Here is a 56425-nt window from a genome sequence, read left to right as displayed (position 1 = left end):
CGGGTACGTCGCCTGGCTCAGGCGGGCGGAGGGACGAGGAGGCGGTGGGGTCGGTCGCGTTCGGGTCGAAGTAGTGGGCCGGACCCTGGGACGGGCCTTGGGACGGGCCCTGCGATGGGCCCTGCGATGGGCCCTGGGATGGGTTCGTCTGGCCTTCCGCCTCCGCCGATGGGTGGGCGGTCGGGAAGGGCAGGGAGAGCCGGGTGTCGTCGGGCTGGAGCTCTTCCTGCTGGTCAGGGATGGGCTGCGGGGTTGCCGGCCGGTCCTGATCGTGATCAGGGTGGGAGGCTGCGGGCTGGTGTTGGTCGCCCTGTGCGGGTGTGGCCGGGGCCTGGGGGATGCCGTCAGGCGGGGTCTCGGCGTCCTGCGCGCCCTGGCCCGTGATGGCGTCGGCGGGGCCGTGGTGGCTGGAGTGATCCGGAGCCTGGTGGGCGGCGTCCGGGCCTTCGCGGAAGGCGGCGTCCGAACCTTCGCGGAAGGCGGCGGTGTCCGGGCCGTGATGCGGCGCCGCCTGGGGCGTGGGCTGGTGAGCGGCTTGGGGCGACGGCTGGTGGGTGGGGCGGGGGCCCGCAGGGTTCGTGGCGTCCTGCTCGCCGGGGGCGGGCAGGCCGTCCTGGGCGAACGGGGGCTCCGGCCGGTGGTCGGTGGCGGCCCGGTTCGCAGGGGTGTCAGGGGTGGCCTGGTGGGGCGGGCGGGTGAAGCCCTCCGGGTTGGTGGCGTTCGGGTCGAAGGGCGGGGGGAGGCTCGGCTCGTCCGGCTCGGCCTCCAGCTCGCCTGTGGCGGCCGGCCACGGCGGCATGGCGTGCGGGTCGGAGAGGGGCGCGGGCCACGCCGGCATGCCCGCCGCGGCGGCGGTGAACGCGGGCGGGGGCTCCCACGGCGGCGCACCCGGCACCACCGGCTCGCCCGGCCACCGACCCGCCCCCTGCCCGGACGCGCCTTCGGGCTGGTCCCATGGGCGGATGTCCCGGATCCGGCCCGGCCGCGTCTGGTCATCCTCGGCCTCCCGCGGCTGCCCGCCCTCAGGCGCCCCGAAGGGGGCGAAACCGGCCGGTGGCCCCGCGAACGGCTGCTGGTAGGCGGGCGGCGTAAACGCATTCCCCGCAGGCGCCTCCGGTCCCGTGGGCGGCTCCTGGCCAGTGGGCGGCGCGGAGGACGGGCCGACGGGCGCCGCGAAGGGCTGACCGGCGGGCGCCTCCTGGCCGGTGGGGGCGGCGAACGGTTGGCTTGTGTGGGCGTCGTGGCCGACCGGTGCGGCGAAGGGCTGGCCAGTGTGCGGCTCCTGGTCCGGCCGCGCGCCGTGATCGGCCCGCGCGCCGAACGGCGGGTGACTCGTGGCCGCTTCCCGGCCGGGCTGGCGCTGCTCGAACGCGTGCTGACCGGCTACGTGCTGGCCGGAGGCGTGCTGGTCGGCCGACGGCGGGCCGAACGCATGCCGGTCGGCCGGCGGCTCCCAGCCGGGCTGCTGGCCGTCGAAGGCGTGCTGGTTGGGGGGTGGGGTGGTGGGGTCGGAGAACCAGTCGTAGGGGGAGGCGTCGTCGCCCGGCACCTCCCATGGCTGGGCGCCGGGCGACGTCTCCTGGTCGGATGGCGGCGCCTTCAGGACGGGTGGGACGGGACGCGCGTCGGCGTCCGCCGCCTCCTCGAAGGGATGGAACGCCGCTGGAACGTCTCGCCCGTTGGTCTGGCCGAAGCTCGGCGGTGGCGTCGCGGGGACGGCCGAGCGGTCGGCTTCCCTGCGATCGTGCTCAGACCCGGGTTCCTGGCCACGCATAGCTGGAGCCTAGCGAGAGTAGCGAGATCGTTATGTCGGTATGGGCGTTCCCAAGGGCATCACGAGTCCTCTACAGGCGCATATGCCCCACAAAGACCGCTCAGCTCAGGGCGCTGCCGGTGAGCGCCCGATGGTCCAGAGCCTGGAACACGGTGGCCTTCGTGAGGTCGTTGATGGCCTCGGAAATCCGCTTCGACCCCTTCGAGTCGGGCTTCGTGCCGTCCTTGTTCTGGAACCAGACCAAGATCGCATAATGCCCGTACGTGGAGATCTTCGCGCCGCCGGCGCCCGAGCCGAGGAGCTTCGTGACGCTGTCCTTGCCGGCCAGCGGCTTGACGTAGTTCTGCTTGTCGCCGGCCTTGGCCACCTTGGCGGCGTTCTTGCTGGAGCTGAGGTTGGCGACGCCGACCGTGCCGATCACCTTGCCCGCCTTGTCGCGGAAGCTCGCGCGGACGAACTGGGCGCACTTCGCGGACTTCAGCGCCTTCTTGAGGTCATCGCCGAGGGCGCCGTCGTCACACTTCTTGTCCTTGCTGGTGATCGTCATCTCGTAGCCGCGGCCCGAAACCGTGATCTTCTTCTTGGAGCCGAAGATCTCCTTGACCGAGATGGCGTCCGGGTCCGTCTTGCGGTCGGCGGCGAACCCGTACTTGCCGGCCGGCGCCGACGGCAGCGGTGCCGAGGTCGCCCTCGGGGCGGCCGTCTGGGCGGAGGTCGGGGTCTCGGCGTTCCACATCAGGTAGAGGCCGCCGCCGAGCAGGCCGAGCACCGCCACGCCGCCGATGACGGCCAGCAGCGGGCCGCGCGAGCGGGAGCCCTCGTCGTACGGGCTCCAGCCGACCTTGCTCTGCGGCGCGCGGGACGTGGCGCCCTCGTCGGTCTTGCCGCCGTCGTCGCCCGCCTTGCGGTCCTTGCGGGAGCGGCGGCCCCTGCCGGCCGCGGACTCCTCGGCGCCGAAGTCCTCGGAGGCGAAGGGGTCCTTGCGGTTGTCGGCGCCGCCGTCGTCGGGGCCGGCGGCGCGCCTGCCGCGACGGCCCGGCCCGCGCCCCTCAGGCCGTTCGTCGGAACGGTCGCCGCCTTCGTTGTCCGGGCGTCCCTCGGCTCGGTTGTCCGGGGGATTGCCGGATCGCCCGCCCGGGCGTTCGTTCGGTCGGTTGTCGGGTCCGAAAGCGCCTGGTCCGCCGCCCTGCTGGCCTGGGCCGCCGAGGCCGGGGGCGTTCGGGCCGCCGCCGCCGAAGGGGCCGCCCGCGAAGGGGTCGCCTCCGAGCGGGTCGGGGCCGAAGAAGCCGCCGGACGACTGCGGGCCGCTCGGCGGGCCTTCAGAGGGCCTGCCAGGTCCGCCAGCAGGCCCGCCAGCAGGTCCGCCCCCAGGTCCGCCCCCAGGCCCTCCACCGGGTCCTCCGGCGGGGCCGTTGCCTCCCGGGCCGCCTCCGCCCGGTCTGCCGCCTCCGGGTCCGTCCGGGCCTCCGCCGGGCCTGCCGGTCGCAGGGCCGCCGTTGCCGAAGAAGTCGCCGCCCGGGCCACCGTTGCCAGGGCTGCCGAAGAAGTCGCCGCCAGGGCCGCCGGCTCCGGGGGCGCCGTTGCCGAAGAAGTCGTTTCCAGGGGTGCCACCGGGGCCGCCGTTGCCGGGGCCGCCGCCGCGGGTGAAGAAGCCGCCGGAGGATCCGCCGTCAGAGGGGCCGTTGCCGGAGGGGCCGTTGTTCGCGGGGCCGCCGCTCATGAAGAGGCTGCCGGGCTCCCCGGCTCCAGGGCCGCCCGGACGGCCGGAGCCCGCAGGCCCGCCGCCCGCAGGGCCGCCGTTTCCGGGGGCGCCGCTCCCGGGCCTGCCGCCCGTGGGGCCGCCGCCGGGCCCGCCGGCTCCGGGGCCGCTGCCCGCAGGGCCGTTGGTGGTGAAGAAGCTGCCGGAAGGGCCGCCGAACCCGCCGGGCCCGCTGTCGAACGGGTCGCGCGGGACGCTGCCGAAGGGGTCGGTGGAGCCGTTGCCGGAGGACTGGTCGTTGGCGGGGCCGCGGCTGGTGAAGAAGCCGCCGGAAGGCGCGCTGCCTGAGGAGTCGCCCGAGCCCTTCGAGCCGCCCCCCATCCCGTAGGGGGCGCTGCCCGTGCCGTTCTCACGTTCCCCACTACCGTTGGAAACCATGCGGCGACATTACCGTGATGTTCGTCATTGGGTTCCGAAGTCCTGGGTCCACCATGGTCCTCCGGGCCCGGAGGCGACGCCGACGCCGATGGCTTTGAGCCCGCAGTCGAGGATGTTCCTGCGGTGGTCAGGGCTGTCGAGCCAGCCGTCCACGGCCTCCCGGGCGGTGCCGTAGCCGGCGCCGATGTTCTCGGCGGCGCCCCAGCGGTATCCGGCGCGTTCCATGCGGTCCCAGGGGGAGGCGCCGTCGGGGGAGTTGTGGGACAGCCGTCCCGTACGGGCCATCTCCAGCGAGTGCGTACGAGCGGAGCGCATGAGCGCGGAGTCGACCCGCAGCGGCCCGCAGCCGCGCCGCGCCCTGGCGGAGTTGGTCAGGGTGACGACCTGGGAGGCCATGCCCGCCATGACGCGCACCCCGTCGTCGCGGGGCTCGGCGACGACGGCGGGGTCGTCGTGGGTGTTGAAGCCGTCGATCTGGTCCTTCTGCGTCCTCGTCGGCTTGGGGGTGGCGGTGCCGCGAGGCGTCTTCCTGGTGGTGATGCCCCGGGGGATGCGCTCGGCCTGCGGTTGAGCCTTCCTGGCCGTGGTGGGGGCGGGGTTGGCGGTGGCGGCGGCGGGCGGGGCGGTCTCGTTCAGGTAGACGTGGGGAGTGGGCTCGGGGCCGTCGGTGAGGCGGCCGATGAGCACGCCGGTGAGGAGCACGGCCATGAGGCAGGTCAGCACACCCAGTCGGCTCCGGCGCCGAGGGCCGCGCTGGGTTTGCCGGGTGTGAGAGATCCGCCACATACCGCCGCTAACGATAGGGATGTCTGGTCCTGGGAAAGAAGGGGTCCCAGGGAAACGAAATCGAACCGTTCTGCGGTCGGGTAGACTCGGCCCGGGTTACCGGTCACTTTGACCTGCGCGCCTTGGGGCGGGTAACTTAGGTTCGTTGTGTGCATAGGTCCAGCGTGACCAATGCGCGGCGCGTCCGGCGTCATCTCCCGTGTTGAGGAGACGGAAGGTCCGGGCCGTCGTGTGCCCGCACCGACCGACCAATGTAGCTGTCGCATCCGACAGCGCCGAAGACGCGAGCATAAAGAAGGCTACGACCGTGCGCACGTACTCACCGAAGCCCGCCGACGTCCAGCGTCAGTGGTACGTCATCGACGCGACCGATGTCGTGCTGGGCCGGCTGGCCAGCCACGTCGCGACCCTGCTCCGCGGCAAGCACAAGCCGATCTTCGCCAACCACGTCGACACCGGTGACTTCGTCATCGTCATCAACGCGGACAAGATCGCGCTGAGCGGTAACAAGCGTGAGCAGAAGAAGGCGTACCGCCACTCGGGCTACCCGGGCGGTCTGCGTTCCGTCAGCTATGGCGAGCTCATGGAGAAGCGCCCGGAGAAGGCCGTCGAGAAGGCCGTCAAGGGCATGCTGCCGAAGAACTCCCTCGGTCGGAAGATGGCCAAGAAGCTGAAGGTCTACGCGGGTTCCGAGCACCCGCACCAGGCCCAGCAGCCTGTGCCGTTCCAGATCACCCAGATCGCCCAGTAGTAGTTCGAAAGAGTTAGAGGAGAACCGTGGCTGAGCCCACCGGTGTCGAGACGGCCGTAGAGACGGCCGAGCTGGAGGACTACTCCGGCGAGGACTTCCCGTCCGAGTACACCACCGAGTCCGCCGCCAGCGCTGACGCTCCCGTGCGCAAGCCCGTCACCACGGGCAACTCGTACGGCACCGGCCGCCGCAAGGAGGCGATCGCCCGCGTGCGCATCGTCCCCGGCACCGGCAAGTGGACGATCAACGGTCGTTCGCTGGACGTCTACTTCCCGAACAAGGTCCACCAGCAGATCGTCAACGAGCCCTTCGTGGTGCTCGGCGCCGAGGAGGCGTTCGACGTCATCGCCCGCATCGACGGCGGCGGCGTCACCGGCCAGGCCGGCGCGCTGCGCATGGGCCTGTCCCGCGCCCTGGCGATCCTGGACGTCGAGGTCAACCGCCCGCCGCTGAAGAAGGCCGGCTTCCTCACCCGTGACGCCCGCGCCACGGAGCGGAAGAAGTACGGCCTCAAGAAGGCCCGTAAGGCTCCGCAGTACAGCAAGCGCTAAGTTGGCGCGCCTTTTCGGCACCGACGGGGTACGTGGGGTCGCGGGTCGCGACCTCACGGCGGAGCTCGCCATGGACTTGTCCGTGGCGGCCGCCCACGTCCTCGGCGATGCAGGCGCGTTCGCCGCCACCGGACGCCGTCCGGTGGCGGTCGTAGGCCGGGACCCGCGTGCCTCGGGAGAGTTTCTCGAGGCCGCCGTGGTCGCCGGCCTCGCGGCGTCCGGAGTGGACGTGCTGCGCCTCGGCGTGCTGCCCACCCCGGCCGTCGCCCACCTCACCGCCGCGCTCGGCGCCGATCTCGGCGTCATGCTGTCGGCCTCGCACAATCCGGCGCCCGACAACGGGATCAAGTTCCTGGCGCGCGGCGGCTTCAAGCTGTCCGACGCGGTCGAGGACGAGATCGAGCGTCGGCTCGGTGAGGAGTGGAGCTTCCCCGTCGGCTCCGGCGTCGGCCGCGTGCGCGACGCGTACGGGGAGGCCGACCGGTACATCTCGCACGTGCTGGCCACGATGACCGGCTCGCTCGACGGGCTGAACATCGTGGTCGACTGCGCTCACGGGGCCGCCCACATGGTGGCGCCGGAGGCGCTGGTGCGCGCGGGCGCCCGGGTCGAGGCCATCGGCGCCAGGCCCGACGGCCTCAACATCAACGCCGGGCACGGCTCGACCCACCTGGACAAGCTCCAGCAGGTCGTCATCTCGCGCGGCGCTGACCTGGGCGTGGCCTACGACGGCGACGCCGACCGCTGCCTGGCGGTCGACCACACGGGCGCGATCATCGACGGCGACCACATCATGGCCATCCTGGCCGCCGCCATGCACGGCGAGGGCACGCTGGCCAAGGACACCGTCGTCGCGACCGTGATGTCGAACCTGGGCTTCAAGCTCGCCATGCGCGACGCGGGCATCACGGTCGTGGAGACCGCGGTGGGCGACCGCTACGTGCTGGAGCGGATGAAGTCCGACGGCTACAACCTGGGCGGCGAGCAGTCGGGGCACGTCATCATGCTCGACCACGCCACCACGGGCGACGGCCTGCTCACCTCGCTGCACCTGCTGGGCGTGGTGGCCAAGTCGGGCGTGCCGCTGAAGGAGCTGGCCGCCGTGATGACGCCGCTGCCGCAGATCCTGATCAACGTCAAGGACGTCGACAAGGGCAAGGCGTCGGTGCCCGAGCTCGTCGCCGCCGTCGCGGAGGCGGAGGCGGAGCTGGGGGAGACCGGCCGGGTGCTGATCCGGCCGAGCGGCACCGAGCCGATGATCCGGGTCATGGTGGAGGCCGCCTCCGAGGAGCACGCCACGCAGGTGGCGGGCCGCCTGGCCGACGTCGTACGGACGGCCTGCGTCTGACGGCCGATCGTTCACCGGGTGCGGGGTCCGTACCCGGTGAACGCTTCAGAACAGACCGTGCCGTTCGGGCAGGTCGATGATCCCGGTGAGGGCCAGCAGCACCAGCGTGGCCAGGGCGGCGACGACCGCCCACGCCACGGGATGCCCCAGGTTCAGCGTCCAGCTCTGGCCGAAGCGGGCGTGCAGGACGACGGCGGGGTCGTGGCGGTTGGCGTAGACGGTGCCGGCGAGGTGCCAGTGCCGGTCGTCGTCACGCTGGACGAGCCCGGAGTCCTCCTTCTCCTCGCCCGGCAGGCGGGGCAGACGGTGCCCGCCCTGCCCGGCACGCCATTCCCAGGCGAGCGGGCCCAGCACCAGAGCGGCGAGCGGGAGCACGGCCGCCGCGGTGCCGAGGGCGAAGACCTCCCAGAGCCGCAGCGCGGCGATGAACAGCGAGAAGTTCACGCAGGCGGCGCCGAGCAGGGAGAGCCGCGCCATGCCGCGCAGGTAGACGCGGTACCTGCGGGCCGATCCCGCCGGCCGGGCGGCGTCGAGGTCGGGGCGGGCGCGGAGCAGGACCAGCGTCAGCGCGGGGAAGGCCACGGTGACCACCGCCTGGAGCAGCACCGGCTCGAAGGCGGTGAACGCGCTGGTGGGCGCGCGGCGGGCCGGGTCGGCGCCCGAGCCCGTGCAAGGACGCCAGCGTGGCGGGCAGGGCGTCGTAGCGCCACAGGCCGACCGCCGCGGTGGCGAGGGTGATCGCGACCGCGGGCAGGATCCAGGCCCAGGGCAGGCGACCGGGTCCGAGCGGAACGAGGTGTGCACGGTGACGCCCTGGCGCCGGCCGGCGTACCACTGCCCTGTCCGCTTGGCGGCGCGTACCTTGCGGTGGGCCCGGTAGTAGAGCGCCAGGCAGGTGGCGCCGAACGCGGCCGGCCAGAGCCCGCCGAAGGCGGCGGCGAGGGCGCCGAACAGGACCATGGCGAGCAGCACCAGCCGCACGTAGGAGCGCCGCTGGGCGATGACGGCCGGGTCCGCGGCGCGGTCGTCGGGAACGCGCACGCCGAACGGCAGCGTGGGCCTGGCCAGCGCGGGCGTGATCAGCGCGACGCAGCCGACCAGTACGACGGTGGTGACGGTCGCGACGACCGGCGTCATGTGACGGCCTCCTCCGGTACGGGTGGCGCGGCCTCCCGCCTCGCCCCTGCCTTCCCCTGCGCGGCCTTCTGCTCCGGCCCGCTCTTCCCCGGCGCGGCGTTTTGCCCAGGCCCGGTCTTCCCCTGCGCGGCCTTCTGCTCCGGCCAGGTCTTCTCTGGCGCGTGCCCGAACCCCGCCAGCGTCTCCGCGCACTGGCGCAGGATCTCCTCGTGAGTGAGGCCGTGCACGCTGGCCTCCGCGAGCAGCACCCGCAGGCGCTCGCGCCACTGCGCGCCGAACCCCGGCTCCGGCGCGCCTGAGCCGGGGTCGCGTCTGATGACGGCGCCGCTCTTGCGGTTGACGCGGATGACCCCCTCCTGCCTGAGCAGGTCGTACGCCTTGTTCACGGTGTGGAAGTTGATCCCGAAGTCGGTGGCCAGCCGGCGGGTGGACGGCAGCGGATCGCCCTCCTTGGCCTCGCCGCGCGCCACGGCCTCCACGACGCGGTCCCTGATCTGCTGGTAGATCGGGACGTCGCTGTCGAGATCGATGGTCAGGTTCACAACTTCACTCTATCTGATATAGAGGTAATAGAACAGATGGAGCGAGGAGGTAGGCATGATCGAGGTGCGCGGCCTGAGCAAGTCCTTCGGCCCGGTACGAGCGGTCAGCGAGCTCAGCTTCGAGGTCCCGCCGGGCACGGTGACGGCGTTCCTCGGCCCGAACGGCGCGGGCAAGACCACCACGATGCGCATGCTGCTGGGGCTGGTCCGGCCCAGCGCGGGCAGCGCCACCATCGGCGGGCGCCGCTACGCCGACCTGCCCAGCCCGTCGTCGCAGGTCGGCGCGGTGCTCGACAGCTCGGGCTGCCACCCCGCGCACACCGTCCACGACCATCTGCGCGTCTACGCCCGCATGGGCGGGCATCCCCCTTCCAGGGTGGCCTCCGTCATGGAGCTGACCGGGGCGGCGGCCTTCGCCGGCCGCAGGACGCGCACGCTGTCCACAGGGATGCGCCGCCGGGTGCAGCTGGCCACCGCGCTGCTCGGCGATCCGGCGGTGCTGGTGCTGGACGAGCCGGCCAACGGCCTGGACCCTGAGGGCATGGCGTGGCTGCGCGGCTTCCTGCGCGACCTCGCCGGGCAGGGGCGCGCGATCCTGATCTCCAGCCATGTCCTGAGCGAGGTGGAGCAGGTGGCCGGGCAGGTCGTGATGATCCGGCAAGGCCGGCTGGTCACGGCAGGACCCGTCGGCGACCTGTACGGCCCGGCGGCCGTCCACGTGCGCTCGCCTCAGGCGGAACGGCTGCGGACCGCCCTCCTCGGTGCGGGCGTCACCGCGGACGTGCGGCAGCCCGAGGTCCCGAGCGGTGTGGGCGTCACCGTGGAGGTGTGCCAGCCCGAGGTCCCGAGCGGTGCGGGCGTCACCGTGGAGGTGCGCCAGCCCGACGTCCTGAGCGTCCAAGGGCTGACCGCCGCCGAGATCGCCGCCGCCGCGGCGCGGCACGGCATCGCGCTGCACGAGCTGACCCAGGAGAGGCCCACGCTCGAACGGGCCTTCCTCGACCTCACGGGAGGCACCTCATGACCTGGCACCGCGCGTCCGCGCTGCTCTCCGCCGAGCGGCTTCGTCTGACGGCCTCCCGGCTGCCCCTGTGGGGAGCGGTCGCGGCGATGTGCAGCGGCGGGTTCGTCGGGCTGCTCGCCCTCGTCGGGCCGGAGAACTTCCAGCCGCCGCTGCCCGGCCTGGAGACGGAGCAGGGCACCCGCGTGCTGCTCGGGATGCTGGGCATCCTGGCGTTCGTGCCCGCGCTGATCGGCACCACCGCGGTCGCCGCCGAACACCGCCACCAGACGATCACCACCACCGCCCTGTTCGTTCCCGGACGGTGGCAGGCGCTGCTCGCCAAGCTCGCCGTCCACGCGGTCGCGGGCCTGGGCTACGGGCTCCTCAGCGCGGCCGTGGCCGGCGCGGCGCTCTTCGCGGCCGCCACGGCCAAGGGGATCACGCTGGGACTGCCCGCCGGCGCCGTGCTGGTGCTGCTGGTCAGGATCGCGCTGGCGATGGCCGCGTACATGCTGCTCGGGGTGGCCGTCGGGGCGCTGCTGCCCAACCAGGTCGCCGCGCTGGGCGTGCTCGGCGGCTACTTCTACCTCGTCGAGACCGCGCTGCTGATGGTCCCCGGCGCGAACGTGCTCTATCCGTACCTGCCGGGCGGGGCCGCGGCGGCGTTGACCGGGTTCACGTACCTGGCCGACGCCGTCGCGACGCAGACCGGCGGGGCCGCCGTCGCCCTGCTGCCCGCCTGGCTGGGGGCCGCCGTGCTGCTGGCGTACGCGCTGCTCGCCGCGCTCGTCGCGATCGCGGCGCCGCTGCGCAGGGACATCACCTGAGCGTCACTCGTCGCCGGTGAGGGAGAACGCGCGCAGGCGCTGGCCGGCCAGCAGGACGGCGCCGACGGTGACGACGATCAGGGCCGGGATGGCGAAGCTCAGCGCGACGTCCGTCTTGAAGAAGGGGGAGTCGCTGAGCTGGTCGGCGATCGACTGGCCCCAGTACTGGATGGAGAACTTGTGGACGCCTGGGATGAGGTTGCCCACCAGGCTCTCCCAGACCAGGGCGTAGATGATGCCGATCGTGACCGCGTGCCGGGTGACGATGCCGAGCAGCAGGAAGACGGCGGCGTAGGCGATGCCGGCGACGAGGGTGCCGGCGGCGAAGCCGGTGGCGATGCCGTCCTCGCCGCCGATCAGCAGCAGGCCCGCCACGTAGGTGGGCACGGCGCCGAACACGGCCAGCAGCGAGGCCGCGACCAGGAACTTCGTCTGCGCGATGACCGGGCGGGAGATCGGCTTGGACATCAGGTGGATGATGGTGCCGTCGTCGATCTCGGGGGCGATGACGCCGGTGCCGGCGATGAGGCCGAGCAGCGGCAGCATGGTGCTGATCGCGAACTTCTGCATCAGGTCCACGGTCGTGGCCTGGTCGGCGGCGCCGAACGCGCGCAGCAGCACGGCCAGGGCGATCAGGGCGAGCGGGAGCAGCAGGAGCAGGATGATGCGTCGGCGGCCCAGCAGCGCGCGGTAGGTGATGCCCGCAACCACGGTGTTCATGTCACGTGCTCCTGTTGATCAGGTAGGAGAAGACGCTCTCCAGGTCCTCGTCCGCCGGGGAGACCTCGTGCAGGCGGACGCCTTCGTCGCGGGCGACCTGGGGCAGGAGGCGGGCGAAGCGGCGGAACTCGGTGGCCTGCACCTCCAGGCCGTCGGGGCGCAGCGAGATGCCGCCGGTCGAGTCGTCGCGGACGAGCGCGGCGGCGAGCTTCCTGTCGTTGCTGGAGCGGATCACGAACAGGTGGGGCCGGTCCGTCATCAGGCGCCTGATCTCGCGGAAGTTGCCCGACGCCGCGTGCCGGCCCGCGACCAGCACCTCGATGTGCTGGGCGACCCGTTCGACCTCCTCCAGGATGTGGGAGCTGAACAGGATGGTCTTGCCCGCCGTGCCCATCGTGCGGATGAGGTCCATCAGGTGCAGACGCTGGCGGGGGTCCATGCCGTTGAACGGCTCGTCGAGGAGCAGGACGGGCGGGTCGTGGACGAGCGCGGCGGCGACCTTGACGCGCTGGCGCATGCCCTTCGAGTACGTCTCGACGCGCCGGTCCTTCGGCTCCTCCATCTCCACGGTGGCCAGGGCCTTGCGGGCGGCCTCGACCGGGTCGGGCAGGTTGTGGAGGCGGGCGGCGGACAGGACGAACTGCCAGCCGGTCAGGAAACCGTAAACGCCCTCCTTTTCCGGCACTAAGCCGATATTTCGGTAAATGTGGTGGTTCTTCCACACGGGCGTGCCGTCCAGCGTGACCGTGCCGCCCGACGGCGACAGGAACCCGGCCATCATGTGCAGGAGCGTCGACTTGCCCGCCCCGTTCGGCCCGAGCAGCCCGGTGACGCCGGGCCCGATCGTCATCGTGACGTCGTTGACCGCGACCACGTTGCCGTACCAGCGGGAGACCTGGGAGAGCTCGATCCTCATCGCGCGGCCGCCTTCCTGTAACGCAGGGCGAGAGCGGCCAGCCCGGCGGCGATCAGCAGCACCAGGACCGCGGCCGAGGCGGGGCCGCTGGGGTAGGCGGCGCCCTCGATGGAGTGCGGCGTGGTGCCGAACAACCAGTACTGCACGGAGTCGACCAGCCAGAACGGGTTCGCCAGCCACGCCCAGGCGGCGGCGCCCTCGTTGCCGGAGGAGTACAGGGTGCCGTAGATGATCGGGACGGAGGCCGACGACAGCAGGTACACCGTGATCACCGAGGCGACGCCGAGGCCGCGCCGCGGCGTGAACGAGGCCAGCGCCAGCCCGAACGCCGCCAGCAGCAGCGCCAGCAGGAACGCCATGAGCACGGCGCCGAGGTATTCGCCCGTGGCGGGCGGCCCCGGCATGTCCACGATCAGCTCGCCGAGGTAGGTGACCGTGAGCGGCACCGCGATCAGCGCGAACACGGCGACGGTCATCGCCGCGACCTTGGCGCCGACGTACTCGGTGATCGAGACGGGACGCGAGAGGTAGAGCGGCAGCACGCGGTAGCGCAGGTCGGGCGCGACGACCGTGGGGGCCTGCGCGGCCAGGAAGATCGCGACGACGGCCTGCATGACGACGGCGAAGCCGCTGTACGGAATGCCGCGCTGCTTGATCAGGGCCATCATGGCGATGCCCACGATGGACGGCATGATCATGATGGCGGCCAGCGCGAACGGCACGATCTTGCTGCGTGCCGGGCGGCCGAGGCCGAAGACGCCGCGCAGGCTGTGCACGGCCAGGGCCCTGGTCGCGTAGGCGCGGCCGAGGCGGGGGCCGTCGTAGTGGCGGTAGCCGATGTCGTAGATCTCAGACATGTGCCACCTCCTCCCTGAAGACGTCCTCGATGCGGTGACGTCCCTGTTCGAGGCGGATGAGGCACAGGCCCAGCTCGGCCGTGGTGTCGCGGATCGCGTCGTACGTCGCGGGCCCCAGCACCTTGACCACCAGCAGGCGCCCCTGCCGCGAGACGGTCTGCCCGCCGGCGGTCAGCCGGGCGGCCAGCTCGTCGAGCCCCTCGTCCACCTCGACCGTCACGGTCTGCGTGGCCTGCGTGAACTCGCCGATCGCGGACGAGCGCAGCAGCCGCCCCGCGTCGATGACGACGACGTGGTCGCAGATGCGCTCCAGCTCGCCGAGCAGGTGAGAGGTGACCAGGACGCTGATGCCGAACTCGGTGCCGATGCGCCTGATCAGCGTCAGCATCTCGTCGCGGCCGCGCGGGTCGAGGCCGTTGGTCGGCTCGTCGAGGAAGATCAGCTTGGGGTCGTGGACCAGCGCCTGGGCCAGCTTGACCCGCTGCTTCATGCCGGTCGAGTACCCGCCGACGGGGCGGTAGCGCTCTTCGGCCAGCCCGACGTGGCGCAGGACGTCGGCAGCGCGCTCACGCGCGGCGGTGCGCGGCAGCCCGGACATGCGGGCGAGGTGGACGACCAGCTCGGTGGCGGAGACGTCGGGGGGCAGGCATTCGTGCTCCGGCATGTAGCCGACGAGCCGGCGGATCTGGGCGCCCTGCGCGGTGACGTCGAGATCCAGCACGCGCGCGGTGCCGCCGGACGGCGGCAGCAGGCCGAGCAGGATTTTGATCAGCGTCGACTTGCCCGCGCCGTTCGCTCCGACCAGTCCGGTCACGCCTGACCCCACGGTGACCGTGAGCTGGTCGACCGCGGTGACGGTGGGGAAACGTTTGGTCAGCCCCTCGGTGGCGAGGATGTGCATGTGCCGGACCCTACTAGCCGGACCAAAGGTGTGGCCTCGGTCATACGGATGAACGGCGTCCTACTTGAGGCCAGAATTTCCGCTGCACCACAAGGGTGAGAGTGCCCGCGATGACCATCCCCAGGATGTTGACGCCGAGCTGGGAGACGGAGGGCGCGAGCTCCTTCCAGTCCGACACCGCCGCCGCCACCGCCACGTAGCCGGCCGCGGGCACGGTGGTGACCGAGATGAAGACGCCGACCAGGGCCGACGACTTGCCCGCCGTGACCGACAGCACCCCGGCCGAGCCCGCCAGCAGCGCCACGATGAACGACCAGCGGTCGGGCTTGACGATGAACTGGACCTCCTCGTTCTTGTCGAGGTTGGCCGCGTCGATCCAGCCCAGCCAGTGGGAGACGAGCGCGCACGCGTACGTGATGGCGATCGCGACCAGGAACCCGACGACCAGCGTCCGCAGCGCGGTCACGATCAGGTGGCCGCGGCGCTGCAGCAGGCCGAAGCAGATGGCCGCGACGGCGCCGAACTCGGGGCCGAGCACCATCGCGCCGACGATCAGGATGGGGGAGTTCTGGAGCACGCCGATGCCGGCGAGCTGGGTGGCGATGGCGAGGAAGGCCAGGTACGCCCAGGTCACGCGCGAGTCGGCCTGGACCTTCTGCCCCAGCTCCTCCCAGATGACCGCGTCGTCGGGGTCGCCGGGCGCCTCCTCCACGGCGTCCTCCGCCGCCTTCGACAGCGACAGATCGACCTGCTCGACCGCGATGGAGCCCTCGCCGCGCAGCCATTCGAGCTTGCCCAGCACCTCGTTGGCCGACTCCCTGGCCGCGTCGCAGAGCACGACGTCGCCCCGCGGCTCCCGGGCCGCGCCGGGCAGGACGACGATGTTGGTGACGCCGGGGCATTCCTCCAGCACCGCCGTCGCCTCTTCGGTGCGCGCGGCCGGGATGATCAGTCGCAGATGTAGCACGGGGTCAATTGTCGTCGATCGGATCTTGACGGGGTGTTGATGTGCTTACGCGAGGCTCCCTCGCATGATCTGGAGCTGGTGCCATGACCATGGTGAGGAGTGCTGGTTCGCCGACATCGACGATCAGGAGTGCGCGGGCAGGTTCGCCCGGTACGTGTTCGAGGAGGCGTTCAGGTCTGGCGGAGCCGCACCCGCCGTACGGAGTGGTCGGCGCCCTTCTTGAGCACGAGGTCGGCGCGGCCCCTGGTGGGGGCGATGTTCTCGACGAGGTTGCGCTCGTTGATGTCGCGCCAGACGTTGCGCGCGAAGTCGGTGGCCTCGTCGTAGGACAGCTCGGCGATGTGCCGGAAGTACGACTTCGGGTCCTCGAAGGCGGTCCGGCGCAGCTTGTGGAAGCGTTCGACGTACCAGGTGCGGATGTCCTCCACCTTGGCGTCGACGTAGATGGAGAAGTCGAAGTAGTCGTTGACGGCGAGGGACGTGGGCGGGGCCGGTTGGAGGACGTTGAGCCCCTCGATGATCAGGATGTCGGGACTTTTCACGGTCTGGGCGGCGCCGGGGACGATGTCGTACTCAAGGTGGCTGTAGATGGGCGCCTTGACCTCGGCGGCGCCCGCCTTCACCTCCGCCACGAACCTGACCAGCGCCCGCCGGTCGTAGCTCTCGGGGAAACCCTTGCGATGCATGATCTTCTTGGCCTCCAGCACCGCGTTGGGGTAGAGGAAGCTGTCGGTGGTGATCAGCTCCACGTGCGGGTGCTCGGGCCAGCGGGCCAGGAGGGTGTGCAGCAGGCGCGCGGTGGTCGACTTGCCGACCGCGACGCTGCCCGCGATGCCCAGGATGTACGGCACGCGCTGCTCGGATTTGCCGAGGAACGCGCTCAGCACGCTGCTGCGCTGCTTGGACCCGGTGAAGTGCAGGTTGAGCAGCCGGGTCAGGGGGAGGTAGATGTCGGTGACCTCGGTGAGGTCGATCGGGTCATCGACGCCGCGTAGCTCTTCCAGCTCGTCTGCGGTGAGAGTCAAGGGCGTGTTCTTGCGGAGCTCGCTCCACTGCTCCCTGCTCAGTTCCACGTAGCCGTTGTTCACCTAGGCAGCGTAGCGATGTGCGGCGAACCGGGCCTCGGGCGGGGTTGCGCCCGGAGATCCACAGCCTATGGATAAAGACATGGGATTACCGAGAGCCTGTTCGGGGAAGAGATACGGGTCTTGCTGAATCGGGCGTGCAACGGCTGACCGGCGACTACTGTCCCCGACGGGAGGTATTCCGTGGACCGTCGTCGCTTCATCTCCAGTGTCGTCGCGGGGATCGCCGGGCCCTTCGCGGGGGTCGCGTGCGTCGCCGCGAAGGGCGGCACCGCGCCCGCGCGCGGCTACGGCCCGCTGCGCCCCGTCCGCGACCTGCGCGACGGCAAGGTACGCCTGCACCTTCCCGACGGGTTCCGCTACCGCTCGTTCAGCGTCGCGGGAGACCGCTACACCGACGGGTCCACCGTGCCGGGCCGGCACGACGGCATGGCCGCCTTCGCAGGCCCCAAGGGCAGCGCCGTGCTCATCCGCAACCACGAGGTCAACGGCGCCGTCGGCGCCTTCGGCGACAAGGCCAGGGCCTACGACCCGATGGCCGGGGGCGGCACCTCCACGATCCAGGTCACCCGCCACGGCGAGGTGATCAGGAGCGCCCCCTCGCTGAACGGCACCATGATGAACTGCTCCGGCGGCCCCATGGCCTGGCGCGCCTGGATCAGCTGCGAGGAGACCGTCAACGGCCCCGACGTGGGCGACGACCACACCGGCGAGGACAACGCCCGGCTCACTCGCAAGCACGGCTACCTCTTCGAGGTGCCGGTGACCCGCCCCGCCACGGCCCGGCCGATCCGCTCCGCCGGCCGCTTCCCGCACGAGTCGGCCGCCTTCGACCCCTCCTCCGGCGCCGTCTACCTCACCGAGGACAACTTCTCCTTCCCCTCCGGCTTCTACCGCTACCTGCCGCCCAAGCACCCCATCCTGGCCGGGCGGCTGCTCGACGGCGGCCGGCTCCAGATGCTCGCCGTGGCCGGCACCGAGCGCGCCGACCTGTCCAAGGGGCAGGAGCCCGGCGCCACGTACGGCACCGCCTGGGTGGACATCGACGACCCCGACCCCGACTTCACCGGCAGGCCCGCCTACGACGAGGCCGTCCAGGCCGTGGGCAGGCAGGGCAGGAAGAAGGGTGCGGCGATCTTCGCCCGGCTGGAGGGCGCGGTGCACCACCACGGCACGGTGTACTTCGTCTCCACCCAGGGCGGGGCCACCGCGCCGGGCGAGCGGGCGCCCGACGGGTTCGGCGACGGGCGGGGGCAGGTGTGGGCGTACGAGACGTGGAGCGGCCGGCTCAAGCTCGTCTACGAGTCGCCCCGCTCCACGGTGCTCGACCTGCCCGACAATGTGACCGTCAGCAGGCGCGGCACGCTCGTGCTGTGCGAGGACGGCGACGGCGACAACTACCTGCGCGGCCTGACCAGAACCGGCGAGATCTTCGACTTCTGCCGGCTGCAGCCCATCCCCGGCGACGAAGGCGCGGAGTTCGCCGGCTCGACGTTCGGCCCCGGCGGGTACACGCTCTACGTCAACCTCCAGGCCAAGCAGGGCATGTCCATCGCGATCTGGGGGCCGTGGGAGCGCGGGCCGTTCTAATACCCTGGACCGATGATCCTGGGTATCGGCGTGGACGTCGTGGACATCGCCCGCTTCGAGGCCGCGCTGGAGCGCACCCCGCGGCTGCGGGAGCGGCTGTTCACCGAGGTCGAGCGGCCGCTGCCGATACAGTCCCTGGCCGCCAGGTTCGCCGCCAAGGAGGCCGTGGCCAAGGCGCTCGGCGCGCCCAAGGGCCTCGGGCACCTGGAGGCCGAGGTGCGCTGCGACGAGCTGGGCAAGCCCGAGCTGCGGGTCTCGGGCAAGGTGGCCGAGGTCGCGTACGAGCTGGGGGTCAAGCGCTGGCACCTGTCGCTCAGCCACGACGCGGGCGTCGCCGTGGCCTATGTGATCGCGGAGGGATAGCTTCGGATCATGCGTACCGCTTACACCGCCGACCAGATCAGGGGCGCCGAGCACGCGCTCATGGCCCGGCTGCCCGAGGGCACGCTCATGCAGCGGGCCGCCGCCGGGCTCGCCGCCGTCTGCGCCGACCTGCTGGGCCGCGTCTACGGCAGGCGCGTCGTGCTGCTCGTCGGCAGCGGCGACAACGGCGGCGACGCCCTGTACGCGGGCGAGCGGCTGGCCCGGCGCGGCGCCCGGGTGGAGGCCGTGCTCGCCGGCTCCAAGACGCACGAGGCCGGGCTGCGCGCGCTGCTCGACGCCGGCGGGCGGGTCGCCGACGGGCACGTGGTGGAGGCGGCCGACCTGATCATCGACGGGCTCGTGGGCATCGGGGCCTCCGGGGCGCTGCGGGAGCCGTACGCGCGGTTCGCGCAGGAGGCGAGCGCCGCCCGGGGCACCGTCGTGGCCGTGGACGTGCCCAGCGGCGTGGACGCGAGCAGCGGCCGGGTCGAGGGCGCCGCCGTCCGGGCCGGGGTGACCGTGACCATGGGGGCGTACAAGACGGGGCTGCTCGTCGACCCGGGCGCCGCCTTCGCCGGGCGGGTCGAGCTGTGCGACATCGGGCTGGGCCCGTACCTGCCCGATCCCGACGTCGCCGCGCTCACCGGCCGCGACGTGGACGGGCTGCTGCCGCGCCCCGGCGGCGAGTCGGACAAGTACCGCAGAGGGGTGCTGGGCGTCGCGGCGGGCAGCGACCTGTTCACCGGCGCGGCCGTGCTCGCCGTCGGCGGCGCGCTGCGCGGCGGCGCCGGCATGGTCAGGTACGCCGGCCGCGAGGCCCCGGTCGCCCAGGTGCGCGCCCGGTGGCCCGAGGCCGTGGTCACGCTGCTCGACGAGCCCTCGATCGAGCACGTGGGCCGCGTGCAGGCGTGGGTGCTCGGCCCCGGGCTCGGCACCGACGCCTGGGCGCACGAGCTGGCCGCCAGGGTGCTCGCCACCGACGTGCCCGTGCTGGTCGACGCCGACGGGCTGACGCTCGTGTCGCGGGACACCGCGCTGCTGCGGCGGGCCGCGCCGGTGCTGATCACGCCGCACGCGGGCGAGCTGTCCAGGCTCATCGGCGCCGATCGCGCCGCCATCGAGGCGGCCCGGCTGGAGCACGCCCGGCGGGCGGCGGCCGAGCTGGGCGTGACCGTGCTGCTCAAGGGCTCGACCACGGTGGTGGCCGAGGAGGGCAGGCCGGCGCGGGTGAACGTCACCGGCACGCCCTGGCTGGCCACCGGCGGCACCGGCGACGTGCTGTCGGGGCTGGCGGGCGCGCTGCTCGCCCAGGGGCTGAGCTGCTACGACGCCGCCTCGTGCGCGGCCTTCCTGCACGGGGTCGCGGGCGGGCTGGCCGCCGACGGCGCCCCCCTGGCCGCCGCCGACGTGGCCACGGCGATCCCGGCCGCGATGCGTACGGTGGCGGAATCGGCACGCTGACCGGTCGGCCTGGCGTGTTGACCAGCGTCGATCTCAAGGCGCGCTGGACGGAAACTGGACCCGGCGACGTGCGGGAGCTGCCACACTAGAAGGATGTACTCCCCAGTGGCGACGCCCGCCGAGGCACGCGTCGATCTGGCCGCCATCAGGCACAACGTCGCGCTGCTCAAGGAGCGCGCGGGCGGCGCGGAGATCATGGGCGCGGTCAAGGCCGACGCCTACGGGCACGGGCTGGTGCCGGCGTCCGAGGCGGTGCTGGAGGGCGGGGCGAGCCGGCTGGGCACGGCGTTCGTCAGGGAGGCGCTGGAGCTGCGCGCGGCGGGCGTGACCGCACCCGTCCTGTCCTGGCTGATCACGCCGGGCGAGCCGCTCGACGAGGCGCTGGCCGCCGACGTCGAGCTGTCGGCCGCCGACGTGCGGCTGCTCGACGAGATCGCGGCCGCCGCCCGGCGCGCGGGCCGCCCCGCGAAGCTGCACCTGGAGGCCGACACCGGCATGAGCAGGGGCGGCGCGCCGCTGGCGGCCTGGCCGGGCCTGCTCGACCGGGCGCTGGAGCTGCGGGCCGAGGGCGTCATCGAGATCGTCGGGCTCTGGTCCCACTTCGCCTGCGCCGACATTCCGGGGCATCCGTCGATCGAGCAGCAGCTGGAGGCCTACGAGACGGCGCTGAAGCTGGCCGAGCAGGTCGGCGCGGCCGGCTCCGAGGTGATCAGGCACCTGGCCAACTCCGCCGCCGCGATGACGCTGCCCGCCGCCCGCTACGACCTCGTCAGGCCCGGCATCGCGATGTACGGCCTGAGCCCCATCCCCGAGCAGGGCGACTTCGGCCTCAGGCCGGCCATGACGCTGACGGCCAGGATCGGTCTCGTCAAGCGCGTCACCGAGGGCTCCGGCGTCTCCTACGGTCACCTCTACATCACAGGACGGGAGACCACGCTTGGTCTCGTTCCTCTCGGGTACGCGGACGGCATACTGCGGCACGCGACGGGGCGGGCCGAGGTTCTGGCGGGAGGCCGTCGCCGGTTGATCGCCGGCCGGGTGTGCATGGATCAGTTCATGATCGACATGGGCGACGACCCGTTGTCGGCGGGCGACGAGGTCGTGCTGTTCGGGCCGGGCGACGGGGGCGAGCCGACCGCTCAGGAATGGGCGGATACCCTCGGCACGATCACGCATGAGATCGTGACGAGGATCGGTTCGCGCGTGCCGCGCGTTCACGTCAACGTGACGAAGGGCACTTCGCGGCGGGCATGAGCGGAGAAGGATCGGGGACATGACGACGACGACAACACGGCGCAGGGTCGGGATCGCCGGCGCGCTCGTCGGTGCGGCTTCCGCCGGTGTCGCGGCGGCGGCGCTGGTCAAGCGCTACGCGGTCGGCCGCATCAGGCTGCGCCCCGACACCGAGGCGAGCGAGCCGTTCGGCGAGCTGCGGGGCAGGGAGCGCACGCTCGTCACCTCCGACGGCTACGCGCTGCACGTCGAGATCGACGGCCCCGACGACGCGCCGCTGACCGTCGTCCTGTCCCACGGCTACTGCCTCAGCCTGGAGTCGTGGCACTACCAGCGCAAGGACCTGCGGGAGAACTACCGGCTGGTGCTGTGGGACCAGCGCTCCCACGGCCGCTCCCAGCGGGCCAAGGCCGAAGACTGCACGATCGACCGGCTGGGTGACGACCTGGCCGAGGTGATCGAGCGGTTCGTGCCGGGGCCGTGCGCGCTCGTCGGCCACTCCATGGGCGGCATGACGATGATGGCGCTGGCCGACCGCCACCCCGAGCTGTTCGGCGACAAGATCCGCGCGGCGGCGCTCGTCTCCACCTCGGCGGGCAAGCTGGCCGAGCTCACCCTCGGCCTGCCCGCCGTGCTGTCGAAGGTGGTGCACAAGGTGGCCCCCGGCACGGTGTCGATGCTGGGCAAGCGGGGCACGTGGGTCGACCGCACCCGCCACGCCGGCAGCGACATCGCCTTCCTCATCACCCGCCTCATCGGCTTCGGCGACTCCAAGAACGTCAGCCCCACCGTGGTCGACTTCGCCGAGTCGATGATCAGGGCCACTCCCACCGAAGTGGTCGCCAACTTCTACCCGGCCCTGATGAACCACGACAAGCTCTCCGCCCTGCACGTTCTCGATCAGGTGCCCACCGCGATCCTCGTCGGCGACCGCGACTGGCTGACCCCGCCCGACCACAGCAAGGCCATCGCGGCCGCGCTGCCCAAGGCGCAGCTCACCGAGGTGCCCGAGACCTCGCACCTGATCCAGCTCGAACGCCCGGGCATCGTCAACGACACGCTACGCGACCTGCTGAAGAGAGTGGAGATCTAAGTGCGGCTCGCGACTCCCGACGACATGCGGGCCTACGGCGCCCGCCTGGCCGCCCACCTGCGCCCCGGTGACCTGCTGGTGCTGTCGGGCCCCCTCGGGGCCGGCAAGACCACGCTCGTCCAGGGCATCGCCGAAGGGCTCAAGGTGCGCGGCCCGATCACCTCGCCGACGTTCGTGATCGCCCGGGTGCATCCGTCGCTGCGGCAGGGGCCGCCGCTCGTGCACGTCGACGCGTACCGGCTCGGCGGCGACCTGGAGGTCGACGACCTCGACCTCGACGCCTCGCTCGAAGAGTCGGTCACCGTCGTCGAGTGGGGCGAGGGGCTGGTCGAGGGGCTGGCCGACGACCGGCTGGAGATCCACATCGACCGCGAGGGCGGCGACGAGGCCCGCGTCGTGACCCTGCGCGGCGTGGGCCCCAGGTGGGCCGACACGCCGTCTGATCCGCTACAAGACTGAAACCCGCGTCAACGCCGGGTAAAGCTGGCACCCTTGCCGTATCAGGCCGACGAGCAAAATGAAGATCGTCGGTCAGGGATTCGCCCAGAATTTCTGGGTATCAGGACGAGCAAGTTCACCGATTCTGGTGGATGCTGGGGTGCAAGACGGCGGAGTGGGGTGCGGCCGGTGCTCAGGGTCAGGCGAGTCGCGTACGCGGGAGCCATCGTCATGGTCGGTCTGACCGGCTGCTCCGCCTCGGCGGAGACCGGTCCAACAGGCACACCGACGCCTTCCGCCTCCACACCCACCCCCGGCACCCCGACGACCACCCCCACCACGACCACGACCACCACCTCGCAGCCGACCACGACCACGACCAGGCAGACCATCTCGGTGCAGCTCAACCCCGACCGCGTCACGGCCGGCGAGACGTCCAGGGTCTGGATCCTGGCCAACTGCCCGGTGCCCAGCGGCGGCCCGGCCCACACCGGCACCGCCACGTCCAGGGCGTTCATCAACGGCGTCACGCTCAACCCCGTGCCCGCGGCCTCGCTCAGCCCGTCGCCGACGGCCGGCGCCGGCTCGCCCTGGGTGCGCGGCGAGGCGCAGGTCTCGGGAACGATCCGGCGCGGCAGCTACCGCGTCGACGTCAAGTGCGACGGCACCAACGACATGGGCAGGGCCACGCTCCGCGTCGTCTCGCCGCAGACCGACGAGCCCACCAGCACCGTGCCCACCAGGGCGCCCAGGGCGGGCGGCGGCGGCACCTACGCGCAAGACGTCTCGGAGGACTCGTCGATCCCGCTCGGGCCCGCCGGCGTGCTGATCGCGCTGGCCCTGGCCGGCGGCATCGGCCTCGCGGTCAAGCGGCGCAACCGGGCATAGAGCCGTGGCCCGACCAGGACGGGTGGTGCTCGCCGGCGCCATCACCGGGCTGGTGCTCGTCGCGTTCGGCAAGGGCATGCAGACCAGCACCAACACCACCACACCCGCCGCCGCCGGCGTCGTGCCCGAGAGCATCGACATCCCCTCGATCGACGTCGAAGCGCCGCTGATGAAGCTCGACCTGCAGAAGAACGGCGAGGTCGAGCTGCCGCCGTACGAGAAGCCGAAGGTGGCCGGCTGGTACACCGGCAGCGCCGTGCCCGGCGAGAAGGGCGCCTCGGTGATCATCGGTCACGTCGACACCAAGACCGCGCCCGCCGTGTTCTACAAGCTCAGGCAGTTACGCAAGGGCGAGACCGTCAAGGTGGAGCGCAGCGACGGCAAGGTCGTCGCGTTCAAGGTGGACGCGATCGAGCAGGTGCACAAAGACCGCTTCCCCGCCGAGCGCGTCTACGTCGAGGACGGCCTCAAGCTGGTGACCTGCGGCGGCAAGTTCGACTACGCCAAGGGCGAGTACCTCGACAACATCATCGTGTACGCCTCCAAAGTCTGAGAGCAGATGAGCGCCGCCGACCACCCGCCCGCCGCGGGCAGCCGGATCCCGTGGCACGAGGTGCACCCGAAGGTGCGCGCCGCCGTCGAGGACTTCCTCGGCGGCCCCGTGGCCGAGGCCGTCACCCAGGCGGGCGGCTTCTCCCCGGCCGCCGCCGTCCGGCTGCGCACCCGCGGCGGCCGGCGCGCCTTCGTCAAGGCCGTCGGCCCCGAGCCGAACCCCGACACCGTGCGCATCTACCGCTCCGAGCTGCGCATCGCCGCCGCCCTGCCGCCCTCCGTGCCCGCCCCCAGGCTGCTGACCGGCTTCGAGCTGGACGGCTGGGTGGCGCTCGTCTTCGAGGACGTCGAAGGCCGGCACCCGGCGCTGCCGTGGCGGCGCGACGAGCTGCACCGGGTGCTGGCGGCGGTGGAGGAGATGGCGGCGGCGCTCACGCCCTCGCCGATCGACGCGCCGTCCGTCGAGGAGGTGTTCGGCGGCTCCTTCCACGGCTGGAGACGCCTGACCGGCGAGGACACCGGCGGGCTCGACCCGTGGATCCTGCGCCACCTCGACGCGCTGGCCGAGCTGGAGTCCGGCTGGGGGCGGGCGGCGGCGGGCGACAGCCTCATCCACGCCGACCTGCGGGCCGACAACATCCTGCTGACCGGCGAGCGGGTCTACGTCGTCGACTGGCCGTGGGCCTGCACGGCCCAGCCCTGGTTCGACCGGGTCGGCATGCTGCCGTCCGTCGGGATGCAGGGCGGGCCGGCGCCGCACGAGCTGCTCACCGATGATGATCCCGCCGTCACGGCGGTGGTCGCGGCCGTGACCGGCTACCTCGTCCGCCAGTCCCGCCAGCCGGAGCCGCCGGGGCTGCCCACGCTCCGGGCGTTCCAGCGGGCGCAGGGCGTGGTGGCGCTCGACTGGCTGAAGCGGCGTACGGGGTGGGCCTGACCCGAACCGGCCGGGTGAGACCCGCGCGGCGGGTAGGCTAAACAGTCGTGCTGGTCCTGGCCTTTGATACCGCGACTCCCGCTGTCACCGCCGCGCTCCACGACGGGCAGCGCGTGCTCGCCGAGTCGACCACCATCGACGCCCGGCGCCACGGTGAGCTGCTCGTCCCCACCATCCAGACCGTCCTCGCCGAGGCCGGCGTGCCGTTGCGCGAGGTGACGGCCATCGTGGCGGGCAGCGGCCCCGGCCCCTACACCGGCCTGCGCGTCGGGCTGATGACCGCGCAGGGCCTGGCCACCACGCTCGGCGTGCCCGCCTACGGCATCTGCACGCTCGACGCCGTCGCCTACGGCAGCGGGCTGTCCGAGCCGTTCCTCGCGGCCACCGACGCGCGGCGCAAGGAAGTCTTCTGGGCCCGCTACACCGACCACCGCACCCGCGCGGAGGGCCCCTTCGTCGACCGGCCCGCCGACGTGCCCGTGGCGGGGCTGCCGGTCGTCGGCGCCGGCGCGCAGCTCTACCCCGACCTCCTCGGCGGCGGCCGCGACCTGCCGCTCTACCCCTATGCGGGCGCCCTGGCCGCGCTGGCCGCCGAGCGGCTGGCCGCGGGCGTCCCGCTCGACCCGCCCCGCCCCATCTACCTGCGCCGCCCCGACGCGGTCGTGCCGGGCGCGCCCAAGAGGGTGACGGCGTGAGACTGCGCCCCATGACCGAGGCCGACCTGCCCGCGGTCATGGCCATCGAACGCGCCACGTTCCCGCTCGACGCGTGGAGCGAGGGCATGATGCGCGGCGAGCTGGCCGACATGCCGCGCACCCGCCACTACGTCGTGGCCCTCGTCGACGACGAGATCGTGGCCTACGCCGGCCTGGCCGCCGCCGGCGACCAGGCCGACGTGCAGACCATCGCCGTGCTCGACAAGCACCGGGGCACCGGCATCGGCAGCGCCATGCTGACCGAGCTGCTGGCCGAGGCGGTCCGCAGGGGCGCGCGGGAGATCTTCCTGGAGGTACGCGCCGACAACCCGCACGCGCAGGCCGTCTACCGGCATTTCGGGTTCGAGGAGATCGGCACCCGCCGCCGCTACTACGACGACGGCACCGACGCGATCATGATGAGAAGGAAGCTAGGTGACTGACGCACCCCTGGTCCTGGGCATCGAGACGTCCTGCGACGAGACCGGCATCGGCATCGTCAGAGGTCACGAGCTGCTGGCCAACACGATCGCCTCCAGCATGGACGAGCACGCGAGGTTCGGCGGCGTCGTGCCCGAGGTCGCCTCGCGCGCCCACCTGGAGGCCATGACACCCACCGTGGAGGCCGCGCTGGCCACGGCCGGCCTCACGTTCTCCGACATCGACGCCATCGCCGTCACCGCCGGCCCCGGGCTCGCGGGGGCGCTGCTGGTCGGCGTCGCCGCCGCGAAGTCGTACGCGCTCGGCCTCGGCGTCCCCCTCTACGGCGTCAACCACCTCGCCGCCCACGTCGCCGTCGACCAGCTCGAACACGGGCCGCTGCCGAAGCCGTGCATCGCCCTGCTCGTCTCCGGCGGCCACTCCTCGCTGCTGCTCGTGCCCGACGTCGCCGAAGACGTCATCTCGCTCGGCTCCACCGTCGACGACGCCGCTGGCGAGGCGTTCGACAAGGTCGCCCGGGTGCTGGGCCTGCCGTTCCCCGGTGGGCCGCACATCGACCGGGCCGCCCGCGACGGCTCCGGCGCGGCCATCGCGTTCCCGCGCGGCAAGCTCGACGACGGCACGCTCGACTTCTCCTTCTCCGGGCTCAAGACGGCCGTCGCCCGCTGGGTCGAGGCCCGCGAGGCGTCCGGGCAGTCCATCCACGTGCCCGACGTCGCCGCCTCCTTCCAGGAGGCCGTGGTCGACGTGCTGACCCGCAAGGCCATCCAGGCGTGCCGCAAGTACGACGTGCACGACCTGCTGATCGGCGGGGGCGTGGCGGCCAACTCGCGGCTGCGGGCGCTGGCGCAGGAGCGGTGCGACGCGGCCGGCGTACGGCTGCGGGTGCCCCGGCCGGGGCTGTGCACCGACAACGGCGCCATGGTCGCCGCCCTCGGCTCCGACCTGGTCGCGGCCGGGGTCACGCCCTCGACGCTGGAGATCCCGGCCGACTCGTCGCTGCCGATCACGACCGTGCACGTGTAGGCGTCTCGTGCCCGCGGGGAGCACCCGCGGGCACGGCCCGGCGTCAGTCCTTGGCGCGGGTGGGGCGCAGGAGGGCCTCGGCCAGGGCCAGCATGGTCTCCTCCAGGGCGTCCAGGCGCTTGGTCAGGTCTGCCGCCGCGGGCTGGACGATGCCGGTGACCGTGCCGGCCAGCTCCTCGCTGTCGGGCCTGGCGCGGACGAGCTCGGTGAGCGCGTCGGTGGCGGCGGTCAGGCGCTCGGCCTGCTCGCCCACGTGCGCCTGCAGCAGCTCGCCGACCCGCTCGGGGATGGCCAGCTCGGCGGGCAGCCGGCTCATGCTCTGGCTGACCGCCTCGATGCGCTCGTCGACCGACTCCAGATGCTCGCCCGCCTGGTCGGCGCGCGCGGCCAGGCCGTTGAGGTGGGTGTCGAGGCCGTGGAAGCGGGTGTCGAGGCCGCCGAAGTGGCCGTCGAGGGTGTCGAAGCGGCTGCTCATGTGCTCCTCCGCCTCCACCAGCCGCTCGTCGATGGCGTCGACCTGGTTGTCGAGCTTGTTGAAGCGGCCCTCGTTGCGGGTGGCGATCTCGGCGGCGTGCTGGTCGCTGGCCGCGATGCGCTCGTCGAGGGAGGAGAAGCGGGTGTCGATGCGCACGTCGAGCGCGTCGAACCGGTCGTCGTGGCGGCCCAGGTGCCCGTCGAGGGTGCCCAGCCGCTTGTCCACGCCGCCGATCTGGCCCTCCATGGAGACCAGCCGCTTGTCCACGCCGCTCATGCGGCCGTCGAGGCCGTCGATCCTGGTGTCGATGTCGGCCAGGCACTCGTCGGCGGACTCCAGCCGGCTGTCGAACCCGGTGAGCCTGGTGTCGAGGCCGGTGAGCTTGCCCTCGGCCCGGTCGAGGCGGGCGTCGACGCCGCTGAGCCGGGCCGTGAGGCGCTGCTCGCTCTCGCCGAGCTGCACGGCGAGGTGCTGGTCGGCCTCGTCGAGGCGGGTGGTCAGGCGCTGCTCGACGTCGGCCAGGCGGCCCGTGAGCGCTTCGTCGGCCTCCTTGAGCCGGCTGACGAGCCGCTCGTCGGCCTCCAGGAGGGCCGTGGCGAGCCGCTGGTCGGTCTCGTCGAGCCGGGTGCCCAGCCGCCGGTCGGTGTCGTCGAGGCGGGCGCTCAGCCGCTCGTCGGTGTCGTCGAGGCGGGCGGTGAGCCGTTCGTCGGTGTCGTCGAGCCGGGCCGTGAGGCGCTGGTCGGTCTCGTCGAGGCGGGCGGTGGTGCGCTGCTCGGCGGCCTCCACCCTGGCCGTCAGCTGCTCGGCCGTGCCCGCCACGGTCTCCGACAGGTCGTTGACGACGTCCTCGACGCGGTCGGTGCGGCTGGCCAGCTCGGCCATCGACTTGTCGAGCCTGGTGAAGCGGCTGGCGGCGGCCTCCATGCTGGAGTTGAGGCCGGCCAGCAGGGCCGCGAAGTCGGTCATGCCCCTGGTGATGCCGTCGGTGGTGTCGAGCACCGACTGCAGGCGCTTGAGCGCCTCGTCCACGCTCTCGCCCACCGTGCCCAGGTCGGCCCACAGGCTCGGCAGCTCGGCCACCGGGGTGACCCGGGCGTCCACGTGGGTGACCTTCTCGCCCACGGCGTCGACGTGGTCGCGCACGGCCTCCACGTGCTGCGCCAGGCCCTCCGCCCACATCGGCGGCTTGGCCGAGATCTCGTCGAGCCGGCCGCTGACCGCCTCCAGCGTGCCGCTGAGACCGCCCAGCTCGCGCTCGCGCACCTCGCGCAGCAGCCACTCCATGCCTTCGAGCCGCTGCCGGATCTCGTCGAGCACGGCGCCCTGGGTGCGTTGCTCGTAGACATGGTCCTGGGCGGCACGCGCGAGCAGGTCTCGCATCCTCTTGGGGACGGCGTCGTAGCCGTTTGGAAGAAGGGCGGCGTGGTTGGAATGGTCCACCGAAAGCTCCTTCGCTCGCCGACGGTCTGCCGCGCAGCGGTGGGATAGGTCCGGTTTATCGATGAAGGGTGAGAGCGCGGTCAACCGCAATAGGGCGGAGAACTCCTCGCCCGCTCACCTTAGCCTCTCGATCAAGGTCCGTCAGGGGTGAATTGAAAGATCGCCATTAACGTACGGATGAACCGGTTCGGGCAGGTGGGAGGGCCTTGCAGAGGATTACCGAGGGTTTGTCGGCGATTCTGGTCAGGATGACGATCAGGGAATTATCGCCTTTGAGCCGCAAATCGGCACGAAGGCGTTCGATGTCGATGGCGGAGCCGCGCTTCTTGATGGTGACATTGCCGATTTGTCGCTCGCGGAGGGCGGTGCGGAGTTTTTTCAGGGAAAAGGGGAAGATGTCGTCCACCTCGTACGCGCTGGCCCAGGGAGTGGCCACCTCCGCGTCCGACGTGATGTAGGCGATCATCGGGTCGAGCAGCCTCCCTCCGACCAGCTCGGCCACCTCGCCCACCAGATGCGCGCGCACGGCGGCGCCGTCGGGCTCGTAGACGTAGCGGCCGGGCGCGCCCGCAGGGGCCCGCACGCCCGTGGCCGCCAGCGTGTGACCGCCCGGCAGCAGGGTCGCCCGCCGGCCGCCGGCCCCGTGGCCGCTCCACAGGGTCGCCTCCTTCACCTCGCCCTTGTACGAGACCCACTCGGCCTCGGCGCCCTCCGGGATGAACTCGTACGGGATGCCGGGAGCGACCTTGAGACAGGCCAGGCGGGCGCGCGCGACCAGGTCGAGCACCACCGGCCAGGGCGGGGAGTAGGCCATGGGGTCGAACGTCCGGCCCCGGCCCGTGCGCCTGGCCGGGTCGGCGAACAGCACGTCGTACTCCTCGGGCCGCACCTCCGCCGCGTCCCCCACCCGCACCGTCACCCGATCGGCCAGCCCGAACGCCTCCGCGTTGGCCCTGGCCACGGCGACCGTCAGCGGGTCGGTGTCCATGGCCGTCACCGTGCAGCCGGCCCGCGCCAGCGCCAGCAGGTCACCGCCGACGCCGCAGCACGCGTCCACGACCCTGGGGGCGCCTTCGCCGTGCAGGGCCAGCAGGCGGCGGGCGCGGTGCTCGGCGACCTCCGCCCGCGTGGACTGCTCCAGGCCGTGCGGCGTGAAGAACATCCGCCCGGCGTCCGCGCCGAACTTGGCCACGGCCCGGGCCCGCAGGCCGGCCTGGGTGAGGGCCGCGGAGGTGAGCGCCGCGTCGTACGTCCGGCGCAGGGTCGTGGCGGCGGCGACCGGATCGGCGCCCGCCAGCTCCTCGGCCTCCGCCAGAGCGCGCCTGCCGCGCGGGGTCAGCAACTCGGTGAAGGCGTCGAGATCCACGTCACCTGACGTTAGCGCCATGCCGGAGCACGCCGGAGCACGCCGCAGCACGCCGGCGTCCGGGACCGCCCGGCGGCAGGGCGGTGGCGGCGCGGCGGCTTTCGGCGTGTCAGGGAGCGGCGCGGCGGTGGTTTCTCGTGTCGCCGCACGTGGAAGACTGGAGCGGGCAGGTCACGAGCTTGTGGCCGTCTGATCGCTCTCAGCAGACGCGTTCGTGTTGACTGTCAAGCCCCTCTTGCATATGTTTCCTGTTGGCACTCTCCCCTTGAGAGTGCCAACGTGCGACGAGGCAGGTCTGACACCCGCGACGGCAGGCCCAGCTGGTCGCCTCTTCTAGATCATTCAAATCTGAAGGGGAGGTCCGATCGTGACGACCGCCACCAAGGTTCCCGTTAAGCCGCTCGGCGACCGCATCGTGGTCCAGCCGCTTGAGGCCGAGCAGACCACCGCTTCCGGCCTGGTCATCCCGGACACCGCCAAGGAGAAGCCGCAGGAGGGCAAGGTCCTCGCGGTGGGCCCCGGCAACTGGGACGAGGACGGCGACAAGCGGATTCCGCTCGACGTCTCTGAGGGCGACATCGTCCTCTACAGCAAGTACGGCGGCACCGAGGTCAAGTACGGCGGCGAGGAGTACCTCGTGCTCTCCGCCCGCGACGTTCTCGCGATCATCGAGAAGTAGGCCGGATGTGTCGAGCCCCGGGCGCTCTAGAGGGCGGCCGGGGCTTTCGACGCTAGGAGAGGACTTTCAGCAATGGCGAAGATCCTGGAGTTCGACGAGGACGCCCGCCGCGCGCTCGAGCGCGGCGTGAACGCCCTCGCGGACGCCGTGAAGGTAACCCTCGGCCCGCGTGGCCGCAACGTCGTCATCGACAAGAAGTTCGGTGCGCCGACGATCACGAACGACGGTGTGACCATCGCTCGTGAGATCGAGCTGGAGGAGCGCTACGAGAACCTCGGCGCCCAGCTCGCCAAGGAAGTTGCCACCAAGACCAACGACATCGCGGGTGACGGCACCACCACCGCGACCGTCCTGGCCCAGGCGATGGTCCGCGAGGGCCTGCGCAACGTCGCCGCCGGCGCCTCGCCGCTGTCGCTCAAGCGCGGCATCGACAAGGCCGCCAAGGCCGTCAGCGACAAGCTGCTCGCCAGCGCCCGCGAGGTCGGCGACAAGAAGGAGATCGCCAACGTAGCGACGATCTCCGCCCAGGACGCGCAGATCGGCGGCCTGATCGCCGAGGCGTTCGACAAGGTGGGCAAGGACGGTGTCCTCACCGTCGAAGAGTCCAACGCCATGGGCATGGAGCTCGAGTTCACCGAGGGCATGCAGTTCGACAAGGGCTACCTGTCGGCCTACATGGTGACCGACCCCGAGCGGATGGAGTCCGTCCTCGAGGACGCCTACATCCTGCTCACCCAGGGCAAGATCTCCTCCATCGCGGACTTCCTGCCGCTGCTGGAGAAGGTCGCCCAGACGAAGAAGCCGCTGCTCGTGGTCGCCGAGGACGTCGAGGGCGAGGCCCTGGCCGTCCTGGTCACCAACAAGATCCGCGGCACCTTCACCTCCGTCGCCGTCAAGGCCCCCGGCTTCGGCGACCGCCGCAAGGCGATGCTCCAGGACATGGCCATCCTCACCGGCGGCCAGGTCGTCAGCGAGGAGGTCGGCCTCAAGCTGGAGCACGTCGGTCTCGAGGTGCTCGGCACGGCCCGCCGCGTCGTCGTCACCAAGGACGCCACGACCATCGTCGACGGCGCCGGTGACGCGCAGGCCATCGAGGACCGCGTCAAGGAGATCAAGATTGCCATCGAGCAGTCCGACTCCGACTGGGACCGCGAGAAGCTGCAGGAGCGCCTGGCCAAGCTCGCCGGCGGTGTGTGCGTGCTGCGCGTCGGCGCCGCCACCGAGGTCGAGCTCAAGGAGAAGAAGCACCGCCTCGAGGACGCGATCTCCGCGACGCGCGCCGCGATCGAGGAGGGCATCGTCTCCGGCGGTGGCTCCGCGCTCATCCACATCTCCAAGGACCTCGACGACCTCGGCCTGACGGGCGACGAGGCCACCGGCGTCGGCATCGTCCGCCGCGCCCTGGTGGAGCCCGCCCGCTGGATCGCCGAGAACGCCGGTCTCGAGGGCTACGTGGTGACGCACAAGGTGGCCGAGCTGGAGCCGGGTCACGGCCTCAACGCCGCCACCGGCGAGTACGTGAACCTGCTCGACCAGGGCGTCATCGACCCGGTCAAGGTCACGCGCTCGGCCGTGCAGAACGCGGCTTCGATCGCGGGCATGCTGCTCACCACCGAGGCGCTCGTGGTGGACAAGCCCGAGGAGGAGGCCCCGGCCGCCGGCCAGGGCCACGGTCACGGCCACGGCCACTGACCGGCCCCACCTCTTTCGCCGCTACGGCCCGCACCCGGAGGGGGTGCGGGCCGTACGGCTTTTGGGGCGCGGGCACGGGGCCGGGGCCGCGCGCCATGCCACGCGCCCGCGCCGACCCACGCAAGGGGCACACCCCGCCGCCCGCCGCGCGAGAGGGCCGCTGTGGCGCCGCCTGCCCATGAACGGCGCGCTGCCCGCCCAACGCGCGAGAGGCGTGGCCGCCTGCCCGTGGGCGGTGCGCTGGGGCGCCGCGAGGGTGGCCGGCGCATGCGAAGGCGCTCGCCTGTCGCTCCCGGCGTGCGTGAGAGGTGACCGTGACCGCTCCCGGCGGGCGCGAGAGGGGCGACCGGGCCGGTCCCGAGGGTGCCCGTGTGCTCGCGTGACGTGGGAGCGCGCGCCCATGCCCGGCTCCCGTGAGAAGGGCCTCTGGTGCCGCCTGCCGGTGCGTGTGAGGAGGGGCTGCCTGTCGGCGGGGTGGCGCAGCTCGGCCAGGGGTCGGCCGAAGGCGGTGGGTGGGCGGCCTAGGGTGGGCGGGGGAGGCGGTGGAGATGCGGTACGGGCGGGCGGTGGAGCGGCTGCGGATGCTGGCCGAGGCGTGTGAGCAGACCAGGCGGTTGCCGGCCGAGGAGCCGTTCCTGCGCGAAGCCTACGTGTTCGGCGGTCTCGTCGAGGGGGCGGATCCGCTCGACGAGATCGAGGTGGCGTTCGTGCTGAACCTGCCGCCCGAGGAGGTGGCGTGGGGGACGCATCCGCCGGGGACCGCGTGGCTGGTGGACTTTCTGCGGCTGGATCAGGGCGGGGTGGCCTACTGGTGGCGGTCGTTCCGGGAGCCGGTGGCCAATCATCGCATCCACGAGCCGGTGCGGTTCTGGTCGCTGGACGGGGTCGACCAAAGGGTGCTGGAGGCGTTGCGGGGGCGGCGGTTCGGGGAGTTGCGGGGCGGCGATGAGGAAGGCCGCGCGGAGGAGCGGGTCGCCGGGGCGGCGGAAGAGCTGGAGGCGGCTCTGGAGCATCTGCGGGCGGTGCACGCCGCGTACTGGGACCGGCGGTGGCGGCGGGAGCACCGGGGGTTGCGGCGGTATCCGGAGCACCATCTGTGGGAGGCGGTGCGCGGGTATCTGGAACTGCTCGACTTGCCGCGGGACGAATGACGGCAGGGCGCAGGCGGCGTGTCCGGTGGTGGGCGGGATGGGGGGAAGTGGGGGAAAAGGTGGATTATTGGAGTAAACCGGGAGTGTGCGATAAGCGTCCGGGGTCTGACAAATGTCGCGCATTCCGGGTTATCGTCTGAAACATTATGTCAGTATTAAGGCTTAGTGTGGTCGGTCGATTACTCCTCGTTATCGTCGCTTCAATGTGACCAATCCGTAGCCGTTCGCCATGACGACAGGCCGGATCAGTGCGGGCATCATGCCTATCGTGAGCGAGGGAAGCGTCGCCGACGCCAAAATTGGGGTAAGGCTCGCGTCGAGACTTCCGGCACGGACGGATGACTCCGACCTTAGGGAACTGACGAGCCTCGCCGTGCAGGGAGATCGCAGTGCGATCGAATCCCTGCTCGGTGAGTTGCGTCCGATGGTGGTGCGGTATTGCCGCGCCAGGCTGGGCAGGGTTTCAGGGCAATATCACATTGCTGATGACGTAGCCCAGGAGGTGTGCATCGCGGTGTTGTCCGCGCTGCCGCGATACCGCGACATGGGGCGGCCTTTCGCGTCGTTCGTGTTCGGCATCGCCTCGCACAAGGTGGCCGACGCGTTGCGGAGCTCGGTGCGCTCCGCGGTGCCGACCCAGGATCTGCCCGACGGGCCCGACGACGGCCCGGGGCCGGAAGAGACGGTGGTCCGCTACATCGAGGTGGAGCACGCCCGGCGGCTGCTGGCCCGGCTGCCCGACAACCAGCGGGAGTTGCTGCTGTTGCGGGTGGTGTCGGGGCTGTCGGCCGAGGAGACCGGTAATGTACTCGGTATGTCACCGGGTGCGGTTCGTGTCGCCCAGCATCGGGCGCTGGCCAGGTTGAGGCAGATGGCGGAGCTGGAGTCGGCTTGACGCCTGAGGAGGAGACCGACGCGCTGCTCGACGCGCTCGGTCGTGGAGAGCTGCCCGATTCAGGGGATCCAGCAGTGCGCCTGCTCGCCGCGCTGCTCGATGACGTCGATCAGCGGCGCTCCTCCGTGTCGATGACACCGTCGACGTAGCCGCGCGCGTAGTCCCAGCTCACGTAGTCGGCGGGGTCGGGGTGGAAGGCCGGCTCGTGCACCTGCGGCTGGCCTTTCTCGATCATTTGTTTCAGGTTGCCGCGCAGCAGCTCCCAGTCGAAGAAGTGCTGCTCGCCGCATTCAGGGCAGTCAAGGACGAGCCCCAGCACTCCCTGCGGTTCGAGCAGGGAGCGGAAGACCTCGACGTCGGCGAGGTCGGTGATGGCCTCGTCGCGCTCGGCCGCGGTGAGTGGCTCGGCGTCGTCGAGCGCGCCCATCGCCGAGGACGGGTCGTTCGGGTCGTCCGCGAACGGATCGCGGGGGACGTCTTCCAGCACCTTCCCACCATATGACCGAAGCGGCCCGCGCGGTGGGGTTTACCTCAGCCATCCGCGTCTGGTGGCCTCCACGCCCGCGTGAAAGCGGGACTGAGCGCCCAACTCGGTCATGGCGTCGGCGAACCTCGCGCGTACGGTGCGTACCGACACGCCGAGCTGGCGGGCGATCGAGTCGTCGCACATGCCCTGCGCGGCCAGGCGCAGCACCTGCACCATGCCGTCGCTCCTGCGCCCCCACGGCAGGGGCACGGCGCGAGCCCACAGCTCGCGGAAGAGCGAGGTGAGCACGCCGACCACGACGGAGGTGCGGACCAGGTAGAAGTTGTAGGCGTGGTCGGGCAGGTTGCCGCCCCAGTGGGCGGGCAGGCCGGCCATCTCGGGCCCGGCGGCCATGAACCAGCTCGGCACCCGGTCCATCGTGCGCACCTCGCCGCCCGCCTCGATGAGGCGGGCGAGCTGGTCGCGGACGCCGGGGAGCACGAGCGTGGACACCGGAATGATCGCTTGAACGGTTAGCAAATTCCGTTTTTGCGCATCAATCCATGGATCCGCAAATTTCCGCGCAAAGTCGGTCATAGTGCGCTCGTCGGGAACCGCGGTCAGTAAGGGCATTGGTGGCGTTTGACATTGTACGGCGATGCCCACCACGCTCTCGTACAGGATGTCCGCCCCGCTCGCCATCTCCACCGTGAATGGCCCGCTGCGATAGTCGCGCCCCGCGTCGTAGTCGCGGATCAGGCCGCGAATCGAGCCGAGCGCCGAATCGATCATGCGGCTCTCCTCGGCGAGCCGGTCGAGCCGGTCGGCGATCAGCCGGCCGAGTGCCGCGGCGGGATGTCTGGCCAGGTATTGCCCTGATTGCTCGTCGATGACCCCGAGCTTCACCAGATCGTCGAGCTGGCGGCCAACTTTTTCGACGGGGCCGTCCATGGCTTGCGCCAGATCGGAGCGGGTGGCCCTGTGCAGGCGCAACACGGCGGAGTAGAGCGCCGTTTGTGCCGGGTCGAGGCCCAGCGTCTTGAGCGGATCGGACATCATTCGCGGCTGGTTGGGCATTATGGGCGGCTCCGTTGGGGGGACACGGGCGTGCCGCGAGGATAACCCCGCATTCCCTCCTTGTCCGCGTGTTGCCCGGACTGCTTCTCCAGGACGTGCAACTTCGTGCAATTGCACGTTTTCACATTGCGATGTGCCGTTGAGTAACGCAGGCTTTACCTAGCGTCGGCATCCAGCCAAGGGCGCGGTTGCGCCGGCCATCAGGACGCGGAGGGGGGTTCGGTGGCGTGCAGCGCCGCCGTTGCCCGGATGCCGGTGGCCGGGGGATGGGACGGATCACCGACCGTCCCATCCCCCGGCACTTTTTTGCCGGAAGCCGGGAGCACGTCGGACCATCGTGGGGGTCTTCGTGCTCCCGGCTTAAGTGCGTTTTGGAGCCAGGGCCTAGACTTAGTGCACACCAAAGCTAGGCAGGAGGGGGCCGCGGCATGTCCAAGTTCACCGAGATGGGTCTGACCTTCGATGACGTGCTGCTGGTGCCCGGGTATTCGGACCTGCAGCCAGGAGAGGCCGATACCCGATCTCGCCTGTCCAAGGGCATCACGCTGTCGATCCCGCTGATCTCCGCGGCGATGGACACCGTCACCGAGGCCCGCATGGCGGTCGCCATGGCCCGTCAGGGCGGCATCGGCATTCTGCATCGCAATCTGTCGGTCGAGGAGCAGGCCCAGCAGGCCGACCTGGTCAAGCGGTCCGAGGCGGGCATGGTCACCAACCCGGTGACGTGCAGCCCCGACGACACGCTGGCCGACGTCGAGCGGCTGTGCGCCACATACCGGATCTCCGGGGTGCCCGTGACCGACGTGTCGGGCACGCTGGTCGGCATCGTCACCAACCGCGACATGCGCTTCGAGACCGACCAGACGCGCCCCGTGCGCGAGGTCATGACGAAGATGCCGCTCGTCACCGCCCCGGTCGGGGTGTCGCGCGACGAGGCGTTCAAGCTGCTCAGGCAGAACAAGATCGAGAAGCTGCCGCTCGTCGACGCCGACGGCCGGCTGCGCGGCCTGATCACCGTCAAGGACTTCACCAAGAGCGAGCAGTACCCGCTGTCCACCAAGGACGCCGACGGCCGGCTGCTCGTCGGCGCGGCGATCGGTGTCGGCGGCGACGCCGAGCTGCGCGCCAAGGCGCTCATCGAGGCCGGGGTCGACGTCGTGGTGGTGGACGTCGCGCACGGCCACTCCAAGGGGCTGGCCGACATGATCGCCAAGATCAAGGCCAACAGCAAGGTCGAGGTCATCGGCGGCAACATCGCCACCAGGGCCGGCGCGCAGATGCTGGTCGACGCGGGCGCCGACGCCGTCAAGGTGGGCGTGGGCCCCGGCTCCATCTGCACCACCCGCGTCGTGGCCGGGGTCGGCGCGCCGCAGGTCACGGCCATCTACGAGGCGTCCAAGGCGTGCGCGCCGGCCGGCGTGCCGGTGATCGGCGACGGCGGCCTGCAGTACTCCGGCGACATCGTCAAGGCCATCGCGGCCGGGGCCGACACGGTCATGCTGGGCTCGCTGCTCGCCGGCTGCGAGGAGTCGCCCGGTGAGCTGATCTTCATCAACGGCAAGCAGTTCAAGTCGTACCGGGGCATGGGCTCGCTCGGCGCCGTACGCAACCGCGAGCGCGGCGGCACCTCCTTCAGCAAGGACCGCTACGCGCAGGCCGACGTCGGCGGCGAGGACAAGTACATCCCCGAGGGCATCGAGGGCCAGGTGCCCTACCGAGGCCCGGTCGCGGCCGTCGCCCACCAGCTCATCGGCGGGCTGCGCCAGGGCATGTGGTACGCCGGCTGCCGCACGATCGAGCAGATGCACACCGACTGCGAGCTCATGCCGATCACGGCGGCGGGCCTCAAGGAGAGCCATCCCCACGACATCCAGATGACCGTGGAAGCTCCGAACTATCACAGAAGGTAAGAGCATGACTCAGCAGGTGGAGATCGGCCGGGGGAAGACCGGGCGGCGGGCGTACGCGCTTGACGAGATCGGCCTGGTGCCCTCGCGGCGCACCCGTGACCCGGAGGAGGTCTCGATCGCCTGGCAGATCGACGCCTACCGGTTCGAGCTGCCCGTGGTCGTCGCTCCCATGGACAGCGTGGTCTCGCCGGCCACCGCCATCGAGATCGGGCGGCTCGGCGGCCTGGCGCCGCTCGACCTCGAAGGGTTGTGGACGCGCTACGAGGACCCGCTGCCGCTGCTGGAGGAGTGCGCCGCCCTCGACCAGGAGGCGGCCACCAGGCGGCTGCAGGAGATCTACGCCGCGCCGATCAAGGAAGAGCTGATCGGCCGGCGCATCGAGGAGATCCGCGCCTCCGGGGTGACCACCGCCGTGCGGCTGTCGCCGCAGCGCACGGTCCAGTACCACAAGGCCGTCATCGACGCGGGCGTCGACATCTTCGTCATCCGCGGCACGACGGTCTCCGCCGAGCACGTCTCGGGGCGGGCCGAGCCGCTCAACCTCAAGCAGTTCATCTACGAGCTCGACGTGCCCGTCATCGTGGGCGGCTGCGCCACCTACACCGCCGCGCTGCACCTCATGCGCACCGGCGCGGCCGGCGTGCTCGTCGGCTTCGGCGGCGGTGCCTCCCACACCACCCGCAACGTCCTCGGCGTGGCCGTGCCGATGGCCACCGCGATCTCCGACGTGGCGGCGGCACGGCGCGACTACCTCGACGAGTCCGGCGGCCGCTACGTGCACGTGATCGCCGACGGCGGCATGGGCACTTCCGGCGACATCGCCAAGGCCATCGCCTGCGGCGCCGACGCCGTCATGGTGGGCTCGCCGCTGGCGCGCGCGGTGGAGGCGCCCGGGCACGGGTTCCACTGGGGCTCCGAGGCGCACCACCCCGACCTGCCGCGCGGGCGGCGGGTCGCGTTCGGCACGGTGGGCACGCTGGAGCAGATCCTGCACGGGCCGTCCAGCGTGGCCGACGGGTCGATGAACCTGATGGGCGCGCTCAAGCGCACCATGGCCTCCACCGGCTACTCCGACATCAAGGAGTTCCAGCGGGTCGAGGTCGTGGTGGCGCCGATCCAGCGCTAGTTCCCGCGAAACGGCCGTCGCCCGGCATCGGGCGGCGGCCGTTTCGCCGTCTTGGGGGAGGCGGCGGTCAGCCAGGGGTGTGGCGGCGGCGGCGGTGGGCGCGTTGCCGGCACGCGTTGCCGCAGTAGCGGGCGGGGCGGCCCGTGGTGGTGGCGGTGAGGGGCGCGCCGCACTCCGCGCACCTGGTTTCGTTAGGTTTCGTTACGGTGGTGGCGGTGGTCGCTCTGAGGCCGTCCATGACGATCCGGGTCGCGTGGCTCGGCGAGGTGGCCGCAGGGTCCGGGGCGGCCCCGCGTGCCCTGGTGGCCCCGTGTTCCAGGGTGCCCGCGTGTTCCAGGGTGCCCGCGTGTTCCAGGGCGCCCCCGCGTTCCAGGGTGGACGCGTGTTCCATCGTGGCGCAGCCGGCGATCAGGCGGGCCACGTCCTCGGGCGTCACGTCGGCGCGAACGGCGCCCGCCCGCTGGGCGCGGGCGAGCAGGGGCGCGAGGGCGGCCAGCAGGCGGTCGCGGGCGCCGGGAGAGATGCCCTCGGTGGTCGTCATCGCCTGGCAGAGCGCCTTGTTGAGCGCCACCTCCGCCACCGCGCGCCCGAAGGCCGTGAAGAAGGCGGCGCCGGGGTCGCCGGGCCGGCCCGGCAGGGCGCGCAGCTCCTCGACGAGCCGGTCGAGCCGGTCGTTCACCACCGCCGCGAGCAACGCCTGCTTGCTGGGGAAGCGCCGGTAGACGGTGCCCGCGCCCACCCCGGCCCGGCGGGCGACGGCATCGAGCGGCACCGACGGGCCCTGCTCGGCGAACGCCTCCCGGGCCGCCGCGAGGACGCGGGCGCGGTTGAGGCGCGCGTCCGTCCGGCCGGGCACGTCCGCACCCGCCACGTCCATGCCGGGCATGTTCGCACCGGCCACGTCCGCACCGGGCACCTCCGCATCGGCCACGTCCATCCCGAACCTCCCGGTTGACAAGCGGAACGTGCGTTCCGTACGGTCTAAGCGGGTGCTGCGTTCCGGATTCTACGGGAGGTGTGTGATGCAGGCGTCCGCGCGTGACGTGGCCGAGCGGTTCCTGGCCGTCGCGGCCGGCGGTGACCTCGCCGCGCTGGCCGACCTCTACTCGGAGGACTCGGTGATCGAGCTGCCGTTCGCGCCGCCGGGCATCCCGGCCAGGTTCGAGGGGAGGGAGGGGCATCGGGCCAGGTTCGGCCGGGCGGGGACGGTGGTGCGGCACGAGCGCGTGGCGAACGTGGTGCTGCACGAGAGCACCGACCCGGAGGTGGTCATCGTCGAGTACGACCTGCACGGCCACCTCATCTCCTCCGGGGAGCCGTTCACCCGCTCGTACGTGATGGTCATGCGCGTCAGGGACGGCCTCATCGTGCACTCGCGCGACTACGCCGACCCGGCGGGCTCGGCGGGCTACCGCGGTGAGCCGGCTCCTGTCTCCTAACATGCGGAGACATGGCTGATCTTCAGCACACGCACGAGCTGACGTACGAAGGCGACCGCGTCGTCAAGCGCTACCAGGACAGCAAGCCGGGCGCGGCCGAGCGCGAGTGGCGGGCGCTGCGGCTGCTGGCCGAGCACGCGCCGGGGCTCGCGCCGGAGCCGATCGCGTTCGAGGGCGGCGCGGTGACCATGTCGCGCATCCCCGGCGTACCGCTGCGCGGGCTGGTCGCGGGCGGCAAGCACGTGTCGGCCATGGCCGAGGCGCTGGCCGAGCTGCACGCCGCCGTGCCGGGGCGCGTGCTGCGCGGCGTCCCCGTGCGGCCGTGGCAGCGCGAGGCGCTGGTCGACTGGGTCAGGAAGCGGTGCGCCGGCTGGGAGCCGAGGGAGCCGCTGGCCGACCGGGTCGTCAAGGAGGGGCTGCGCTGGCTGGAGAGCTGGTCGCCGGGCGAGGCGGGCGTGCGGGAGGTGTTCGGGGCGGGCGACGGGAACCTGGCGAACTTCCTGTGGGACGGCACGCGGGTGCGCATCGTCGACTTCGAGGACTCGGGGCGCAGTGACCTGGCGTTCGAGCTGGCGGAGCTGGCCGAGCACGTGTCCATGTGGGTGGACGGCGAGGTGGAGATCGCGCACCGGTTCGAGCTGAGCCCGCAGGAGGAGCGGCGCACCAGGGAGTGCCGCAAGGTGCACGCGCTGGTCTGGTTCTTCCTGCTGTCGCACGAGCACCCGCGCAACCCGCCGGGGACCTTCCGGCGGCAGGTCGAGCGGGTGCTGGCAACATTGGGCGCATGAGGCTCGCCGACGAGGGTGACAGGGCCGCCGTGGAGCGGCTCGTGCACGACGCCTACACGCCCTGGATCGAGGTCGTCGGCATGCGGCCGCTGCCGATGGAGGCCGATTACGCCGCGCTGATCGCCGCCGGCCGGGTGCACGTCACCGACGGGCTCGACGGGCTGATCGTGCTCGTCCCCGAGGACGGCGCGCTGCTCGTGGAGAACGTCGCGGTGCGGCCCGACCTGCACGGCAAGGGCATCGGGCGCCGCCTGATGGCCTACGCCGAACAGGAGGCGCGCCGGCTGGGGCTGCCCGCGCTGCGCCTCTACACCAACGTCAGGATGGCCGCCAACATCGCCCTGTACGCGTCGCTCGGCTACGTCGAGACCGGCCGCGTGGGCATCGAGGGCCGCTCCGCCGTGCTGATGCGCAAGGAGCTCGCCGCGTGAGCACGCCCAGGATGCGCAAGGAGCTCGGCCCGTGAGCACGCCCAGGATGCGCAAGGAGCTCAGCCCGTGAGCACGCCCAGGAGGTGGCTGACCTCGCGGGCCACGGCGTCGCGGCCGGCCTTGAGGTACTTGCGGGAGTCCACCACCCGCTCGTCGTGGACGAGGTAGTCGCGGACGGCGCCGGTGAACGCCTTGTTCAGGTGCGTCGCGATGTTGATCTTCTTCATGCCCTGTCGTACGGCCTCGCGCAGCACGTCGTCGGGCACCCCTGAGGAGCCGTGCAGCACCAGCGGCACCGGCACGGCGGCGCGCAGCTCGGCGATGAGCTCCAGGTCGAGCACGGCGTCCTTGGTGGTCATCGCGTGGGAGGTGCCGACGGCCACGGCCAGCGCGTCGACGCCGGTTCGGGCCACGTAGTCGACGGCCTCGTGCGGCTTGGTGCGGGCGCCGGGCGCGTGCACGCCGTCCTTGCCGCCGACCTCGCCCAGCTCGGCCTCCACCCAGACGCCGCGCTCGTGGCACCAGGCGGCCACCTCGGCCGTGGCGGCGACGTTCTCCTCGTCGGGCAGGGCCGAGGCGTCGTACATGACGGAGCCGAGCCCCAGCCGCACGGCCTCCTCGACGAGCGCGCGGTCGGTGGCGTGGTCGAGGTGGACCGCGACCGGCACGTCCGCCCTCCTGGCGACGGCGAGGCAGGCGAGCGCGATCGGCTCCAGCGCGCCGTGGTAGCGCACGCAGTTCTCGCTGATCTGGAGCACGACGGGCAGGCCGAGCGCCTCCGCGCCGGCCACGATGGCGGTGGCGTGCTCCAGCTGGATCACGTTGAACGCGCCCACCCCTGCGGGTGATTGGCGGACGATGTCGCCGATGGGGGCGAGGGGCATGACGGGCTCCTAACGTGATTACGTGATGGTGATCTGGGGGTGGATGTCGGCGTACACGTCGGGGTCGAACTCCCCGGCCACGGGCGTGGCCACGGCGGCGGCGCCGAGCGCGGCGGCCCGCCTGAGCCGGTCGGGCCACGGGGCGGGCTCGACCAGGCCCAGCGCCAGGCCCGCCACCAGCGAGTCGCCGGCGCCGGTGGGGTTGCCGCGCACGGTGTACGGCATCCGCGCCGCGAACGTGCCCTCGTCGGTGACGGCCAGCAGCCCGTCGGCGCCCATGGACACCACGACGGCGCCCGCGCCCTGGCCGCGCAGCGCCTGCGCGCCCTCGGCGGGGGTGCCGCCCGGCACGGCCCTGGCCAGCTCGTCGGCGTTGGGCTTGAGGAGGGCGGGGCGGCCCTTGGGGGCGTGGCGCAGGGGCTCGCCGTCGGCGTCCACGATGCACGGCACGCCCTGGTCGGCGGCGAGGGCGGCGAGCGTGGCGTAGGTGTCGGCCGGGAGGCCGCGCGGCAGGCTGCCGGACAGGACGACCGCGTCGGCGTCGCCCAGGAGCTGCTCGTAGTGCCGGGCGAAACCCTCGAACTCGGCCGCCGCGACCTCGGGGCCGGGCTCGTTGAACAGGGTGGTGCTGCCGTCGCCGGTGACGGTGAGGGTGGTGCGGGAGTCGCCCGCGATGCCGTACAGGGCGGTGGGCAGGCGCGCCGAGGACAGGTCGGCCTCGACGGCGCGGCCGGTCGGCCCGCCGGCCAGGCCCGTGACCAGCACGTCGCGGCCGAGCGCGGCCAGCACCCTGGCCACGTTGACGCCCTTCCCGCCCGCGCGCCTGTGCACCGTGCTGACCCGGTTGACACCGTTCCAGTCGACGGCGGGCACCTGGTAGGTCACGTCGAGGGCGAGGTTGAGCGTCACCGTGATGATCATTAAGGCTCCGTGATCCAGACGCCGTCCTTCAGGACGCCGTCCACCTCCAGCGAGTCGGAGAGCACGACCAGGTCGGCCGCCTTGCCGACGGCGATCGAGCCGATGCGGCCGGCCAGCCCGAGCAGCCGCGCGGGCGTCAGCGAGGCCACCTGGACGGCGTCGGGCAGGGACATGCCCAGCTCCTGGACGGCGCGCCGGAACGCGACGTCCATCGTCAGCGTGGAGCCCGCGATCGAGCCGCCCTCGACCAGGCGCGCCACGCCGTCGTGCACGCGCACGGCCATCGAGCCGAGCACGTAGTCGCCGTCGCCCAGGCCGGTCGCCGACATGGCGTCGGTGATCAGCGCGGTGCGGCCGGGCCCGGCCACCTCGTACGCCAGCCGCAGCATGGCCGGATGCACGTGCACCCCGTCGTTGACCAGCTCGACCGTCACCCGCTCGTCGTCGAGCAGCGCCGCCACGGGCCCCGGCGCGCGGTGGCCGAGCGGCGGCATCGCGTTGTAGAGGTGCGTGGCCACGGTGGCGCCCGCCTCGATGCCCTCGATGGTCTGCTCGTAGCCGGCGTCGCTGTGCCCGATGGCGGCCAGCACGCCCTCGTCCACGGCGAACCTGATCGTGTCGAGGGCGCCGGGCAGCTCGGGCGCGATGGTGAGCATGCGGACGTGCCCGCGCCCGGCCTTGACCAGCCCCGCGAACTCCTGCGGCGACGGCTCGCGCAGCCGCGTCGGGTCGTGCGCGCCGCAGCGGGACCTCGCGATGTACGGGCCCTCGAAGTGGATGCCGGCCAGCAGCCCCTCGTCGCAGAGCCCGGCCAGCGCCGACGCCGCCGCGGCCAGGCCCTCGACCGTGTCGGTGACCAGGCTGGCCATCATGGTCGTGGTGCCGTGGCGGCGGTGCAGCGCCACGGCGTCGCGGGCCCGGTCGGGGTCGCCGGTGGGGAAGGAGCCGCCGGCGCCGCCGTGGTTGTGCACGTCGACGAACCCCGGCACGACGTGCCGCCCGCCCACGCTCAGGCCGGGACCCGGGGCGGATCCGTGGCCGACGTGCGTGATGCGGCCGTCTTCGATGGTCAGCCACCCCTCGTGCACGCCCTCGGGCGTCACGATTTTGGCGTCGGCAAGAGTAAGGCTCATGAAGAAAGGATCACAGATCGCGTGAGGTGCATGGGCTCGTCGGGGTTCAGCCCCTGGGCGAACGCCCGCGCGACCGCGACCCGCTGGGCGCGGATCAGCTCGGCCATGGGGTCGAGCGCGCTCTCGAAGAACGTGCCGCCGGTCTCCTCGACCTGCGCGCGCAGCCCTTCGGGGGCCTGGCCGAGCATCCACGTCACCCGCCCGGGGGCGGCGATGCTGATCGGGCCGTGGCGGTACTCCATCGCCGGGTACGCCTCCGTCCAGGAGCGGGACGCCTCGCGCATCTTCAGCGCGGCCTCCTGGGCCAGCCCGACCGACCAGCCGGTGCCGAGGAAGCTGAACTGCTCGGCCCGCACCAGCGCGTCGGGCAGCGGCTCGGCCACGGCCTGCTCGGCGTCGGCGATCGCCCGTGTCAGGTCCTCGCCGAGGGAGGCGCGCAGCATGGCGAGCTGCGTGGTGGCGAACCTGGTCTGCACGACGGACTTCTCGTCGGCGTAGTCGAGCACGATCACCTCGCCGGCGGCGCTCATGATCGGCGTCTCGGGGTCGGCGGTGATGGCCACGCTCTTGTCGGTGGTCCTGGCCAGCAGGTCGAGCACCTCGGTCGTGGTGCCCGAGCGGGTCAGCGCCAGCACCCGGTCGTAGCGGCGGCCGTGCGGGAACTCGGAGGCGGCGAACGCGTCGGTCTCGCCGTGCCCGGCCCGCTCGCGCAGCACGGCGTACGCCATCGCGATGAACCACGACGTACCGCAGCCGACGACGGCGACCCGCTCGCCCCTGCGCGGCAGCGCGTCGGCCGGGATGTTCGCGACGGCGCGGCGCCAGCAGGACGGCTGGGACGCGATCTCGGCCTCGGTGTGGGTGGTCACCACTTGCCTCCCCATGATTGATTGTTCCTGCTGCATTCATATCAAAAAAGTGCAGAAATGAACACCGGTAGCTCTGGTGCTCCAGGTTGTGCCACGCTTGCTCCTGTTCCTCACCCCTAGGGAGGCCTCCGTGTCCCGCTACGACCGCTGGAACGCCATCCTTGAGCTGCTGGCGCAGGAAGGCAGGCTGTCGGTGGAGGAGGCGGCCCAGGCGCTCGACGTCTCCACCGCGACGATCAGGCGCGACTTCGACCAGCTCGCCCAGCAGCAGATGCTCATGCGCACGCGGGGCGGCGCGGTGGCCCAGAGCGTCAGCTACGACCTGCCGCTGCGTTACAAGACCGCCAGGCACGCCGACGCGAAGCACCGCATCGCGCTCGCGGCGGCCGAGCTGGTCACGCCGGGGGCCGTGGTCGGGCTCAACGGCGGCACCACGACGTCCGAGCTGGCCCGCACCCTTGCGACGCTGCCCGCGCTGGAGGCCGGGTTCACGGTCGTCACCAACGCGCTGAACATCGCGGCCGAGCTGACCGTCCGGCAGCACGTCAAGATCGTGGTGACCGGCGGGGTGGCCAGGCAGCAGTCGTACGAGCTGATCGGGCCGCTCGCCTCCGGGGTGCTGGAGCAGGTGACGCTGGACGTCGCCTTCCTCGGCGTGGACGGGCTCGACGTCGCCCTCGGCGCCTCCGCCCACCACGAGGGCGAGGCCAGCGTGAACCACCTGCTGATCAGCCGGGCCGCGCAGGTCGTGGTGGTGGCCGACTCCTCCAAGATCGGCAAGCGGGCGTTCTCCCGCATCTGCCCCATCGGCCAGATCGACACGCTCGTCACCGACGCGCAGCTCCCCGACACGCTGGCGGGTCAGCTCACGGACGCCGGCGTGAAGGTCGTCCGCGCCTGAGGGCGTTACAGGGCGCGTCCTGCGCGGGTAGGTACCGGAACGCAGACCACAGGTGTTCCAGGGGGAGTTATGACGTCGGGAAGGAGCGCGGCCCTGCTCGGGCCCGCGCAGCGGGCCGAGGCGCTGGGGCGCATGGCCTCCGAGGAGCTCGACGTGGTCGTGGTCGGCGGCGGCGTCGTGGGGGCGGGCATCGCGCTCGACGCCGTGACCCGCGGCCTCGACGTCGCCCTCGTGGAGGCGCGCGACTTCGCCTCGGGCACGTCCTCGCGCTCGTCCAAGCTGATCCACGGCGGCCTGCGCTACCTGGAGCAGCTCAACTTCGAGCTGGTGCGGGAGGCGTTGCAGGAGCGGGCGCTGCTGCTGCAGCGCATCGCGCCGCACCTGGTGCGGCCCGTGCCGTTCCTGTTCCCGATGACCCACTACGGGTGGGAACGCCCCTACGTGGGCGCCGGCGTGGCCCTCTACGACACGCTCGGCTTCGCCACCGGGCTGACCCGCGGCGTGCCGGGGCACCGCCATCTGTCCAGGTCACGGGCGCTGCGGCTGGCGCCCGCGCTGAAGAAGACCGCCTTCACCGGCGCCGTCCAATACTGGGACGCCCAGGTCGACGACGCCCGCTACGTGCTCACCATGCTGCGCACCGCGGCCACGTACGGCGCGCACATCGCGCCCAGGGCGCAGGTCGTGGGCTTCCTGCGGGAGGGCGAGCGGGTCACCGGCGTGCGGGTGCGCGACCTGGAGTGCGGCGTGGAGTTCGAGGTACGCGCCCGCCAGGTCGTCAACGCCACCGGCGTCTGGACCGACGACATCCAGGAGCTGGTCGGCGGGCGCGGCCAGATCCACGTGCGCGCCTCCAAGGGCATCCACCTGGTCGTCCCGCGCGACCGCATCCACTCGCTGACCGGCATCATCCTGCGTACGGAGAAGTCGGTGCTGTTCGTGATCCCCTGGGGCCGCCACTGGATCATCGGCACCACCGACACGGAGTGGACGCTCGACAAGAGCCACCCGGCCGCCTCCCGCGCCGACATCGACTACCTGCTCGACCACGTCAACGCGGTCCTGTCGGTGCCGCTGACCCGCGACGACGTCGAAGGCGTGTACGCGGGGCTGCGGCCGCTGCTGTCGGGCGAGTCCGACGAGACGTCCAAGCTGTCCAGGGAGCACGTGGTGGCGCATCCCGTGCCGGGCCTGGTGATGATCGCCGGCGGCAAGTACACGACGTACCGGGTCATGGCCCGCGACGCGGTCGACGCGGTCGCGCACGGGCTCGACCAGCGGGTGCCGCGCTCGTGCACCGACCGCATCCCGCTCGTGGGCGCCGAGGGTTACCAGGCGCTGTGGAACTCCCGGCACCGCATCGCCCAGGAGTCGGGCCTGCACGTGGCCAGGATCGAGCACCTGCTCCAGCGGTACGGCGGGATGATCGACGAGCTGCTGGAGCTGATCGAGCAGGACCCGTCGCTGGGCCGGCCGCTGGCGGGCGCCGACGACTACCTGCGGGCCGAGATCGTCTATGCCGCCACCCACGAGGGCGCCCGCCACCTCAACGACGTGCTCACCCGGCGCACCCGCATCTCCATCGAGACCTTCCACCGGGGCGTGGCGGTCGCGCAGGAGGCCGCCGAGCTGCTGGCCGGGCCGCTCGACTGGGACGGCGAGCAGGTCAAACGGGAGGTCGAGTACTACACCAAGCGGGTGGAGGCCGAGCGCCGCTCGCAGGAGCAGGACTCCGACCACGAGGCCGACGCGATCAGGCTGGGCGCGCCGGAGATCGTGCCCGTCGTGGTGCCGGAGCACACGTCATGAACGAGCCGGCCGGGCAGGGGCGGCCCGCGGCGCTGCGGGGTCCGCGGACCGCCCGTTCCAGGGGTGGCTCAGCTCACGAAGGGCTCACGCGGGCGGGTAGCGCGTGGCGTCGTGCACGTCGAGCAGCGGCTCCTTGACGCCGTCGCCCGAGTCGTCGGTCCAGTTGAAGTTGCCCGTCGAGACCAGCGTGCTGCGCACGGCCAGGGAGCCGGCCCTGGTCGTCGGCTTGTGGGTGCCGCTGGTGAGCAGCGCCGCCGCGCCCGCCACGTGCGGGCTGGCCATCGAGGTGCCGCTGATCGTGGCGTAGCCGCCGGCGCGGTAGGTCGAGTAGATGCAGGTGCCCGGCGCCGTGATCTCCACCGTGGAGCCGTAGTTGGAGTAGAACGCCGAGGTGTCGTCCTGATCGGTCTCGCTGCGGCACGACAGCGTGCTGCCCCCCGTGCCGCCGGGCAAACCGTCGTTGTCGGTCAGCGCGGACACGGTGACCACGTCGGGGTGGTTGGCGGGGAAGAACGAGGAGGTGTTCGCGTGGCTGTTGCCCGCGGCGACCACGACGACGATGCCGGCGTTGACCGCGTTGGTGATGGCCGTGCTGATCGCGCTGCTGGAGCAGCCGTTGCAGCCGAGGCTCAGGTTGATGACCTCGATGGTGGAGGCGCGGGCCACCACCCAGTTGAGGCCGGCGGCGATGCCGGACAGGGTGCCCGAGCCGGCCGCGTTCAGCACCTTGACGCCGTGGATGCGGGCGCCGGGCGCGACGCCCACCGGGCCGATGGTGTTGTCGAGGGCGCCGATCGTGCCCGCCACGTGCGAGCCGTGGCCGTTGTCGTCGGTACCCGTGTTGTTGACGCAGACGCCGGTCACGCAGTTGGCCCGGGCGACCACGTTCAGGTCGGGGTGGGTGTTGTCGACGCCGGTGTCCACCACGGCGACGTCCGCGTCGATGCGGACGTCGTCGGTGCCGTCGATGTCGAGGTTCGGGTTGGCCGGGCCGAAGATGCGCCGCACTCCCGTGGGCACGGTCTGGACGAACGCGTGCACCTCGGCGTCGGGCTCCACGCTGATCACGTTCGGATTGTGCTTGAGCTTCTCGGCGGCGGTGGCGCTCAGGCGGGCGGTGTAGCCCTTGAACGCGTGCTCGTACACGCCGACGACCCGGCCGCCGAGGTCGGCCACCTGGTCCTGGGCGGCGCCCTGCGGCGCGCGCATGGCGGGGTTGAGCTGGACGATGTAGGTGCCCTCTGGTTCGGCCGAGGCGGTCGCCGCTGTCACGGGCAGGGGCGCGGTGAGTAACGCCAGCGCGCCGACGAGCAATGCGCGCAGGGGGGTGCGTGGTCGCATGGCAGCGTGGGCCTTTCTGGTCTGGGGACCGGCCCGCCCGCGTGTTACACGAACCAACCGGTCCGACAGTGGGGTGTAAGCAAAGTTTTCACCATTTGTCGGGATATGTCCATGAAAAAGGTGCCGGTTCGCTACGAACCGGCACCCTTTGGTTGCTTAACGGAGCGGGATCCACCCTTGTGAGGACAGCGTGGCCATGTCGTTGACCTGGACGCCCTCGTACGAGACCGTCCACAACGAGTCGCCGATGACCAGCGAGCGCTGGATGCCCGGCTCGTAGGTGTAACCGCCCTCCTGGCGCTGCCGGGGATGCTTGATCAGGCCCAGCTCCTTGATCCCCGAGTCGCCGATCTGGAGCACGAGCGCCCCCGACTCGTCCGCCTTGTTCAGCGGGATCACCGACAGGCCCGTCTTCGGCCAGTACAGGAACGCGTGCGGATCCCACTCGGCCTCGGAGCCCGAGTCCTTCTGGAAGAACTGCGACACCCGGCGCGGCGCGGCCGGATCGCTCACGTCGAACAGCGACACCTGCGTGCCCCGCGTCCTGCCCTGCTCGGTGGCCTCCTGGCCGATCCCGATGAGCCGGCCCTCGCCACCCGGATGCAGGTACGCCGAATAGCCGGTGATCTTCAGCTCGCCCGTCACCTTCGGCGCCGCCGGATCCCGCAGGTCCAGCGTGTACAGCGGATCCACCTGGCGGAAGGTGACGCAGTAGCCGATCGGGCCGATGAACCTGACCGAATAGATGCGCTCGCCCTCGCCGAGCCCGCCCACCTCGCCGACCTCGGCCAGCGTGTCGGCCTTGAGCACGTGGACGCTGCTGGTGCTGCTCTTCTCGTCGCCCGAGCCGACCGTGGTGGCGACGCGCAGGTGGCCGTCGTACTCCGACAGCGCGTACTGGTTCAGCAGCCTGCCCGGCACCTTGCCCGAGGCCACGTACGAGGGCGCGCCCGGCTTGGTGATGTCGAACCGGTGCACCTCCGTCTCCTCCGGCGGCACCGCCGGGGTCGGCTCTGGAGACACCGCCGGGTCGTCAGGGGTGGGCTCCACCGCCGGGGCGACGGTGTCCACCGCCGGCCGCACCACCGGGGACCACCAGCGCGGGTTGCTGGCCACGTACAGGCTCTGGCCGGTGCCGTACACCACGTCCCCGTCGGCCGCCAGGCTGATCGGGTCGGTGCCCGCCTCCGTGACCCCCTGGGCCAGGTCGATCGTGTGCACGGTCAGCATCGACGTGCCGGTGTAGTCGGCGGGGTGGCTGACCCGCTCGCACGTCACCACGTCCTTCCTGACGGCGCCCGACGCGTCCGTGATCTCGATCCTCGGCAGCCAGGCCGACACCGGCGCCCGCCGCACCGCCTCCTGGTTCGCCTTGAGCAGGTCCGCCTCCGTGGCGTCCGGCTTCGGCTCGGGGAAGGTGATCTCGGGCTGGCTGCGGGTGACGAGCCGGACCGTCGAGCCGATCATCCTGGCGTCCACGTACGAGCCCTGCGGCCGGATCGTGCTCAGCACCCGGGGCTCGCCCGCCAGGTCCACCAGCACGTAACGGGTGTCGCCCGGCGGCATGAACGAGCGCGCCTTGTACATGATGTCGCCGCCGCGCATGAGCACCAGCGCGCGGTCACCCGACACCAGCAGGTCGGCGGGCATCCCGGGGCCGGCGTCGCCCTCGACCAGCTTGAGCGACCCGGTGATCTTCCTGGTGGCCGTGTCGATGATCCGCAGGGTGCCGTCCGCGACCGTGACGATCCGGTTGCCGTCGGTCTTGACCAGGTCGGGCTCGTCCACACCGGCTTCGTGCACGTTCGTCGTGGAATGCTCCGGCGTCGCCGTCACCCTGGCCTTCGACGCGGCCGCGGAGTCCTCCGCCACCGCGAACGGCATGACACCGCCGAAGCCGTACGCGGTGACGTTCGCCGCCGCCCGCTCCCGCAGCCCGGCCAGGGCGTCGTCACAACTGTCGTAGGCGACCAGGCGGACGGCGCCGAGCGAGACGGCCTTCGGGGGCGGGCCGGAGGCGCCTCCCGTCGAAGAGGTGCAGGCGGCCGTGACCGCGGCGAGCGCGGCGGCGGTCACAGCCGTGCGGATCAACGTCTTCATGCCCTCATCACGGCTGCGCGAGCGCGATGGTTCAGGAGCCTTTGGCTGGGTTGATGGTGAACACCGGGCTGAAGTTGAGGTCGTCGGGGACCTCCAGCATCTTGCGCAGCAGCTTGCCGTTGAAGTCGAGCACCTGGATCTCGTCGTTGTCGCCGTTGTTCTGCTCCCAGCAGTACAGGTGGCTCTCGTCGTAGAAGCCGAGCGCCTTGTCGCAGTCGGAGGAGAACTTGCGCACCTGCTTGCCCGTCGCGGTGTCCCAGATGCAGTGGTCGCCGTCGCCGCCGTTGGGGCAGTTGGTGAAGAACGTCTTGCCCGACGGTGAGAAGATGTCCTGGGTGCCGGCGGACAGCGTGCCGATGCCCGTCAGCGAGCGGGTGGCCTTGCCCTCGCTGTCGAAGAAGCGCAGGCTGCGGTTCTTCTCGTCGCCGTAGACGTTGACCACGCCCTCGTCGTCGCCGTCGAAGCCGAAGGCGGTCTCGCGGACGGAGGTGTCGTCCACGTCGACCACCTCGGCCGTCTTCGCGGCCACGTCCACCAGGACGAAGCCCGTGTACAGCCACTTGCTGCCGCTCTTCTTCTCGACGTTCAGCAGGATCTTCGAGCCGTCCTTCGACCACGACCTGATGCTGCTGATCAGCGGCTCCTTGACGGTCTTGATCGTCGTGCGCTCGCCGGAGGTGCGGTCGCTGATGACGATGAAGTCGTAGTCGTCGGAGCTGTAGCTCCTGCCCCGGGTCGCCAGGAGCCTCCCGTCGGGGGAGACCATCGACTCCCAGTTTCCCGACAGCTTCGTGAACGTGCCGCGCAGCGAGTTCCTCGCGTAGTCGATCCAGTCGTCCTTCGGCTTGTCGAAGACCTCGTAGGAGGTCAGGACGATGGCGTCGGCGGGGTTCTCGTACAGATAGATCTTGCCGCCGGGGATCGAGCGCCTGTTGCCGGTCGCCGGCACGGACGCCTGCGCGGTCTTCGACGTGCGCGAGCGCTGCGGCTCCGGCGTGCCGGTGTCCACCGCGACCGTCGTCGCGGCCTTGTCGAGCTGGATGACCACGATCACGCCGGCGAGCAGGAGCAGCGCGACCGCCACCGTGACGCCGGCGATCAGCGGGGCCCTGCCGCTCTTGCGGGGGCGCGTCTGCGTGTACGGGCCCTGGGCGTACGGCGGGATCGTGGGCTGCTGCCAGGCCGCCTGCTGCTGCGGCTGGGGGAACGGGGCGCCGGTCGCGTACGGGACGTTGCCCGACATCGGCCCCTGCATCGGCGTATGCATGGGTGCTGACGGCGACGCGAACGGCGGGCCTGAGGAGGGGCCTCCGTGCGGCCCGGACGGAGGGCCGGCGGGGTGCGGGTAGGGCCGCTGCGCGGGGGCGGCCTCGGCGGCGCCCTGCGCGAGCATGCCGGGGTTCGGCGCGGGCTGGTGGAGCAGGCGCATGATCACCTGCTCGGCCGTGGGCCGCTGCGCCGGGTCCTTGCTCAGGCACGCGACGACCACGTCGCGCAGCGGGCCCTCGCCGAGCGCGCTGAGGTCGGGCTGCTGGTTGAGCACGCGGTTGATCACCGCGGGCATCGTGTCGCTGCCGAACGGCGCCCGCCCGGAGGCGGCGAAGACCATGGCGCTGGCCCACGAGAACATGTCGGCGGCCGGCCCGACGGTGTGCCCCATGATCTGCTCGGGCGGCATGTACGACGGCGTGCCCACGACCATGCTGCTGATCGTGGAGGTGGCGTTGAGCGCCCGCGCGATGCCGAAGTCGATCACGCGCGGCCCGTCGGCGCCGATGATCACGTTCGCCGGCTTGAAGTCGCGGTGCACGATGCCCGCCTGGTGGATGGCGGCCAGCGCCGTGGCGGTGCCGATGGCCAGCCGGTGCAGGACGGAGCCCGCGCGCGGCCCCTCCTCCTGCACGACCCGCTGCAAGGACGGGCCCTCGATGAACTCACTGACGATGTACGGCCTGTCCTGCTCGACCCCGGTGCCCAGGACGGCGGCGGTGCAGAAGGGCGCCACGCGCTGGGCCACCTGGACCTCGCGCAGGAACCGCTCCACGCTCACCTGGTCGCCCGACAGGTCGGGGCGCAGCCACTTGACGGCCACGTGCTGGCCCGCGTGGTCTTTGGCCAGGTAAACGACGCCTTGACCGCCCTCGCCGAGCCGGCCGAGGAGCTCGAGGCCCCCCAGCCGCTGTGGGTCTCCGGGCCGGAGCGGAGCGAAGGATGCCATGAGGGGATTCTGGCCCTATGCCGCGAATCCGCAAAAACTACCCGCCGGTAGCCGGGCGGAATATGCTTCTGAGATGCAGGTCACGTCCAGTGGTAGGACACAGTGCGTCATCGCTCCCTTCAGCGGAGAAACCCTCGCTGAGCTGCCCATCTCCGACGCCGATGACGTTCGCGCGGCGTACGAGAGAGCCAGGGCGGCCCAGGCCGGGTGGGCGGCCCGATCGCCCGCCGAGAGAGCCAGACCCTTCCTCCTCCTGCACGACGCCATCCTCGACCGCAGGAACGAGATCCTCGACATCGTCCAGAACGAGACCGGCAAGGCCCGCAAGCACGCCTTCGAGGAGGTGCTCGACGTCGCCGGCTGCGCCCTCTACTACGCCCGCCGCGCACCCCGCCTGCTCGCCCCGCGCGCCCGCAAGGGCATCTTCCCCGCCGCCACCCGCGTGACCGAGCTGCGCCGCCCCAAGGGCGTGGTCGCGCTGATCAGCCCGTGGAACTACCCGCTGGCGCTGGGCGTCACCGACGCGGTGCCCGCGCTGCTGGCCGGCAACGCGATCGTGCACAAGCCCGACACCCAGACCGCACTGTCCACGCTGTGGACCATCGACCTGCTGGCCGAGCTGGGCATGCCGCGCGAGATCTGGCAGGTCGTGCTCGGCGAGCCGGCCGACATCGGCGACGCGCTGCTCGACCACGCCGACTACGTCGTCTTCACCGGCTCCACCCGCGCCGGCCGGAAGGTCGCCGAGGAGGCGGCCAGGCGGCTCATCGGCTGCTCGCTGGAGCTCGGCGGCAAGAACCCGATGATCGTGCTCGACGACGCCGACCTCGACGTGGCCGTGCAGGGCGCCCTGCGCGCCTGCTTCACCAACGCCGGCCAGCTCTGCCTGTCGATCGAGCGCCTGTACGTGCACGCGTCCGTCTTCGACGCCTTCGCCGAGCGCTTCGTCCGCGAGACCGGCGCGCTCAAGCTCGGCGCCGGGCACGACTGGACCGTGCAGATGGGCTCGCTCACCTCCCGCCGCCAGCTCGACGCCGTTACCGCGCACGTGGACGACGCCGTGGCCAAGGGCGCGAAGGTGCTCACCGGCGGCCGGCCCAGGCCCGACCTCGGCCCGCTGTTCTACGAGCCGACCGTGCTCACCGGGGTGGAGGAGGGCATGGCGCTGTGCCGCGACGAGACGTTCGGCCCCGTGGTGGCGCTCTACCCCTTCTCCACCGACGACGAGGCGGTCCAACTGGCCAACGACACCGCCTACGGGCTCAACGCCTCCATCTGGAGCGGCAGCCTGCCGCGCGCCCGGCGCGTGGCCGCCCGGATCAACGCCGGCACGGTCAACATCAATGAGGGGTACGCCTCCGCGTACGCGTCCTACGACGCCCCCATGGGCGGGGTGAAGGCGTCGGGGCTCGGCCGCCGGCACGGGGTCGAGGGGCTGCTGCGCTACACGGAGGCCAGGACGGTGGCCTCGCAGGCGGGCTGGCTGGGGTTCGAGCCGCCGGGCGGGATGCCGTACGAGAGGTGGGCGGGGCTGCTGGCGACGGCGCTGAAGGCGGCGCGGCGGGTGAGGCTCAAATAGGCGCGTATACGCTGTATACGTGAACGATCAGGGCACCGCCGGGCGGATCGTGGACGTGGCGCGGCGCATCCTCGTCGAGGAAGGCGCCGAGGCCGTGAGCATGCGGCGGGTCGGTGACGCCGTGGGCGTCACCGCCATGGCCATCTACCGGCACTATCCCAGCAGGGACGCGTTGCTGCGGGCCGTCGCCGACGTCAGCGCGCGGGAGCTGGCCGCCGCCTGGACCGGGCGGGTCTCCTCCGGCGGGCTGGAGGAGCGGATGGCGGCGGCGCTCGACGACTTCCTCGACTTCGCGCTCGGCAGCCGCCACCTGTACCGGTTCCTCGTCTCCGACGCCTGGGCCGGGGCGCGGCGGTTTCCGGAGGACTTCCGTGACGGGCAGGGGCCGCCGTTCAGCGTGGTGGCGGGGCTGGTCGAGGAAGGGATGCGGGCGGGGTTCCTGCGGGAGGACGATCCGCTGGAGGTGGCGATGGCGGTGACCTCCGGTGCGCAGGGGCTGGTGCAGCAGTACCTGAGCGGGCGGATCGGGATGGCCGAGGACGACTTCCGCGCGCTCTGCCACCGCACCACCTGGCGGATCATCGAAGGGCTCCGGGCCCGCTGATCACTGAAGGGCTGCGAACCTGCTGACCTCGGTCAGGTCAGGACGTGGCTGACCCAGACGTTGGGCTCGACGTAGACGGCGTGGTCCTGGGGGACGTCGCAGTGCACGGGGG

Annotated in this window: 53 protein-coding genes (1 of these 53 cut by a window edge); 30 read left to right on the top strand and 23 right to left on the bottom strand. The window is 71.9% G+C overall.

Going from position 1 to position 56425, the window contains the following annotated elements; genetic code table 11:
• The 3 genes from HCN51_RS44940 to HCN51_RS44930 all read right to left on the bottom strand — a co-directional run.
• A protein-coding gene (locus tag HCN51_RS44940; RefSeq protein WP_168018080.1) for a hypothetical protein crosses the window boundary here: on the bottom strand, positions 1-1774 show its 5' portion. The gene continues 893 nt to the left of window position 1, outside the view; the window shows 1774 of its 2667 coding nt (coding positions 1-1774); the start codon lies at positions 1772-1774; its stop codon lies off the left edge, out of view.
• Between the two features lie 100 nt (positions 1775-1874).
• Positions 1875-3911 (bottom strand): hypothetical protein, encoded by a 2037-nt coding sequence (locus tag HCN51_RS61825; protein ID WP_168018079.1) that lies wholly within the window; start codon positions 3909-3911, stop codon positions 1875-1877.
• A 24-nt stretch (positions 3912-3935) separates the two neighbouring features.
• Positions 3936-4619, bottom strand: coding sequence for a CAP domain-containing protein (locus tag HCN51_RS44930; protein WP_168018078.1), 684 nt, complete (start codon positions 4617-4619; stop codon positions 3936-3938).
• 385 nt (positions 4620-5004) lie between these two features.
• Here HCN51_RS44930 and rplM point away from each other — a divergent pair, with 385 nt between their 5' ends.
• The 3 genes from rplM to glmM are packed head-to-tail and all read left to right on the top strand — an operon-like array spanning position 5005 to position 7347.
• The gene (rplM, locus tag HCN51_RS44925) at positions 5005-5448 is read left to right on the top strand and encodes a 50S ribosomal protein L13 (RefSeq protein WP_080043212.1); all 444 of its coding nucleotides are present in this window, start codon (positions 5005-5007) and stop codon (positions 5446-5448) included.
• A 26-nt stretch (positions 5449-5474) separates the two neighbouring features.
• Positions 5475-5999, top strand: a complete 525-nt coding sequence (gene rpsI, locus HCN51_RS44920) for a 30S ribosomal protein S9 (protein WP_080043211.1) — start codon at positions 5475-5477, stop codon at positions 5997-5999.
• A 1-nt stretch (position 6000) separates the two neighbouring features.
• The gene (gene glmM, locus HCN51_RS44915; protein ID WP_080043210.1) at positions 6001-7347 is read left to right on the top strand and encodes a phosphoglucosamine mutase; all 1347 of its coding nucleotides are present in this window, start codon (positions 6001-6003) and stop codon (positions 7345-7347) included.
• Positions 7348-7392: 45 nt separating this feature from the next.
• Here the strand turns inward: glmM and HCN51_RS44910 are convergent, their stop codons facing one another.
• Positions 7393-8484: a DUF1648 domain-containing protein gene (locus HCN51_RS44910; RefSeq protein WP_168018077.1), complete on the bottom strand. Its 1092-nt coding sequence runs from the start codon at positions 8482-8484 to the stop codon at positions 7393-7395.
• A complete protein-coding gene (locus HCN51_RS60495; protein WP_346434018.1) occupies positions 8481-9026 on the bottom strand; it encodes a GntR family transcriptional regulator in 546 nt (181 codons plus the stop codon). The genes HCN51_RS44910 and HCN51_RS60495 overlap by 4 nt, the downstream gene beginning before the upstream one ends.
• Before the next feature lie 55 nt (positions 9027-9081).
• On the opposite strand from HCN51_RS60495, the gene HCN51_RS44900 reads away from it, so the two are divergent.
• The gene (locus HCN51_RS44900; RefSeq protein ID WP_168018076.1) at positions 9082-10050 is read left to right on the top strand and encodes an ABC transporter ATP-binding protein; all 969 of its coding nucleotides are present in this window, start codon (positions 9082-9084) and stop codon (positions 10048-10050) included.
• Positions 10047-10856, top strand: coding sequence for an ABC transporter permease (locus HCN51_RS44895; protein WP_168018075.1), 810 nt, complete (start codon positions 10047-10049; stop codon positions 10854-10856). The genes HCN51_RS44900 and HCN51_RS44895 overlap by 4 nt, the downstream gene beginning before the upstream one ends.
• Before the next feature lie 3 nt (positions 10857-10859).
• Here HCN51_RS44895 and HCN51_RS44890 read toward each other — a convergent pair whose 3' ends face one another.
• The 6 genes from HCN51_RS44890 to coaA form a co-directional block, all read right to left on the bottom strand.
• Entirely contained in the window at positions 10860-11576 is a 717-nt protein-coding gene (locus HCN51_RS44890; protein ID WP_080043207.1) for an ABC transporter permease, read from the bottom strand.
• A gap of 1 nt (position 11577) precedes the next feature.
• Positions 11578-12492 carry an ABC transporter ATP-binding protein gene (locus HCN51_RS44885; RefSeq protein WP_168018074.1) on the bottom strand — a complete coding sequence of 305 codons (915 nt, stop codon included), beginning with the start codon at positions 12490-12492 and terminating at the stop codon, positions 11578-11580.
• Complete coding sequence (locus HCN51_RS44880; protein WP_168018073.1) at positions 12489-13349, bottom strand: ABC transporter permease; 861 nt, start codon at positions 13347-13349, stop codon at positions 12489-12491. Before HCN51_RS44880 ends, HCN51_RS44885 begins: the two co-directional genes overlap by 4 nt.
• Positions 13342-14250 (bottom strand): ABC transporter ATP-binding protein, encoded by a 909-nt coding sequence (locus tag HCN51_RS44875; protein WP_080043204.1) that lies wholly within the window; start codon positions 14248-14250, stop codon positions 13342-13344. Before HCN51_RS44875 ends, HCN51_RS44880 begins: the two co-directional genes overlap by 8 nt.
• A gap of 40 nt (positions 14251-14290) precedes the next feature.
• A complete protein-coding gene (locus HCN51_RS44870) occupies positions 14291-15217 on the bottom strand; it encodes a DUF389 domain-containing protein (RefSeq protein ID WP_168018072.1) in 927 nt (308 codons plus the stop codon).
• A 170-nt stretch (positions 15218-15387) separates the two neighbouring features.
• Positions 15388-16290, bottom strand: a complete 903-nt coding sequence (gene coaA / locus HCN51_RS44865; RefSeq protein ID WP_168018092.1) for a type I pantothenate kinase — start codon at positions 16288-16290, stop codon at positions 15388-15390.
• Positions 16291-16485: 195 nt separating this feature from the next.
• Between coaA and HCN51_RS44860 the strand changes: the two genes are divergently transcribed.
• The 12 genes from HCN51_RS44860 to tsaD all read left to right on the top strand — a co-directional run bounded on the left by HCN51_RS44860 (position 16486) and on the right by tsaD (position 27019).
• Complete coding sequence (locus HCN51_RS44860; RefSeq protein WP_168018071.1) at positions 16486-17892, top strand: alkaline phosphatase PhoX; 1407 nt, start codon at positions 16486-16488, stop codon at positions 17890-17892.
• 12 nt (positions 17893-17904) lie between these two features.
• The gene (locus HCN51_RS44855; protein ID WP_168018070.1) at positions 17905-18255 is read left to right on the top strand and encodes a holo-ACP synthase; all 351 of its coding nucleotides are present in this window, start codon (positions 17905-17907) and stop codon (positions 18253-18255) included.
• 9 nt (positions 18256-18264) lie between these two features.
• A complete protein-coding gene (locus HCN51_RS44850) occupies positions 18265-19716 on the top strand; it encodes an NAD(P)H-hydrate dehydratase (protein ID WP_168018069.1) in 1452 nt (483 codons plus the stop codon).
• 93 nt (positions 19717-19809) lie between these two features.
• Positions 19810-20970, top strand: a complete 1161-nt coding sequence (gene alr / locus HCN51_RS44845; RefSeq protein WP_168018068.1) for an alanine racemase — start codon at positions 19810-19812, stop codon at positions 20968-20970.
• A 19-nt stretch (positions 20971-20989) separates the two neighbouring features.
• Positions 20990-22042, top strand: a complete 1053-nt coding sequence (locus tag HCN51_RS44840) for an alpha/beta fold hydrolase (protein WP_080043198.1) — start codon at positions 20990-20992, stop codon at positions 22040-22042.
• Entirely contained in the window at positions 22043-22501 is a 459-nt protein-coding gene (gene tsaE / locus HCN51_RS44835) for a tRNA (adenosine(37)-N6)-threonylcarbamoyltransferase complex ATPase subunit type 1 TsaE (RefSeq protein WP_346434017.1), read from the top strand.
• A 210-nt stretch (positions 22502-22711) separates the two neighbouring features.
• Positions 22712-23368: a hypothetical protein gene (locus HCN51_RS44830; RefSeq protein WP_155128611.1), complete on the top strand. Its 657-nt coding sequence runs from the start codon at positions 22712-22714 to the stop codon at positions 23366-23368.
• Positions 23369-23372: 4 nt separating this feature from the next.
• Positions 23373-23921 carry a class F sortase gene (locus tag HCN51_RS44825; protein ID WP_346434016.1) on the top strand — a complete coding sequence of 183 codons (549 nt, stop codon included), beginning with the start codon at positions 23373-23375 and terminating at the stop codon, positions 23919-23921.
• 6 nt (positions 23922-23927) lie between these two features.
• Positions 23928-24857, top strand: coding sequence for a phosphotransferase family protein (locus HCN51_RS44820; protein WP_168018067.1), 930 nt, complete (start codon positions 23928-23930; stop codon positions 24855-24857).
• 47 nt (positions 24858-24904) lie between these two features.
• Positions 24905-25552, top strand: a complete 648-nt coding sequence (gene tsaB / locus HCN51_RS44815) for a tRNA (adenosine(37)-N6)-threonylcarbamoyltransferase complex dimerization subunit type 1 TsaB (protein ID WP_168018066.1) — start codon at positions 24905-24907, stop codon at positions 25550-25552.
• 11 nt (positions 25553-25563) lie between these two features.
• Positions 25564-25995, top strand: a complete 432-nt coding sequence (gene rimI, locus HCN51_RS44810) for a ribosomal protein S18-alanine N-acetyltransferase (protein WP_080043194.1) — start codon at positions 25564-25566, stop codon at positions 25993-25995.
• A complete protein-coding gene (gene tsaD / locus HCN51_RS44805; protein ID WP_168018065.1) occupies positions 25988-27019 on the top strand; it encodes a tRNA (adenosine(37)-N6)-threonylcarbamoyltransferase complex transferase subunit TsaD in 1032 nt (343 codons plus the stop codon). Before rimI ends, tsaD begins: the two co-directional genes overlap by 8 nt.
• 43 nt (positions 27020-27062) lie before the next feature.
• On the opposite strand, the gene HCN51_RS44800 is transcribed toward tsaD, so the two are convergent.
• Together HCN51_RS44800 and HCN51_RS44795 are read right to left on the bottom strand one after the other, a co-directional pair.
• Positions 27063-28934: an apolipoprotein A1/A4/E domain-containing protein gene (locus HCN51_RS44800; RefSeq protein ID WP_168018064.1), complete on the bottom strand. Its 1872-nt coding sequence runs from the start codon at positions 28932-28934 to the stop codon at positions 27063-27065.
• Positions 28935-29100: 166 nt separating this feature from the next.
• The gene (locus tag HCN51_RS44795; protein ID WP_346434015.1) at positions 29101-30300 is read right to left on the bottom strand and encodes a class I SAM-dependent methyltransferase; all 1200 of its coding nucleotides are present in this window, start codon (positions 30298-30300) and stop codon (positions 29101-29103) included.
• A 367-nt stretch (positions 30301-30667) separates the two neighbouring features.
• Here HCN51_RS44795 and groES point away from each other — a divergent pair, with 367 nt between their 5' ends.
• From groES to HCN51_RS44775, 4 genes are all read left to right on the top strand, one after another.
• Positions 30668-30979, top strand: a complete 312-nt coding sequence (groES, locus tag HCN51_RS44790; RefSeq protein WP_043623565.1) for a co-chaperone GroES — start codon at positions 30668-30670, stop codon at positions 30977-30979.
• 72 nt (positions 30980-31051) lie between these two features.
• The gene (groL, locus tag HCN51_RS44785) at positions 31052-32671 is read left to right on the top strand and encodes a chaperonin GroEL (RefSeq protein ID WP_080043190.1); all 1620 of its coding nucleotides are present in this window, start codon (positions 31052-31054) and stop codon (positions 32669-32671) included.
• A gap of 512 nt (positions 32672-33183) precedes the next feature.
• The gene (locus HCN51_RS44780) at positions 33184-33822 is read left to right on the top strand and encodes a DUF7711 family protein (RefSeq protein ID WP_168018062.1); all 639 of its coding nucleotides are present in this window, start codon (positions 33184-33186) and stop codon (positions 33820-33822) included.
• Between the two features lie 259 nt (positions 33823-34081).
• Positions 34082-34717, top strand: coding sequence for a sigma-70 family RNA polymerase sigma factor (locus HCN51_RS44775; protein ID WP_090930520.1), 636 nt, complete (start codon positions 34082-34084; stop codon positions 34715-34717).
• A 109-nt stretch (positions 34718-34826) separates the two neighbouring features.
• Here HCN51_RS44775 and HCN51_RS44770 read toward each other — a convergent pair whose 3' ends face one another.
• Both HCN51_RS44770 and HCN51_RS44765 read right to left on the bottom strand, forming a co-directional pair.
• Complete coding sequence (locus HCN51_RS44770; RefSeq protein WP_080043188.1) at positions 34827-35204, bottom strand: DUF5319 domain-containing protein; 378 nt, start codon at positions 35202-35204, stop codon at positions 34827-34829.
• Between the two features lie 39 nt (positions 35205-35243).
• On the bottom strand, positions 35244-36260 hold the full coding sequence (locus HCN51_RS44765) for a helix-turn-helix transcriptional regulator (protein WP_168018061.1): 1017 nt from the start codon (positions 36258-36260) through the stop codon (positions 35244-35246).
• Between the two features lie 428 nt (positions 36261-36688).
• On the opposite strand from HCN51_RS44765, the gene guaB reads away from it, so the two are divergent.
• Both guaB and HCN51_RS44755 read left to right on the top strand, forming a co-directional pair.
• Complete coding sequence (gene guaB / locus HCN51_RS44760) at positions 36689-38170, top strand: IMP dehydrogenase (protein ID WP_080043186.1); 1482 nt, start codon at positions 36689-36691, stop codon at positions 38168-38170.
• 4 nt (positions 38171-38174) lie between these two features.
• Entirely contained in the window at positions 38175-39296 is a 1122-nt protein-coding gene (locus HCN51_RS44755) for a GuaB3 family IMP dehydrogenase-related protein (RefSeq protein WP_206068619.1), read from the top strand.
• Between the two features lie 67 nt (positions 39297-39363).
• On the opposite strand, the gene HCN51_RS44750 is transcribed toward HCN51_RS44755, so the two are convergent.
• A complete protein-coding gene (locus HCN51_RS44750) occupies positions 39364-40233 on the bottom strand; it encodes a TetR/AcrR family transcriptional regulator (protein WP_206068618.1) in 870 nt (289 codons plus the stop codon).
• Positions 40234-40318: 85 nt separating this feature from the next.
• Between HCN51_RS44750 and HCN51_RS44745 the strand changes: the two genes are divergently transcribed.
• From HCN51_RS44745 to HCN51_RS44735, 3 genes are read left to right on the top strand one after another with little or no spacing between them, the layout of a single operon-like run.
• A complete protein-coding gene (locus tag HCN51_RS44745) occupies positions 40319-40735 on the top strand; it encodes a nuclear transport factor 2 family protein (protein WP_168018060.1) in 417 nt (138 codons plus the stop codon).
• An 11-nt stretch (positions 40736-40746) separates the two neighbouring features.
• A complete protein-coding gene (locus tag HCN51_RS44740; RefSeq protein ID WP_080043183.1) occupies positions 40747-41523 on the top strand; it encodes a phosphotransferase in 777 nt (258 codons plus the stop codon).
• Positions 41520-41954 (top strand): GNAT family N-acetyltransferase, encoded by a 435-nt coding sequence (locus HCN51_RS44735; RefSeq protein WP_168018059.1) that lies wholly within the window; start codon positions 41520-41522, stop codon positions 41952-41954. The genes HCN51_RS44740 and HCN51_RS44735 overlap by 4 nt, the downstream gene beginning before the upstream one ends.
• A 59-nt stretch (positions 41955-42013) precedes the next feature.
• On the opposite strand, the gene HCN51_RS44730 is transcribed toward HCN51_RS44735, so the two are convergent.
• Genes HCN51_RS44730 through HCN51_RS44715 form a run of 4 tightly spaced genes read right to left on the bottom strand, consistent with a single transcriptional unit; the run spans position 42014 to position 45761 of the window.
• Positions 42014-42838 carry a class II fructose-bisphosphate aldolase gene (locus HCN51_RS44730; protein ID WP_168018058.1) on the bottom strand — a complete coding sequence of 275 codons (825 nt, stop codon included), beginning with the start codon at positions 42836-42838 and terminating at the stop codon, positions 42014-42016.
• Between the two features lie 18 nt (positions 42839-42856).
• A complete protein-coding gene (locus HCN51_RS44725; protein ID WP_168018057.1) occupies positions 42857-43759 on the bottom strand; it encodes a 1-phosphofructokinase family hexose kinase in 903 nt (300 codons plus the stop codon).
• The gene (gene nagA, locus HCN51_RS44720) at positions 43759-44892 is read right to left on the bottom strand and encodes an N-acetylglucosamine-6-phosphate deacetylase (protein ID WP_168018056.1); all 1134 of its coding nucleotides are present in this window, start codon (positions 44890-44892) and stop codon (positions 43759-43761) included. Before nagA ends, HCN51_RS44725 begins: the two co-directional genes overlap by 1 nt.
• On the bottom strand, positions 44889-45761 hold the full coding sequence (locus HCN51_RS44715) for an SIS domain-containing protein (protein ID WP_346434014.1): 873 nt from the start codon (positions 45759-45761) through the stop codon (positions 44889-44891). Before HCN51_RS44715 ends, nagA begins: the two co-directional genes overlap by 4 nt.
• Positions 45762-45891: 130 nt before the next feature.
• On the opposite strand from HCN51_RS44715, the gene HCN51_RS44710 reads away from it, so the two are divergent.
• Positions 45892-46662 carry a DeoR/GlpR family DNA-binding transcription regulator gene (locus tag HCN51_RS44710; protein WP_080047274.1) on the top strand — a complete coding sequence of 257 codons (771 nt, stop codon included), beginning with the start codon at positions 45892-45894 and terminating at the stop codon, positions 46660-46662.
• A 69-nt stretch (positions 46663-46731) separates the two neighbouring features.
• Positions 46732-48471, top strand: a complete 1740-nt coding sequence (locus HCN51_RS44705) for a glycerol-3-phosphate dehydrogenase/oxidase (RefSeq protein ID WP_168018054.1) — start codon at positions 46732-46734, stop codon at positions 48469-48471.
• A gap of 84 nt (positions 48472-48555) precedes the next feature.
• Here the strand turns inward: HCN51_RS44705 and HCN51_RS44700 are convergent, their stop codons facing one another.
• From HCN51_RS44700 to HCN51_RS58525, 3 genes are all read right to left on the bottom strand, one after another.
• Positions 48556-49812 carry a S8 family peptidase gene (locus HCN51_RS44700; RefSeq protein WP_168018053.1) on the bottom strand — a complete coding sequence of 419 codons (1257 nt, stop codon included), beginning with the start codon at positions 49810-49812 and terminating at the stop codon, positions 48556-48558.
• Positions 49813-49968: 156 nt separating this feature from the next.
• On the bottom strand, positions 49969-51912 hold the full coding sequence (locus tag HCN51_RS44695) for a beta-propeller domain-containing protein (RefSeq protein WP_168018052.1): 1944 nt from the start codon (positions 51910-51912) through the stop codon (positions 49969-49971).
• Positions 51913-51943: 31 nt separating this feature from the next.
• Complete coding sequence (locus HCN51_RS58525; protein ID WP_206068617.1) at positions 51944-54130, bottom strand: WD40 repeat domain-containing serine/threonine protein kinase; 2187 nt, start codon at positions 54128-54130, stop codon at positions 51944-51946.
• Here HCN51_RS58525 and HCN51_RS44685 point away from each other — a divergent pair.
• Complete coding sequence (locus HCN51_RS44685) at positions 54129-55709, top strand: succinic semialdehyde dehydrogenase (RefSeq protein WP_168018051.1); 1581 nt, start codon at positions 54129-54131, stop codon at positions 55707-55709. The genes HCN51_RS58525 and HCN51_RS44685 overlap by 2 nt on opposite strands.
• A 19-nt stretch (positions 55710-55728) precedes the next feature.
• Positions 55729-56313 carry a TetR/AcrR family transcriptional regulator gene (locus tag HCN51_RS62680; protein ID WP_080043164.1) on the top strand — a complete coding sequence of 195 codons (585 nt, stop codon included), beginning with the start codon at positions 55729-55731 and terminating at the stop codon, positions 56311-56313.
• Positions 56314-56425: the final 112 nt, after the last annotated feature.

Origin of the sequence: Nonomuraea composti, assembly GCF_012034275.1 — a bacterium.
Lineage (GTDB): Bacteria > Actinomycetota > Actinomycetes > Streptosporangiales > Streptosporangiaceae > Nonomuraea > Nonomuraea composti.
Note: the sequence above shows the minus strand (reverse complement) of the source record. Positions and strands in the feature narration are given on the sequence as shown.

Bases quoted from the DNA above. Each gene is read 5' to 3' on its own strand.
- HCN51_RS61825 (WP_168018079.1), bottom strand. From the start codon at position 3,911: ATGGTTTCCAACGGTAGTGGGGAACGTGAGAACGGCACGGGCAGCGCC.
- HCN51_RS44930 (WP_168018078.1), bottom strand. From the start codon at position 4,619: ATGGCCGTGCTCCTCACCGGCGTGCTCATCGGCCGCCTCACCGACGGC.
- HCN51_RS44910 (WP_168018077.1), bottom strand. From the start codon at position 8,484: ATGACGCCGGTCGTCGCGACCGTCACCACCGTCGTACTGGTCGGCTGC.
- HCN51_RS44900 (WP_168018076.1), top strand. From the start codon at position 9,082: ATGATCGAGGTGCGCGGCCTGAGCAAGTCCTTCGGCCCGGTACGAGCG.
- HCN51_RS44895 (WP_168018075.1), top strand. From the start codon at position 10,047: ATGACCTGGCACCGCGCGTCCGCGCTGCTCTCCGCCGAGCGGCTTCGT.
- HCN51_RS44890 (WP_080043207.1), bottom strand. From the start codon at position 11,576: ATGAACACCGTGGTTGCGGGCATCACCTACCGCGCGCTGCTGGGCCGC.
- HCN51_RS44885 (WP_168018074.1), bottom strand. From the start codon at position 12,492: ATGAGGATCGAGCTCTCCCAGGTCTCCCGCTGGTACGGCAACGTGGTC.
- HCN51_RS44880 (WP_168018073.1), bottom strand. From the start codon at position 13,349: ATGTCTGAGATCTACGACATCGGCTACCGCCACTACGACGGCCCCCGC.
- HCN51_RS44875 (WP_080043204.1), bottom strand. From the start codon at position 14,250: ATGCACATCCTCGCCACCGAGGGGCTGACCAAACGTTTCCCCACCGTC.
- HCN51_RS44855 (WP_168018070.1), top strand. From the start codon at position 17,905: ATGATCCTGGGTATCGGCGTGGACGTCGTGGACATCGCCCGCTTCGAG.
- HCN51_RS44850 (WP_168018069.1), top strand. From the start codon at position 18,265: ATGCGTACCGCTTACACCGCCGACCAGATCAGGGGCGCCGAGCACGCG.
- alr (WP_168018068.1), top strand. From the start codon at position 19,810: ATGTACTCCCCAGTGGCGACGCCCGCCGAGGCACGCGTCGATCTGGCC.
- HCN51_RS44840 (WP_080043198.1), top strand. From the start codon at position 20,990: ATGACGACGACGACAACACGGCGCAGGGTCGGGATCGCCGGCGCGCTC.
- HCN51_RS44830 (WP_155128611.1), top strand. From the start codon at position 22,712: ATGGTCGGTCTGACCGGCTGCTCCGCCTCGGCGGAGACCGGTCCAACA.
- HCN51_RS44820 (WP_168018067.1), top strand. From the start codon at position 23,928: ATGAGCGCCGCCGACCACCCGCCCGCCGCGGGCAGCCGGATCCCGTGG.
- rimI (WP_080043194.1), top strand. From the start codon at position 25,564: ATGACCGAGGCCGACCTGCCCGCGGTCATGGCCATCGAACGCGCCACG.
- groL (WP_080043190.1), top strand. From the start codon at position 31,052: ATGGCGAAGATCCTGGAGTTCGACGAGGACGCCCGCCGCGCGCTCGAG.
- HCN51_RS44775 (WP_090930520.1), top strand. From the start codon at position 34,082: ATGCCTATCGTGAGCGAGGGAAGCGTCGCCGACGCCAAAATTGGGGTA.
- HCN51_RS44765 (WP_168018061.1), bottom strand. From the start codon at position 36,260: ATGCCCAACCAGCCGCGAATGATGTCCGATCCGCTCAAGACGCTGGGC.
- guaB (WP_080043186.1), top strand. From the start codon at position 36,689: ATGTCCAAGTTCACCGAGATGGGTCTGACCTTCGATGACGTGCTGCTG.
- HCN51_RS44755 (WP_206068619.1), top strand. From the start codon at position 38,175: ATGACTCAGCAGGTGGAGATCGGCCGGGGGAAGACCGGGCGGCGGGCG.
- HCN51_RS44750 (WP_206068618.1), bottom strand. From the start codon at position 40,233: ATGGACGTGGCCGATGCGGAGGTGCCCGGTGCGGACGTGGCCGGTGCG.
- HCN51_RS44745 (WP_168018060.1), top strand. From the start codon at position 40,319: ATGCAGGCGTCCGCGCGTGACGTGGCCGAGCGGTTCCTGGCCGTCGCG.
- HCN51_RS44740 (WP_080043183.1), top strand. From the start codon at position 40,747: ATGGCTGATCTTCAGCACACGCACGAGCTGACGTACGAAGGCGACCGC.
- HCN51_RS44735 (WP_168018059.1), top strand. From the start codon at position 41,520: ATGAGGCTCGCCGACGAGGGTGACAGGGCCGCCGTGGAGCGGCTCGTG.
- HCN51_RS44730 (WP_168018058.1), bottom strand. From the start codon at position 42,838: ATGCCCCTCGCCCCCATCGGCGACATCGTCCGCCAATCACCCGCAGGG.
- HCN51_RS44725 (WP_168018057.1), bottom strand. From the start codon at position 43,759: ATGATCATCACGGTGACGCTCAACCTCGCCCTCGACGTGACCTACCAG.
- nagA (WP_168018056.1), bottom strand. From the start codon at position 44,892: ATGAGCCTTACTCTTGCCGACGCCAAAATCGTGACGCCCGAGGGCGTG.
- HCN51_RS44705 (WP_168018054.1), top strand. From the start codon at position 46,732: ATGACGTCGGGAAGGAGCGCGGCCCTGCTCGGGCCCGCGCAGCGGGCC.
- HCN51_RS44700 (WP_168018053.1), bottom strand. From the start codon at position 49,812: ATGCGACCACGCACCCCCCTGCGCGCATTGCTCGTCGGCGCGCTGGCG.
- HCN51_RS44695 (WP_168018052.1), bottom strand. From the start codon at position 51,912: ATGAAGACGTTGATCCGCACGGCTGTGACCGCCGCCGCGCTCGCCGCG.
- HCN51_RS44685 (WP_168018051.1), top strand. From the start codon at position 54,129: ATGAGGGGATTCTGGCCCTATGCCGCGAATCCGCAAAAACTACCCGCC.
- HCN51_RS58525 (WP_206068617.1), bottom strand. From the start codon at position 54,130: ATGGCATCCTTCGCTCCGCTCCGGCCCGGAGACCCACAGCGGCTGGGG.